Genomic DNA, 57,671 nt, shown 5'->3' on the forward strand with positions numbered 1-57,671 from the left:
CGCTCGCATCGACCGCGCCAGGAGCCTGCTGGAAACCAGTGACCTGCCGCTCAAGACGGTGGCGTTCAAAAGCGGCTTTGGCAGCGTGCGGCACATGCGTTTTCTGTTCGGCGAAAAGCTTGGCCTGACACCCAGTCAGTACCGCGAACAGTTCAGCTAGCGTGTTGTGTCCGTCATGCGCACCTTGATGGCCGGGACGCTCCCTCCGTGGCCGTTGATCCGTCACGCAGGACTGCCAAGATACCCGTGAACTCTTTGCAAGGGAGGTGCGGGAGCCTGGAAGGCGAGTGCGAAGGAAGTGTGTGGCACTTAGAGCCGGAGCAGGTTTTCAGCACGCGAACGTGCATGAACAGCCTCACAGATTTGAACAGCGAAGCGGTGCTGCATTTCGGCCCCTACGCGTTTCACCAGCGGCAACGGCTGATCCTGGACGGCGATCGGCCGCTGCGCATGGGCGGGCGGGCCCTCGACATCTTGCAGGTGCTGGTCGAGCGCGCCGGGACGGTGGTCAGCAAGGACGAACTGATTGCCCGGGTCTGGCCGACGTCGGTGGTCGAAGAAATCAATTTGCGCGTGCACATTGCTGCGCTACGTCGCGCCTTGGGCGACGGGCAGAACGGTCAACGCTACATCGTCAACATTCCCCAGCGCGGATACAGCTTTGTCGCCCCGGTGCAGCACCTGCCGGCGGGTGCGCCCCTGTCGATCCAATCCATTCAAAAAGCTCAACACAACCTGCCGGCACGGCTCACGCCGGTGACGGGTCGCGACTCGATTGTCGGCAGTCTGGTGCGGCAGTTGCCGGTGCGGCGTTTGATGACGCTGGTTGGCCCAGGCGGGATCGGCAAGACCACGGTGGCGTTGCGCGTGGCCGAACTGTTGTTGCAGCACTATCAGGACGGTGTCTGGCTGGTTGATCTGGGGGCGATTGATGATCCCGCGCACGTCATTGAACATCTGATGCACGCCCTTGAACTCGATGTCGAGACTGCCCTTGAGGGGGTGGCGCAGCGCCATGTGTTGCTGGTGCTCGACAACTGCGAGCACCTGCTGGAGCACTGCCGAACACTGGTTGAAAGCCTGCTGGTCGCTGCGCCCCGGCTGTCGATCCTGGCCACCAGCCGCGAACCGTTATCGGCCGCCGGGGAAACGCTGGTGCATCTACCGCCACTGGCGGTCCCGCCCGCGGCCGAGTGGCAGAGTGTCGCGCAGGTCATGGGCTATTCGGCCGTGCAGCTGTTCGTCAGTCGCGCCCGCGCCCGTCAACAAGGCTTTGCCCTGCGCGAACAAGACCTCAACATCGTCGGTGACATCTGCCGCAGGCTCGATGGTTTGCCGCTGGCCATCGAACTGGCGGCCGCGCAAATCGACGCACTGGCGTTGGTGGGGCTGCAATCCCAACTCGACAACTGTTTTCAGCTGCTGACCCAAGGCCGGCGCACCGCCGTCCCCCGGCATCAAACCCTGAAAGCCACGCTGGACTGGAGCTATGACCAGTTGAGCCCGTTGGAGCAAACGGTGTTGCAGCGCCTGGCCGTGTTCAAAATGGCCTTCACCCTGGACGCCGCCATTGGAGTGATCAATTGCGCGGTACTGCCGCCCGAATGTGTGATGGACGCGGTGCAGCATCTGGCTCTCAAATCGTTGTTGTCGGTGGAGGAGGGCAGCGGTGTGACCCGCTACCGTTTCCTCAACACCACTCGCCTGTATGCCTTGGAAAAACTCGAACACAGTGGAGCGTTACGCGATTTCGAAAGGCGCTATGCCCGTTTTATCAGCCGGGGGCGCGCTGCGTCAGGTGGGCAGGTGGCATTGCAACTCGTCGAGTAACCGGCGCACGTTCATCAGGTCCGGTGTGGCAAAGCCTTCGGTGAATTGCTGGTAGATCGGTGCCAGCAATTCATGGGCCTGCCGATAGCGACCCTGACGCTGCCAGAGCCGGGCCAGCGACGTGGCGCTGCGCAGCTCCCAGGCGAGGGCGCCCTGGGTTCTCGCCACGTTCAGTGCGCGCATCAGCACGGCCTCGGCCGCCTGGTTTTTCAACGGGCAATCCTCTTCCAGCAGCGTATTCGCCCTGGCCCGCAGAATTTCTGCCGTGCTCCAGCCGGCGATGCCGGTATCCGCGCGATGCAGCAAGGCATCATCGACGAAACCGCCGTCCAGCGTGACCATGATGTCCTTGATCAACCCAGTGCCCGGTGGGGGCGGCGAGTGCGCCTCTGCCTGGTCGATCACCTGCGCGTAGTGACGCGCCCACGTGTAGAACAGCAGCACCGAGTGTTTTTGCGCTTGCTCCAGCAGCAGGCGCAGGAGTTCGCGGGCGCTGCGGGTGTCGCCGTTGTAGTGGGCGATCAGGCAGCCGGCCAGGGCCAGGGTGTAGCAAATCGAGGTGCCATGGTTGATCTGGATCGCGATGTTCAGTGCCTGCCGGGCCGTGCGCCAGGCCTGCTCCGGTTGGCCCTGCAACCAGAGGATGCGTGCCAGAATCGTCAGGGAAGCAACGCTCTGGTCGTATTGCACACCAAAACCGTGGGTGAAGCGGTTGAGGTGACCGCTGTGGGCCATGCGCTGGATCACTTCTTCGGCGTTGACCCGGGCCCGTCCCTGATCCCCGGCAAAGTGCAGCGCGAGCACGCGCAGTCGATGGGTGCTCAGCGCCAGCACGGCGTCGTCATGCCCGCCCAGTCGATCGAACTGCAGGCTCTGTTCCAGCGCCAGTTGATAATGACCGCAGCTGAGATTGACCGCCATGTGCCCGGACACCGCCCGCAACTGACCAGCCATGTCACGGCACTGTCTGGCCAGGGTCCGGGCGCTGACGAAAGCGTCGATGGTTTCCGCAGTACCACCCTGGGTGTGGTAGCAGGAACTGCCGAGCGCCAGGTTGAGGCTCATCTTCAGCTGGGGGCAGGGCTGCGGTGTGGCATCGAGCAGTGCCAGCGCCTTGCGCACATAAACGCCATGCTCCTTGAGCAGCGACAGTTCCTGCCACAGCGGCATCGACGTTGCGGCCAACTGGATGGCCAGTGCTTGCGGTCCTTGCCCGTTCAAGCCCCAATCGAGCGCCGCGCGAATGTCCTCCAGGCCACGGGCATAACGCTCGATCCACAGTCCGGTCGGGATGAGTTCCCAGTCATCGCGCGCCTGACGCATCAAGGCCAGGCAGCGTTCGGCATGGCGGACTTGCGTGTCCGGCAGGTCGGCGGCCTGGTCGAGTTTTTCCAGGGCATAGCTGCGTGTGGTGTCGAGCAGGCGATAGAACACTTCTTCGTCGCCCACTTCCACGTTCAGCAGTGACTTGGCCACCAGTTGCGTGATCGCACCAAACACCTTGCCGGGGTCGATGTGTTCACCGACGATCACCGCCGCTGCGGATTCCAGGGTGAAGCCGCCCCTGAACACGCCCAACCGGCGCAGGCAGGTTTGCTCGCAGGGCGTCAGCAGTTCGTAGCTCCAGTCGAGCGTGGCGCGCAGCGTCTGGTGCCGACCCAATGCCGACTGACACCCTTGGGTCAGCAGACGAAAACTGCCTTGCAACTGCTCCAGCACGCCACTCAAACCGAAGTGGCCGACTTGCGCGGCGGCGAGTTCGATGGCCAGCGGAATGCCGTCCAGGCGATGGCAGATGTCGATCAACAGCGGCAGCTCGTCATCATTCAGTTCAAAGCTGTCGTGGCTGGCCATCGCCCGCTCGACGAACAATTGCAGCGCCGAAAACGTCATGGCCTGAGCACGGTCCAGCACGGCGATGGGCGGCGGACAATCCAGCGACTCAAGGCGCTGGACGAACTCGCCTTCGGCTCGCAGGCTTTCGCGGCTGGTGGCCAGGATGTGCACCTCGGGCGCGGCGCGCAGGGTGCTTTCGCAGAGCAGGGCGATGGCGTCGACCAGGTGTTCGCAATTGTCGATGACCAGCAGCATCTGCCGGTCGCGCAGGAAGGTTGCCAGTGCACTCACCGGTTCGCCATCGTGCAGGGACACATCGAGCAGCGTCGCCAAATGGGCGGTGATCATCAGCGGGTCGTTGATCGGTGCCAGGTCCAGCAGGCGAATGCCGTCCCGGTAGCGCCCGATCAACTGTTCGGCGACGCGCAGGGCCACGGTGGTCTTGCCGATGCCGCCGGGGCCGACGAGGGTGATGAAGCGCTGGCGTGCCAGTTGCGTCACCAGTGCATCGACCAGGGACTGGCGCCCGATCAGGCGGGTGCGCCGCACGGGCAGGTTATGACCGTTGGGCACCGGTCCTTCGAGTTCGGGGTGTTGCTCGATCCGTTCCAGCGAATAGGGCGCGACAAAGCTATAGCCGCGCTGCGCCACGGTGACGATGTAGCGCTGGCCGGCCTGGCCGTCGCCGAGGGCTTTGCGCAACGCCGCCATGTGCACCCGCAGGTTGATGTCCTCCACCACGCTTTTGGGCCAGACCGCCGCGATCAGTCGCTGTTTGCTGACCACATGCCCGGCGTGCTCCAGCAGGATCAACAGAATGTCCATGGCACGCCGGCCCAGGCGCAGGGGCTGGTCGGCCTCCATCACCAGGCGTTGTCCGGGGTAGATCCGGTAGGGGCCGAAATGCACAGCCTGTTCGGGGGAGAGGGTCAACGTGTCGCTCCTGCTTGCATCCGTCTATTACGCGGTTTTCGAGCATGTTCCGCAGGTTTTCGGATCAGTGCAATCCGGGTGGCGGATGACTGTCGGGTGTTCGCTGTGACTGTCGGTAGCCGCACCCTTGGCCGGGGCCGTGTTTACGGTAACAAAGCCGGGGTTACGGCTTTTGGTGCGCCAGGGAAAATTAACAACGTTTAACTCGTGCTGCGTCTGGTCTACGCCCAAAACTCTGGTTCTTCAACGTCCATCGGTCAGTCGCAGACGCGACACCTACAAGGGGCGGCATTGAAGTCAAGCAGGGATTTATTGTCATGAGGACACCGGGATGAGCAACGTGGTGGTGGTCTATCACAGTGGCTACGGGCACACCCGTGTCATGGCGCAGGCCGTGGCTCAGGGGGTGGAACGGCACTTGGGCAGCACCTGCCTGTTGATTCCGGTGGAGGAAGTGGACGACCACTGGGACCGCTTGCACAGCGCCGACGCCATCATCTTCGGCGCCCCGACCTACATGGGCAGCGCCTCGGCGCCCTTCAAAAGCTTCATGGAAGCCACCTCGGCGTTTTACCTGGCCCAACCGTGGCGCGACAAACTGGCGGCGGGGTTCACCAACTCCGGCAGCCTGTGCGGCGACAAGCTCAACACCTTGCTGCAAATGGCCGTGTTCGCGGCCCAGCATTCCATGATCTGGGTCGGCCTCGACCTGCTGCCCGCGCGCTCCGGTACTGGCGTGTTCGATGGGCAGATGAATCGCCTGGGCAGCTCGCTCGGTGCCATGTCCCAATCCAATGTCGAACAACCCCCTGAACTGGCCCCGCCACCCGAAGACCGCTGCACCGCCGCGCACTTGGGCGAGCGTGTGGCGCGGCTGGCCGAGCGCATGCACCACTCACCGCTTTGATACACCCCCGACACTCGCAAAGGAAATAGCAGATGACAACGTTCACCACCCGCGACGGCACCGAGATTTATTACAAGGACTGGGGCACCGGTCAGCCCATCGTCTTCAGCCACGGCTGGCCGTTGAATGCTGACAGCTGGGAATCGCAGATGATCTTCCTGGCGTCCAAAGGCTATCGGGTCATCGCCCATGACCGCCGTGGTCACGGGCGCTCCAGCCAGCCGTGGTCCGGTAACGACATGGACCACTACGCCGACGATCTGGCGCAACTGATCGAGTTGCTCGACCTCAAGGACGCGGTGCTGTTCGGCTTCTCCACCGGCGGCGGCGAAGTGGCGCGCTACATCGGTCGTCATGGCACGGGCCGTTTGGCCAAGGCCGGGCTGATCTCCTCGGTGCCGCCGCTGATGCTCAAGACCGAAGCCAACCCAGGCGGCCTGCCCATCGAAGTGTTCGACGGCATTCGCCAGGCGTCCCTCGTCGACCGTTCGCAGCTGTACATCGACCTCGCCAGCGGCCCGTTCTTCGGCTTCAACAAGCCGGGCGCGAAACCGTCCCAGGGCATGATCGACTGGTTCTGGATGCAAGGCATGATGGCCGGCCACAAGAACGCCTATGACTGCATCAAGGCCTTCTCCGAAACCGACTTCACCGAAGACCTGAAGAAATTCGACATCCCGACTTTGGTGGTGCACGGCGACGCCGATCAGGTAGTGCCGTTCGAAGCCGCGGGCGTTGCTTCGGCAAAACTCGTGAAAGGATCTACGCTGAAGATCTACCCCGGTGCACCCCATGGCTTGACTGACACTCACAAGGATCAGCTCAACGCTGAGCTGTTGGCGTTCTTGAAGGGATGATGAACCCCGGCGCGGATATGCATCTGCGCCGGTTATCGCTGCTGGTGAGAGCAGCTAACTGTCGAGATCAAGTCCATGAAAAAGCTCACGAATGCCACCGGTGCACCGGTGGTCAACAACCTCAACATCCAGACCGCCGGCCCCCGCGGCCCGGCGCTCCTGCAAGACATCTGGTTGCTGGAAAAGCTCGCCCACTTCGACCGCGAGGTCATCCCCGAGCGGCGCATGCACGCCAAAGGTGCGGGCGCCTACGGCACGTTCACCGTCACCCACGACATCAGTCGCTACACCAAGGCCACCATTTTCAACACCGTGGGCAAGCAAACGCCGTTGTTCGTGCGTTTTTCCTCGGTGGCCGGCGAGCGCGGCGCGGCGGATGCCGAGCGCGATATCCGTGGTTTCGCGGTGAAGTTCTACACCGACGAAGGCAACTGGGACATCGTCGGCAATAACACGCCGGTGTTTTTCTTCCGTGACCCGCTGCGTTTCGCCGACCTTAACCACGTGGTCAAGCGCGACCCGCGCACCGGCCTGCGCAATGCCACCAGCAACTGGGACTTCTGGACCCTGCTGCCCGAGGCGCTGCACCAGGTGACCATCGTCATGAGCGATCGCGGGATTCCCACCAGCTTTCGCCACATGCACGGTTTTGGCAGCCACACCTTCAGCCTGATCGACCGCGACAACCAACGGGTGTGGGTGAAGTTTCATTTTGTCTGCCAGCAAGGCATCGAAACCCTTTCGGATGCCGAGGCGCAAGCGGTAGTCGGCAGGGACCGCGAGAGTAATTTGCGCGACCTGTACGAAGTCATCGAGGCGGGCAATTTCCCGCGCTGGAAACTGCACATCCAGGTGATGGACGAAGATCAGGCCAAAACGCACCGACATAACCCGTTCGACCTGACCAAAGTCTGGCCGCACGGCGAGTTTCCGCTGATCGAAGTCGGCGTTATGGAGCTCAACCGCAACGCCGAGAACCATTTCGCTGAAATCGAGCAAGCGGCGTTTTCACCGGCCAACGTGGTGCCGGGCGTCAGCTTCTCGCCGGACCGCATGCTTCAGGCGCGGCTGTTTTCTTACGGCGATGCGCAACGTTATCGGCTCGGGGTGAACTTCAATCACATCCCGGTCAATGCGCCACTCGCCCCGGCAACAAACAGCTACCACCGCGACGGCGCCATGCGCACCGACGGTAACCTCGGCGGCACCGCCAGTTACTTCCCCAACAGCGTGGGCGAATGGCCGGATTCGCCGGAACTGGCCGATCCACCGCTGCCGGTGGAAGGCTTTGCGCAGCACTATGATCATCGGTTGGAAAATGATCATTACGAGCAGCCCGGCAATCTGTTCCGGTTGCTCGATCCGGTGCGCAAGCAGTTGCTGTTCGACAACACCGCACGGGCCATGAATGGCGTGCCGCAGGCGATTCGCAATCGTCACATCGAAAATTGCACCAAGGCTGATCCTGCGTATGGGTTCGGGGTAGCAGAGGCGTTGGAGCGATTGTCGCCGTTGGGTTAACTAACCGCTGATGGAGCTGCTGCCGAACGTGCGTTCGGCGTTGTAGCAGCTTCGGCAGTTGCTACCGGGCGTTGAACATTATTGCGCGTGAAGTTGAGCGGTGTAGGCGGGTGGGTGAGGGTGTGGACGCACCGTGCGGCAGCGCCACGCAAAGGGATTGATGCCTTCGCTGCGGGTGAATATGTGACAGAAGTGCGCCTGATCGCAGAAGCCGCATTCGAGGCTGATTTGCGTGAGGCTCAAGTCGGTGTCGCGGATCAACTGCTTGGCCCGTGCAATGCGTTGCAGACGTATCCAGTCCTGAGGCGAATAACCGGTGCTGCATTTGAACGCGCGGGAGAAATGACTGCGCGAGAGGGCGCACGCACGTGCCAGTTCAGTAACCTCGACAGTTTCGTCGAGACGTTCGAGGATCAGTTGTTTCGCCAGGCTTTCGCGCCATGGGGTCAGGCCGCCGGTGGTCTTCTTGGGCGATTCAGTGACGGCCGCGCAGGCGACGTTTTGCTGAGAATGGGCCATGACAAATGTCCGTGTCGGTGAGCTTCATTCTTCGTCGCGGGGTGTTGGCAGGCGAGTTAAACGTTGTTAATTCCGACCTCGCGAAAATCCGGTAAAGGCGCTAACTCAGCACATTGCTGCAATTTCTTCAGTCGCCGTACATGCACTATCGACGTCATCCGGTGGCGTTACACGCGGCCGCTTTTTTTTCGATCAAGGGTGAAGGCATGAAACTTTCTCTGGTTTGCGCGCTGGGGCTCGCGGTCGCGCTGGCGTCCGGTACTTCCTGGGCGCAGGCACCGGCGCAAGTCGGCACACAGGCGCCGGGCTACTTCCGCCTGGCAGTGGGCGATTACGAAGTGACGGCGTTATTCGATGGTTACAACGACCTGTCGCCGAAGTTGCTCCAGGGCCTGACGCAAAGTCAGATTCGCGCATTGCTGGCCCGTCGCTCAATTGAAACGCCGGGGGTGCAAACCGCGTTCAACGCGTTTTTGGTCAACACCGGAAAACAGCTGATTCTGGTGGACACCGGCGCGGGCCAGTGCATCGGCGCAACGGCCGGCATGCTCTCGGAGAACATGAAAGCCGCCGGGTATGAGCCGTCCCAGGTCGATGCGATTTTGTTGACCCACCTGCACCTGGACCACGTCTGCGGGCTGGTCGACGCCGAGCAAAAACCAGTGTTCGCCAATGCCACGGTCTACGCGGCAAAAGCCGAGGCTGATTTCTGGCTCGACCCTCAAGCCATCGCCAAGGCTCCTGAGGGTGCCAGGCCGTATTTCAAAATTGCCCAGGATTCCACCGCGCCTTACGTTGCGCAGGGTCGCTTCAAGACGTTCGAGGCCGGTCAATCGCCCGTGCCGGGTGTGGTCGATGCCACGCTGGAGACCGGGCACACACCCGGCAGCACCACGTATCGCTTCACCTCTGAGGGGCAGAGCATCCTGTTCATGGGGGATCTGGTGCATAACCTGGCGGTGCAGTTCGAGCACCCTGAAGTGTCGATCGCTTTTGACGTCAACAGCCAGCAAGCGATCAAGAGCCGGGCCAAGGTGTTCAGTGACGCAGCCGCCAGCAAGACCTGGGTATCGGCGGCGCACTTGCCGTTTCCGGGCATCGGCCACATCGCGGCCGAGGGCAAGCACTTCCAATGGGTGCCGGTCGAATACGGGCCTTACAAACGTGCGGCCAAAGTACCGCTGATCGAGTAAAGTCCCAGCGTTTCGTGCCTGGCTCAACACACAAGGGAATCGTGCTTATGAACCGTAATGATCTGCGCCGCGTCGACATGAACCTGTTGGTGATTTTCGAGGCGCTGATGTTCGAAAAGAACCTGACCCGCGTCGCGGAAAAACTGTTCATGGGCCAGCCGGCGGTGAGTGCGGCGCTGGGGCGGTTGCGCGATCTGTTTGACGATCCGTTGTTGCTGCGCAACGGCCGCGGCATGGAACCGACCGGGCGCGCGCTGGCGATTCTCAAGGAGTTGCAGCCGGCGATGGACACGATCTCGGGCGCAGTCAGCCGGGCCAAGGAGTTTGATCCGGCGACCAGTTGTGATGTGTTTCGCATCGGGCTGTCGGACGATGCCGAGTTCGGTTTGTTTCCGCCATTGCTGCGGCAACTGCAAGAAGAGGCGCCGGGGATTGTGGTCGTGGTGCGTCGCGCCAACTACCTGCTGATGCCGGCGTTGCTGGCCTCTGGGGAAATCTCCGTGGGCGTCAGCTACACCACCGACCTGCCGGCGAACGCCAAGCGCAAAAAGCTGCGCGACATCCCCTGTAAAGTGCTGCGCGGGGACAAGCGTCCGGGCACGCTGACGCTGGATGAGTACTGCGAACGGCCCCACGCCATGGTGTCGTTCTCCGGCGACCTGAGCGGCAACATCGACCTCGACCTGGCCAAGCTCGGACGCAGCCGTCGTGTGGTGTTGGGCGTGCCGCAGTTCAGCGGCTTGCGCGCCTTGCTCGCCGGCACCGAGATGATCGCCACCGTGCCGGACTATGCCGCGTGCGCGCTGGTGGAAGGCTGCGGGTTGCGCGCCGAAGACCCACCGTTTGCCATCGATGCAGCACAGTTGTCGATGGCCTGGAGCGGGGTGCATGACAACGACCCGGCGGAGCGCTGGTTGCGTTCGCGCATCAGCGAGTTCATGTCCGCGGCTTTGCCGATCCCGGAATGAACCTGACGCCCCCGTCTGTCCGAAAAGACCGTTGACCTGTTAGTTCTGACAGTAGCCGATGTGCTCGATCCAGTGTGTGATAGGTCAGCGCCCCAGGGGGCAAGGTCAATCACACACAGGGAACGAACGATGAATGGGCAGCCTGCTGAACTGATCACCGACGACTTGCCGCCTCCATACATTCGGGAAAGCCGGGTCTCCGGGCTCCTGAATCCAGTGGTGCTCAGGAACAGCTGCACGATCGGTATACCCTACCTGACTGATCCCTCCGACATCGTTACCTTGAGGTGGGCAGGCACTCTGGGGGCCGGCTCCTATCTCTCGCCTCCTTTCCCTGTTGGTGTATTGCGCCCATTGGAGGTCGGGATAGGCGGTGTGCCGCTGGTGATCTTCAACCAGGAAGAAACGGTGACACTGACCTACACCGTCAAGCGAGGCACTGCGGAACCTGTAACTTCGCAGCCGTTGATTGTGTACGTGCTGCGGGTCTCGGCAGTCGACCTGCCCAGACCGTTGATCACCCAAGCGCCGAACTTTGGCGAAGGTCAGGACCTTGATGTCAATAACCTCACTGAATTCACACTGCGGATCAATGCATGGGGCCTGCTGATGCGCGGCCAGTTCTTCTGGTTGCGACTGCGAGGGACCAACGCCGATGGAGGCCCTTTCGATAAGGTTTACTGGAGTGCGCCGGGTAACGTTGTCGATAAGGAGTTCACCGGAGGATTCTATGCGCGAAACTACTCCGCCAACCCACTGAAAGGGCTCCTGGATCGCAGCCTGTTGACCCTGGAATTCATGGCGGGCCTGGAAGGGAGTCAGGTTGAGGCCCTTGCCCAGCCGTTTGCGCATCGAAACTACATCGTCAGAACAGGCGCGCCGGTAACGCCGGTGAGACCTGTGATCGTGTCGGTGAAAGACTCACTCAATCAGGACATCATCGATGGCGGGGAGACCGCGGATGGCAGCGTGACGGTAGAAGGGACCGCCATGGCGGATGGAGAAGTGGAGATCTTTGACGGGCTCATTTCCAGAGGTACCGTCAGGGCGGTTTCCGGTCGTTGGGAACGTTCGCTGGTGAAGCTGGGCAATGGGCGTCACGTGTTCAAGGCCGTGGCCTTGTATGGCGACAATGAGGAATCCAATACCTGGACAATCAACGTAGCGTTGCCATTACCATTGCCGCTGACCATCAAAGAGGCTCCCGATAACACCAACCTCGACCCGGCGGCGGCCAGGGACCGCCTGACTGCCGTTCTGGACTACGCCATGGAACCCTCAGACTTGGTGAGAGTGATGTGGGTGGGAACACCGGGCGCCGGGACGCGAACCACCGCTCCAGTCCGGTTTGGCGACGTACGGCCCAGAGAAATACTGTTACCCACAACGCTTGTAACCGCCAACGTCGGCACAACGGTCACAGTGACGTTCAGCTATACCCGTGGGCTGGCGCTCCCTGTGGTATCAGAGCCTTTGAGGCTGAATGTGCTCGCCAATCCGGCAGGCGAACAAGGGGTGTGAGCGGATTGTCCACGACGCTTTACCCGCTACGCAAAACGGTCTCGGAAGAGGCCGTTTTTTATGCCAGACAGGAAACTTCAGGCAAGACCAATCGCCTGTGGGAGCAAGCTCCCACAGGGGATCTTTGCAGATCTTTAGAGCTGTGCTCATCGACAAAAAGAGCACACGCATCCAATTTTCCCCCTCCCCATACCGGCACTATTGAAAAACGTCCCGGCGCATCGTTGCCGGTGGTTTTCATTTGTGCAGGTAGCCCATGAACACATCGCAATGGGATGAACGGGTGCAGGACTTGGGCCTGCTGTTTCTGCGGGTCAGCGCCAGTCTGTTCCTGTTGTGGGTGCACGGCTTGCCGAAGCTGCTTAACTACAGCGCGCAACTGCAAGTTATCGAAGACCCTTTTCACCTCGGCGCCAACCTGACGCTGATGCTGGCGATTTTCGCCGAGGTGCTGTGCCCGTTGCTGATCATTGTCGGGCTGTTGGTGCGTATGGCGTGCCTGCCGATTTTGTCTGTGTTGCTGGTGGCGATGGTGGTGGTGCATCCGCAATGGAGTATCGAAGAAGGGCAGTTCGGCTGGTTGTTGTTGATCTTGTTCACCAGCATTTTCATTGCCGGGCCCGGTCGGCTGGCACTCAATGTCCGATTCGCCGGAGCGTTGCGTCATGCCTGAAGCCAAACCTTTTGAAGAAGTCGTGACCCTGGTCATCAAGCACCGGGTGAAAGCCGGATTTGAAGCGCCTTACGAAGCGTGGTTGCGCAACATTGTCAGCATCGCCGGGCAGCAGGAAGGGCACCTGGGCGTGGACGTGATGCGCGGCAAAAATGCCGGGCTCGACATGTACACCTGCGTGTTGCGCTTTTGCACCACCGAGGCGATGCAGCACTGGCTCGACTCGCCGCAACGCCTGGAGTTGGTTCGCGAAGCCACGCCGATGCTCGCCGACGGCGACCAGACCGAGGTCAACCCGGTCAATGAATTCTGGTTCGCGCCCCAGGCCGACGCCGCGTCGCCACCACCGCCACGCTGGAAGCAGGCCGTGGTGACCTTGCTGGTGATTCTGCCGCACACGTTGCTGGTGCCGCTGATCTGGGGGCCGCTGCTGCAACTCAACGCGGTTCTTTCCAATTACGTGGTGGCGACATTCCTGATCACGCTCACCATCGTGCTGTCGGTGGTGTACCTGTTCATGCCCATGGCGACCCGATTGTTCGCGCCCTGGTTATCTCCTTCCCCTCAGCCCAAGGAAACGCGATGAACGCCGATCTGATTTTATTCAATGGCCAGTTTCATACCGTTGACCGTGAAAACCCGCTCGCCAGTGCCGTGGCGATCAGCGACGGCCGCTTTGTCGCGGTCGGCACCGATGCCGAGGCCATGGCCCTGCGCGGCTCGGGTACACAAGTCATCGACCTCAAGGGCCGCTGCGTCATCCCCGGCCTCAACGACTCGCACTTGCACCTGATCCGTGGCGGTCTGAATTACAACCTCGAACTGCGATGGGAAGGGGTGCCGTCGCTGGCCGATGCCTTGCGCATGCTCAAGGATCAGGCCGACCGCACGCCCACGCCGCAATGGGTGCGCGTGGTCGGTGGCTGGAACGAATTCCAGTTCGCCGAAAAGCGCATGCCGACTCTCGAAGAACTCAATCAAGCTGCACCGGACACGCCGGTGTTCGTGCTGCATTTGTACGACCGCGCCTTGCTCAACCGTGCCGCGTTGCGCGTGGCCGGCTACACCCGCAATACGCCGAACCCGCCGGGTGGCGAAATTGTCCGCGATGCCAACGGCGAGCCGACCGGCATGTTGGTTGCGCGGCCCAACGCGATGATTTTGTACTCGACGCTGGCCAAGGGGCCGAAATTGCCGCTGGAGTATCAGGTCAACTCGACCCGCCAGTTCATGCGCGAGCTCAATCGCCTGGGCCTCACCAGCGCGATCGATGCCGGCGGTGGTTTCCAGAATTACCCGGACGATTATCAGGTGATCGAGCAGTTGGCCAAGGACCAGCAACTGACCATTCGCATCGCCTACAACCTGTTCACCCAGAAGCCCAAAGAAGAGCTCACCGACTTCAAGAACTGGACCAGCAGCGTGACCCTGCATCAGGGTGACGATTACCTGCGGCACAACGGCGCCGGGGAAATGCTGGTGTTCTCGGCGGCGGATTTCGAAGACTTCCTCGAACCGCGTCCGGACCTGCCGCAAACCATGGAAGACGAACTGGAACCGGTGGTGCGCCACCTCGTCGAGCAGCGCTGGCCGTTCCGTTTGCACGCCACCTACAACGAATCGATCAGTCGCATGCTCGACGTGTTCGAGAAGGTCAACCGCGACATTCCGTTCAACGGCTTGCCATGGTTTTTCGACCACGCTGAAACCATCACTCCGCAGAACATCGAGCGGGTGAGGGCGCTGGGCGGTGGTATCGCGATTCAGGACCGCATGGCGTTTCAGGGCGAATATTTTGTCGAGCGTTACGGCGCCAAAGCCGCCGAAGCGACACCGCCGATCAAGCGCATGCTGGCCGAAGGCGTACCGGTCGGTGCCGGCACCGATGCCACGCGAGTGTCCAGCTACAATCCTTGGACTTCCCTCTACTGGATGGTCAGCGGCCGGACAGTGGGAGGGCTTGAGCTGCATGCCGAAGGTCTGTCCCGGCAGACCGCGCTGGAACTGTTCACTCATGGCAGCGCCTGGTTCTCTTCCGAACAGGGCAAGAAAGGCATGATCAAGGTCGGGCAATTGGCGGACGTGGCGGCGTTGAGTGCGGACTTTTTTAGCGTCGACGAAGAAGCGATCAAGTGGATCGAGTCGGTGTTGACCGTGGTTGGCGGCAAGGTGGTGTACGCCGCCGGTGACTTCGAAAAACTCGGGCCGGCCAGCGTGCCGGTGCTGCCGGACTGGTCGCCGGTGGTCAAGGTGCCGGGCCACTGGCGTCCGACCTCGCCGATGCAGGCGCAGGTTCACCATTGCAGCGGGCCGTGCGGCGTGCATGCTCACAGCCATGAAAAGGCGCGCTTGTCGAATGCGCCGGTCAGCGATTTTGCGGGTTTCTGGGGCGCCTTTGGCTGCTCGTGCTTCGCGTTCTGACGATCACAACAAAGCGCCGACGGACTGTGTCGGCGCCCGACGTAATACCCATCCACCGAGGAGTTTCACATGAGCAACGTTCCGTACAAACGTCTGAACAAGGATGATGCCGTTGTCTTGCTGGTCGATCACCAGACCGGTCTGATCTCGCTGGTTCAGGATTTCTCGCCCAACGAATTCAAGAACAACGTGCTGGCCCTCGCGGACCTGGCCAAGTTCTTCAAACTGCCGACCATTCTCACCACCAGTTTCGAAAACGGCCCGAACGGCCCGATGGTGCCCGAGCTCAAGGAACTGTTCCCGGACGCGCCGTACATCCCGCGTCCAGGCCAGATCAACGCGTGGGACAACGAAGACTTCGTCAAAGCCGTCAAAGCCACCGGCCGCAAGCAGTTGATCATTGCCGGCGTGGTGACGGACGTTTGCGTGACCTTCCCGACACTGTCGGCGCTGGCAGAAGGGTTTGAAGTGTTCGTCGTCACCGACGCCTCGGGCACCTTCAACGAAACCGTGCAACAAGCGGCATGGGCGCGTATGGCGGCGGCGGGTGCGCAACTGGTGAACTGGTTCTCGGTGGCCTGCGAGCTGCAAGGTGACTGGCGCAACGACATGGAAGGCCTGGCGAATCTGCTGTCGCCACGCATTCCCAACTATCGCAATTTGATGAACAGCTATTCGGTGTTGACGTCGAAGTAAGTCTCGCCCACAAAAAATGCCCGCAATGAGCGGGCATTTTTTTACCTAACGTGTTTGCAGCCAGCTCAGGAAGCCCCCTTTCTTTATCGGCAGCGGTTTGGCCATCAACGCCAATCGGCTGTTCTGCTGCCTCACGGCTTGCAATTTGTTCAGTGCCTGGCCGATTTCGCTGCGTTGTTCGATGCAGTGGCGGGTCAGGGATTTGTCTATCCGGTAAATAATGCACGAGGTCAACGTGGTGAACGTGGCTTGGGATGGCGTATCGGAGAGGATGCTTTGCTCGCCCATGACTTCGCTCGGGCCCATGCGGCCGGCTTCGGTTTGGCTGGTGCCGTCGGGCACGGTGGCACTGATCACGCCGGTAGCGATGACCATCAAGCTGTCCGGCACTTCGCCGACCTCCAGCACCACCTGGCCTGCCGGATATTGTTGCGCAACCATCGATTGCGCCAGTTGATCGCGCTCTGCTTCGCTCAAGGAACGGAAAACCTTGACCTCATCCAACAATGCCCGTGCACGGCCGCTGGGTTCGATCACGCCGTCAAGCTGCCGTGATATACCCGCCGCTTCAAGGTGCCGATGCGCCAGGTCGAACAGTTGGTTACGCACTTCGCTTTTCTTGCCCAACTCGGTGATGAAGCCGCTGGCCACGTACTCGGACATGGTTTCTCCGGCCTCCTTTAGCACCGCTTTCGGCGGGGGATTGAGCAGCAAACTGCTGCTGCCCTGAAGGGTTCGATCCAGCGCATCGAGCACACGACGTGGACGAATATGGTTGGGCACCTGAATGCTGATCGATACGCCGTGCATGTTGTTGGGCCGGCTCAGGTTAACGATTTTTGCCTTGGCCGCCACGGAGTTCGGCACCACGGCGGTGCTGCCGGCACTGGTGAGCAAATGCGTGGCGCGCCAGTCGATGTCCAGCACCTTGCCTTCCACACCGTCGATGACGATCCAGTCGTCGACCTGATAGGGCTTGGTGGTGTTGAGCACGATCCCGGAAAACACGTCGCTCAACGTGCTCTGCAACGCCAGGCCGACCACGATGGCCACGACCCCGGAAGTCGCCAGTAAGCCTTTGACCGGCAGCTCCAGTACGTAACCCGCAGCGGCCACGATGGCGATCAGAAACACCAGTGCTCCGATGACGTCCTGCAACAACCGGCCGCTGTGACCGATGCGCCGCATCAGCACCAGGCCGATCACTTCGGTGAGCACCCGTGCGGCGTACAACCACCAGAGAATCCCCAGCGCCGTGCCACCCAATTGCGCCACGCGATCGTCGGCAAACAACGGCGCCAGCAACGGGCTGACGCCGGCGTTGATGATCAGCGCGCTGAAAACCAGAAACAGCGCCAGGCGCACGCCGACCCGCGTGATGCGATGGTTGAACGGCGCGAGGTGCCAGAGCAGCGCGTCGATCACCAACAACACCGCGCTCCACGACAGCAGATGACCCAGGACAAAGGACATGGGGAAACTCCGTTTTCAAAAGGGCAGACAGGAAAAAGCCTGCACGAGGGCAGGCTCCTTTAAGGCGACTCAGTTCAGGTGAGTCTTGAGTTCCAGTGCAGCCTGGCGAACCGCCGCTTTGACTTCCGGAATCTGGCTCAGCGGGTTGAGCAGTCCGAAGTCGTGAATCATGCCGTTGTACCGCACGGCGGTGACCGGTACGCCGGCGGCGTCGAGGTGACGGGCATAGGCTTCACCTTCGTCACGCAACACGTCGAACTCGGCGGTTTGCACCAAGGCAGCGGGCAAGCCTTTGAGCTGTTCGGCGCTGGCTTGCAACGGCGAGGCATGGATCTGCGCACGCTCGGCGCTGTCGGTGGTGTAGTTGTCCCAGAACCAATTCATCATCCCTTTGGTGAGGAAGTGGCCTTCGGCAAATTGCTGGTACGAACCGGTGTCGAACCGGGCGTTGGTCACTGGCCACATCAACAACTGGAAGCGCAGCGCCGGGGTTTTCTGTTCCTTGGCCATCAAGGCCACGACCGCTGCCATGTTGCCGCCGACGCTGTTGCCCGCTACAGCCAGACGCTTGCCATCGACGCCGATCTCTTTGCCGTGCTCGGCCACCCAACGGGTAGCGGCGTAGGCCTGATTGATCGCAGTCGGGTAGTGCGCTTCCGGCGACGGCGTGTAGTCGACGTACACCGCGACAGCGCCAGAGCCGACCACCAGGTCGTGGATCAAACGTTGGTGAGTCGGGTAATCGCCCAATACCCAACCGCCACCGTGGAAGAACATGAACACCGGCAATTCACCTTTGACCTTGGCTGGGCGCACGATTTTCAGGTTGATGGTCTGGCCATCGACGCTGATTGCGCGGTCACTGACTTCAACACCTGACAGATCAACCTTCACCGAATTCTGCGCACCCGTCAGCACCGCTCGGGCATCTTTTGGGCTCAGTTGCTCAAGCGGCTTGCCACCACCGGCGGCGAGGGCTTCGAGGAAGGCTTGGGTGTTGTGTTCGACGCCAGGGCTGCCGGCCGCAAATGCGTTGCCGACGCAGAGCGCGAGGAGGGAAACGGTCAGGGTTTTTTTGAGGATGTTCATGGGTAAGTCCTTTTTAAGTTTTTAGACGTTGAGTACCTGAGTTTTCAGGTTGCTGCTGGCTGTGGTTCAGGCCTCAGCAACACCGTGGACACAGATTAATAGGATGCCTCCAGGCGAAAAAGCGGCTATAAAGTGTTTGACTGTCAACCAGGGCGTGACAATGAACCCGTTCGAGGATATGCGTATTTTTTGCCAGGTCATGGACTCCGGCAGCTTCACGGCCGCAGCAGATCAATTGGGGCTGTCCAAGCAGTTCGTCAGCCGGCGCCTGATGCAACTCGAAGAGCGCCTGGGCGTGCGCTTGCTCAATCGCTCGACCCGGCGGCTGGACGTCACGCCGCTGGGGCAGAGTTATTACGAGTCGGCGTTGCGCCTGCTCGGTGAAGTCGAGCAAGTGGAGCAGGGCATCGCCGGGCAAACCACCGAGCCACGGGGCACGATTCGCATCAGCGCACCCTTGTCGTTTGCGGTGGCGCATTTGGGTTGCCTGCTGCCGGTGTTCTTGCAGCGATATCGTGATGTCACCGTGGAAGTGGACCTGAGTGACCGCCCGGTGGACTTGCTCAGTGAAGGCTACGACCTGGCGTTGCGTATCGGCATTCTCGAAGACTCGACGTTGATCGCCCGGCGCATCGCCTCGATCCAGCGTGTGTATTGCGCCAGCCCGACGTACCTGGCCGAACGTGGCACGCCGCTTAACCCCGAAGACCTGCACGGCCATGACTGCCTGCCGTATGGTCACGGTCGTCAGGTGCAATGGCGTTTCGAAGGGCAGGGCAAACCGCTGACCGTCAATGTCACGGGCCGGATGCGGGTCAACAACGGGGAGTTGCTCAAGGACGCGGCGATTGCCGGGATGGGGATTACCTACTTGCCGACCTTTATCGTCGGTGCAGCCTTGAAGGACGGCAGGCTGGTGCCGGTGCTGGACGCGTTTCGACCTGAGCCGCTGAGGTTGTCGGCGGTCTATCCGCAGCATCGCCAGAGTTCGCGACCGGTGCAGGCGTTGATCGAGTTTTTGCGTGAACAGCTGGATCAGACTGAAGATGGACTCTAAGCCTCACACAGTTCCCCCTGTAGGAGTGAGCCTGCTCGCGATGGCGGCGTGTCAGACGACAACAATGTTGAATGACAAATGGCTATCGCGAGCAGGCTCGCTCCCACATTGGTTCGTGGGTCGCCTCGGGTATTGGGGTAAGACAGCGATCCCCTGTGGGAGCTGGCTTGCCTGCGATGGCGGAGTGTCAGGCGACATCAATGTTGAATGACAGATGGCTATCGCGAGCAGGCTCGCTCCTACAGTTGATGTGTGGATGACCTGGGCTTAGGGGTGATCAGGTCCTTTTGTCATCGCCGTTGACATGAACACCACGGTCATCGCCGACTTCGCCGTTGGCATGGACGCCGCGGTCATCGCCGACTTCACCATTGGCGTGTACGCCACGGTCATCGCCGATTTCACCGGCGCGATGAACACCATTTTGGTTGTGGGACACTTCGCCGGAGCGATGAGCGCCGTTTTGGTTGTGGGACACTTCGCCGGAGCGCTGAGCGCCATTTTGGTTGTGGGACACTTCGCCGGCACGATGAACCCCATGGTCATCGCCGATTTCACCGGCACGATGAACGCCATGATCGTCGCCAGGTTCGGCGTGCGTGCCATTGCGCCCGGAGTTGGAGGAGGCTGTGTTGCCGGCATTGCCCGGGCCATGGTCGCTGCCGCTGTGGCTGCTGCCGCTATTGCCGCTATTGCCGCCGCTGCCGCTATTACCGCCACTGCCGCTTCCACCGTGACCGCCGCTGTTGCCGCCGCCACCGTTTCCACCACCGCCATTGCCACCGCCGCCGCCACCATTGCCACCGCCGCCGCCACCATTGCCACCGCCGCCGCCACCATTGCCACCGCCACCGCCACCATTGCCACCGCCGCCATGACCTCCGCCACCGCCGCCATTACCGCCACCGCCGCCGCCACTACCGCCACCGCCACCACCCCCTCCGCCACCCCCACCATCCTTGGCCTGAGCGGTCGACATACTGGACAGACTATCCGGTATCAATACGGTGGACGCCGACAAGACCGCGCCAATAGCTACTGCAAGTAAAAGCTTGTTGATGTGCATGTCGTTCTCCGTCTTCTTCAGGGTTGGAACGTTGATGAACAATGCAACTTGCTGCTCGATTCAGTTGATGAACACCCCAGCGTCCGGATTTATTCGGTTTTATCGTCAACAAAAAAAGCAACGTGGCGCTCGACCCCATTCCAGAGCCTTAGTGAATGCTTGAGGCGAGCTCGAAAATCGGCATGTACATCAGGATCACGATGACCCCGATCAACAACCCGATAAACGTCATGAGCAGCGGCTCGAACAACCGGACAAACCATTCGAGCCAGCGACTGATTTCTTCGTCGTAGAAGTCGGCGCTGCGCTCCATCATTTGCCCGAGGTTGCCGGACTGCTCGCCGGCGCGCAGCAAGCGCAGGGACACCGGGGTCACGAGGTGATTGAGCTCAAGCGCAGCCGACAGCGATTGGCCCTCGCGCACCCGTTCGCAGGCTTCGTCCAGGCGTGTGCGCGAGGCCACGGTAAGCAGGCCACGCACCATGCCCATGGCGGTGACAAGGGGAATGCCGCCCTGCAGCAGAATCCCCAGCGAGCGGTAGAAGCGCGCCAGTTCATACATGAAGATGCGTTTGTGGATCGCCGGGAGTTTTTCGATCAGCCGGTCTACGCCCCGACGAAAGGCCGGTTGGCGCTGGAGGAAGGCGAGGGCGACGATGATCGCCAGCAACCCGCCAAAGAATTCGCCCTGATGCGCGTGGAGGAACATGCCGCTGGTCATCAACACCTGCGACAGCCACGGCAGGTTCGACCCCAGGCCTTCAAACACCAGGCTGAAGCGCGGCACCACGTAGCCCATCAAAAACAACACCACGCCACCGCCCACCACCAGCAACAGCATGGGGTAGATCGACGCGCTGACGATTTTTTGTCGAACCTCGTCCATGCGCTGGCGATAGCTGACATAGCGGCCCAGGGCTTCGCCCACGGCGCCGGTCTTCTCGCTGGACTGCACCAGCGCCACATACAAAGGCGGGAATACGGCCGACAACTGGCCCAAGGCCTGAGAGAACGATTTGCCCTCGTACAGCAAGCGCACCAGCTCGCTCAAGGTTTTGCGGGCCTGGGGCGCGCTTTCTTTTTCGGCCAGGCTTTCCAGCGCATCGATCAGCGGCAGGCCTGCATTGAGCAGGGTGGTCAGTTCCTGGCTGAACAACACCAGGTTGAAAGTCTCGCGCTGTTGCAGACGCAAGGCGCGCCAGTGCCGCTCGGCCTGCAGGCTGACCACCCGCAAGCCCTGGTCCTCGACGATGCGCCGAGCCTCGCTGTGACCGGGGGCCTCGACCGTCATCGAGACCACGCCGGCCTTTCCCACGGCTTTGAGATGAAAGCGCATGGTCGTCCCCCGTCATTGCCAACTGGTGACTTCGGCGTTTTCGCCTTCGCCACCGGGCTGCCCGTCCTTGCCCATGGACAGCAGATCGTACTCACCGTTTTCGCCGGGATAGCGGTAGGTGTAGTTACGGCCCCAAGGGTCCTGCGGCAATTTTTTCTGCAAGTAAGGGCCGGTCCAGTGGGTTTCATCGCTCGGCGCGGTGACCAGCGCCTGCAAGCCCTGTTCGGTCGACGGGTAGTGCCCGACCTCCAGGCGATACAAATCCAGCGCCTTGCCCAGGCCCTCGATTTGCGCCTTGGCGACCTTGACTTCGGAACGGCCCAGCTGGGCGAAATACTTCGGCGCGACGATGCCGGCCAACAGCCCCAGCACCACCAGCACCACCAGCAGTTCGAGCAGGGTGAACCCGCGTTGCGTACGCGGGGCACAGCACAGACGTTGATTCATGATGACCTCACACAATCGGCAGAAGGGTCGCAATAAAGGCTTATGCAATTGCCATGCAAAGCCTTGGGCAACCTTCTGAACCTCCCGTACTACGGCCTTTCACGCTTACGGCACAGTGCTTGCGTATGGCTGATTAACGATCGGCCAGTGGGGCATTACCCCCAATTTTCGGGGCCGGCCAGGGGAGGTAGAACAATGAAAACACTCACCACTGGATTGCTCGGATGTCTGCTGTTGAGCAGCGTTGCACAGGCCGATGTCTTCGTTTCCGTGGACGCCAAGGGCAGCTACGTTTTGTCCAACGTTCACCGTCCCGGCCGCACCTATGAACGGGTGATTCACGAGCCCACCGCGGCGGTCGTCAGCCTCGACCAGCAACCGCAGATGATTGCCGCGCAACCTTATGCCGAGCTGGTCTCGGCGGCCGCCAAGGCCAACGAAGTTCCGGCGGCGCTGTTGCACGCCGTCATCCGCGCCGAGTCCCGCTACAACGCCGATGCAACGTCCGCCAAAGGCGCTGGCGGGTTGATGCAATTGATGCCCGAGACCGCGCGGGAGATGGGGGTCAAGGATGTCTACGATCCCAAGTCCAACATCCAGGGCGGCGCCAAATACCTCAAGCGTCTGTTGACCCTGTTCGACAACGACATTGCTCTCGCGGTAGCGGCCTACAACGCCGGGCCGCAAGCGGTGCTCAGCCGTGGCGGGGTGATCCCGCCGTTCGCCGAAACCCAGCGCTATGTGCCGGATGTCCTGCGCCAATACCGGCGTTTGCAGGGCCTGGCCGTGGACGCGCCGTTGTAGTCGAGCCCCAGTGCCGGTTTGCCCCAACAGTGGGGAATGATGGCCCCGGCAGAAAAGTGGGGAATTAGTGGGGAATATCCCCCGAGTTATCAAGTCGTCACAGTAACTGGCTGAAAAACAAGACAATTATTTTTGGCATGGGGATTGCTCCAGCGCACTTGTCGAGAATTGTTCCTGTGAACACCCAACGCGAGGCCCGAGATTATGTCCGGCATACCCCACGCACATCATCTGGTTAATCTGCTGTTGTTTTTAGCGCCCTTATTTGGCATCGAGCTGGCCGAAGCGGCCGCCCGTTGCGAACGCAATCTGGTGGCGAACGTCGTGGCGCTGGATCAGCCGCTGATGTTCAACCGCCTCGGTGCACAGAACGCCAACGGCATGATGTTCGCCCTGCGCCGTGACGTGGTCGACGATCACAACATGTCCCTCGCCCAGGGTGGCGCGGCGGTGCCGGGCAAAGTCTCGTTGCGGCCGGACAAGCGTCCGCGTCCCCTGGTGCTGCGGGTAGCGGCGGGTGATTGCCTGACGATCAACCTGCAAAACCTGCTGGCGTATCAGGCCAACCCCGGCAAGCACGAAGAGACCGAAGTCGAGGGCGCAGAAGGGGGGGCAACCGGCAATGCCGACCAGTTCAAGGTTGATGAGCAAGTCACCGACCGCCATGTCGGCTTCCAGGTCAACGGCCTGCAAGCGGTCAACAGCATTGACGACATTGCGTCCTTCACCGGGCGCAATGCCAACACGCTGATTCCGCCCGGTGCCACGCGTTCCTACACCCTGTACGCCGAGCGTGAAGGTGCGTTTGCGGCCAGCAGCCGTGGCGCCACCTTCGGGGGTGAAGGCGATGCAGGCAACGTCGCCAACGGTCTGTTCGGTGAGGTTGTGGTGGTGCCCAAGGGCGGCCGGACCTATCGCAACACCGTGACCGAAGAAGAAATGCGCCTGGCCAGCAGCGGCCGCACGCCGGCGGGCCAGCCGATTGTCGATTACCAGGCGCGCTACCCGCAGCGCGAGCCGTGGATCCGTGAAGGCAAGGCCGGCACGCCGATCATCGGCATGGTCGATGGCAATGAAATCATCTCCAGCGAGAGCGATGCGATCGTGATGGGCAGCAACGCCGATGGCAGCTTCCCGCCCGCGACCTACCCGCTGGAAGCCATCGGCAAACGCAACCCGGCGCTGCCCAACCGGCTGGAACCGTTCCGCGATTTCGCCTCGCAGTTCCAGGATGAAGTGGCGGCGACCCAGGCATTCCCCGCGTACTGGGCGGACCCGGTGATGGCACACGTGCTGGAGCCGACCCGCGACTCGTTCATGATCAACTACGGTTCCGGCGGCATGGGCGCCGAAGTGGTGGCCAACCGTCTGGGCGTTGGGCCGATGCATGATTGCCTGTCCTGCGCCTATGAAGAATTCTTCCTCAGTTCCCACACCGTGGGGGACGTGGCGATGCTGGTGGACGTACCGGCCAACGTCGGCCTGGAAAACATTCTTCCGGGTGAAACGCCGCGCGCCGATCAGGTCGGGGTCAAGGCGACCATGGCGCTGTATCCGTCCGAGCCGGCCAACGTCAACCACAGCTACATCGGAGACTTCGTCAAATTCCGCAACACCCACAACGGTCACGAGCAGCACATCTTCCACTTGCACGGCCATCAATGGCTGTTCAACCCCAATGACGATAACTCCGACTATGTCGATGCCCAGGGCATTGGTCCGGGCGCCGGTTACACCTATGAAATCGCCAATGGTGGGTCGGGCAATCGCAACCGCGTTGCCGGCGATGCGATCTATCACTGCCACTTCTATCCGCACTTTGCCCAAGGCATGTGGAGCATGTGGCGGGTGCACGATGTGTTCGAGGAAGGCACCAAACTCGAAGTGTCCCAACAGGGCACCGACGGTTATCACAGCGAACCTTACGCGTTGCGCAGCGGTAAACCGGCGGCGGGCGCACGGGCCTTGCCGGATGGCGAGATCATTGCCGGCACACCGATTCCCGCAGTCGTTCCGCTGCCGGGCAAAGCCATGGCGCCAATGCCGGGCAAAGTCGCGGTCGTACCGAAGATCAGCGAAACCCTGGTGGCCAGTCAGGGCGATGACGACGAGGAGGGCGATGACGACGGCGAACATCACGGTGGCAGCGGTGGTGCTCAAGCCATCGGTTCCCTGGCTCTGGTCGACCGCAGCGAAGCCAACCGCAATGCCGACGGCAGCCTGAAAAACCCGGGTTATCCGTTCTGGATCGGCGGCATGGAAAGTTCGGTGGGCCAACGTCCGCCAACCCCGCCGCTGGACATGCTCGACGCCGCCAAGGCGCAATCCCTGAAAACCAGCGGCAATGCCTTGTGGGCCAACCTCGATCCGGCGCAGTCCGGTGGTTGGGACGGCGGTCTGGGGCGTCATTCACTGGACGGTTTCTCTTCGGGTGGTCAGGCGCACACCGTCACCACGTCGCTGGATTTCTCCAAGGAAGTGACCCGCGCCAAACCGATTTACATGCCTGAGGAAGGCACCGAAGTGGAACAGGCCGCCATGGCCTTCCACGCCAAAAAAGAACATCCGAGTTTCGCCGTACTGCCGGGCAATCAAGTGGTGGCGCGCAATTTCCGCACCAACGGCGCCTTGCCGATGGCGGGTGCGCCGTACTACGAACCGTGCATGGACGATCGGCAAAAACGCCTGACCGCCAGCGCCGGCACCGGCGAGTTCAACAGCGGCGAACGGATCGACGGCCTGTCGTTTATCGGTTCCTCGACCTTCACCGCCGACCGTCCGCGCATCTATAAGGCCGCGAACATTCAGTTCGACGCGGTGTACAACAAGGTCGGCTACCACTTCCCGCAAGCGCGCATCCTGGCGCTGTGGGAAGACGCCTGGCCGGTGATCACCAAACAGCGTCCGCCAGAACCGCTGGTGATGCGCATGAACACGTTCGATTGCGTGCAGTACCAGCAAACCAACCTGGTGCCGGCCATCTACGAGATGGATGACTATCAGGTGCGCACGCCAACCGACGTGATCGGTCAGCACATCCACCTGCCGAAATGGGACCTGACTGCCGCCGATGGCTCGGCCAACGGCTGGAACTATGAAGACGGCGTGCTTTCCCCCGGTGCCGTGCAAGAGCGCATCCACGCGATTCGCCTGTTCAACCAGTGCGAAGGCACCGACCCGCGTGACGGCACACCGGCTTGCCCGGTGGCCAAGGCGCATCCGTTCTTTGGTCAATATGGCCGGGCCGACTGGGTGGGCGCGCGCACGGCGATGCAGCGCTGGTTCGTCGATCCGGTGGTCAACAGCAAAGGCGTCGACCGTGGGCTGGGAACCATTTTCACCCACGACCACTTGGGCCCATCGACGCACCAACAAATCGGTCTGTACGCCACCGTGCTGGCAGAGCCGGCCGGTTCCACCTGGTTCCACGCCGAAACCGGCGAGCCGTTGTACAGCGGTGCGCGGCAGGACGGCGGGCCGACCTCGTGGCAAGCAGTGATTTCGACCGGTGACCTGGACGGCGACGGCAAGAACGACAGCTTCCGCGAGTTCTTCCTCGAATACAGCGACTTCCAGCACGCCTATGAAGCCGGTGTGTATGTGGGCGCTGGTCCGAATGGTGTGCCGGATGCGCAATCCTTCCCGGCCACCGCCGACAGCTTCCGCTACGCGATCAACCCGCCGGTGCGCAAGGAAGCCGCGACCCTGCTTGAGCAAGTGGTAGAAGCCCGCGGTGGGCTGTCGCCTGGTTGCCCAAGCCGGCCTTGCCCGCAAGCCATCTCGGTGGATGACCCCGGCATGTTCGTGGTCAATTACCGCAACGAACCGCTGGCCCTGCGGGTGTATGACCCGAACAAGGTCGGCCCGGACGGCAAGCGCGGCATGCAGGCCGACGGCCTCGGTGGCGACCTTGCGTACGCCATGCAAAGCCGCACCGACCGGGCGATCCCGGCGATGAACCTGGCGCCTAACCTGGTCACCGCTGCCACCGGCCCTACCGGCGGCACCACGCTGTTCCCGCCGCACATCAACAAGGGCGGTGCGGAACCGGGTGATCCGTTCACCCCGATGCTGCGCACCTACACCGGTGACAACGTGCGGCTGCGGGTGCATGCCGGCGGTCATGAAGAAGAACACAACGTGACCCTGCACGGCGTGAAGTGGCTGCAAAGCGGTTCCGGTTTCGGCAACAGCTCCAACTCCGGCTGGCGTTCGTCGCAAATGATCGGGATCTCCGAGCAGATGGGCTTCATCGCGCCGGTCTCGATGCTGTCCAGCTCAGCGGCGACCACCGGGGATTACCTGTACTCGATGGACGCTTCCCTGGAAGGTTACTGGAGCGGAATCTGGGGCGTGATGCGCAACTACACCGCGCAACGCAATGACCTGTTCGCGCTGCCGAACAACCCGAAACCGGCGGGCATGCGCAACACCGTGGCCTTCGATGGCGCTTGCCCACGGATTGGCGCCAACCCCAATGGCATCGGCACCCGGCCGACCGTGCAACGCAACTATGAAGTGGTCGCGGCGCTGGCCAACGACATCCTCGGCAACCCGCTGAACCTGTCCATGGCGGACCCGGCGGGCATCGGCCAGCATGTGGGCGGGCCGTTGAATCCGGCGGGCGGTACGCTGGTGTACAACTCCCGTGCGGTGAGCATTCCACAGGTCACGGTGAACGACCCCGAGGACGGGACGACCTTCACCATCGGCGGGCAAAGCGGCCCGTTGCATGACCCGACCGCGATTCTGTACGTGCGCAAGTCCGACCTCGACCCGGTCACCGGCAAGCTCAAACCCGGTGTACCTGTGGAACCGCTGGTGCTGCGCGCGGCGGCTGGTGATTGCATCAACATCACCCTGGAAAACCGTTTGCCGACCGTGATGCCGGACCTGGTCCAGACCGCTTCGGTGATGGGCATGGTCAAGCGTGACCGCAACGGTGGCGAAGGTTCGACCACCTTCAGCAACAACCTGATGCGGCCGTCCAGCTCGGTGGGCTTGCACGCTCAACTGCTGGCGTACGACATCACCAAATCCGACGGCACCAACGTCGGCACCAACCCGATCCAGACCGTACCGCCACGCGTTGGCAACAGCGGTGCGTACCCGACGCGTACTTATCAGTACTACGCCGGGCACCTGGAACGTGAAGGCAAGCCGATTACGCAACTGGGCCGCAGTGTCGACAACATCAACGCCACGGCGGTGGAGTTCGGCGGGTTGAATTTCACTCCGGCCGACGTGATCAAGCAGCCTCAAAAAGGCCTCGGTGGTGCGATGAGCATCCTGCCGATCGGCGCGACCTGGGTTGAGGATGCGCGCAAGGTCAACGCGACGGTCACCGCGCCAGGGCAGACCACCTACCGCGACTTTGCGATGGTCTGGCAGAAGGCACTCAACATGCGTTGGGCCAATGGCCGGCCGGTGGAAGGCATTGCCTCGGAAGCGGGTGTGCCGACCGATCCGCAGGATAACTCGAGCATGGCGATCAACTATAAAACCGAGCCGATGTGGTACCGCTTCGGCCTGCCGCCGGACGCGCCGTTCGGTCACGCCGACGGTAATGGTTACGGCGACGTGCCCAACGCGCACATGGCCTACAGCAACGCGTTGGTGGGGGGCGATCCGCAGACGCCGGTGCTGTATGCCAAACCGGGGCAACCGTTCCGCACCCACATCCTGATGCCCACCGGTGGCAGCCGTGGTTCGACGTTCCAGCTGGACGGTCACGTCTGGTCGGTCAACCCGTTCCAGTCGGAGAAGAGCGACACCGGCGGTTATCCGATGGGGACGCCGGGCGTGGGTTCGGTGCGGTTCGGCTACAACCCGATGTCGATGTACATCGGCGCCCACGAAAGCATCCTGCCGGCGGCGCACTTCAGCTTCATGCACCCGAGCGCCGGGGGCAGCAATGCGATACCGGGCGATTACCTGTTCCGTGACTACGCCGCCTACGGCAATACCGCCGGGCTGTGGGGGTTGCTGCGGGTGACCAACGAACCGGAACCGGCACCGGCGCCGTAACGCATGCCAGTACAGAGAAGGAACGAGCGATGAGTCATCTGTGGCGAGGGAGCTTGCTCCCGCTGGGTCGCGAAGCGGCCCCCCTCTTCACCCAAAAGGAAGGGGACTGCTGCGCAGTCCAGCGGGAGCAAGCTCCCTCGCCACAGGTTCACCGTACGTAGGCAGACACAGATCTGAAGGGGAGAAAGGGATGAACAGGACCATCAGAATCGCCAGTGGCGCGCTGGTTTTAGGCGTTGCGCTGATCAGCCTGGGTGTGTGGCGCACCGCGCCGCCGAGCATGCTCAGCGAAGTCGCCCTGCCGGACACCTGGAGCGGCCAGAACCTCTCCCGTGACGGGGTCTCGGTGGCGCTTGAGGTCAAGCCTTTGGCCAAGGACGGTGTACTGCGCGAAGGCGAGTTTGCCGACGTACAGTTCCGGGTCAAGGACAGCACTTCGGGCCAGCCATTGTCTGGCGTCAACCCCGGCGCCTGGCTCGACCCCGAAACCGTTGCCGCCGACCAGGCCCAAGGCCGCGAGCGAAGCTGCAAATCCCGGGTCGGGGTGTTCCTCAAATCGAGCATTGGCGCGCGGCCGTTGCTGGACCTGAACAGCTACTTCCTGCTGGTGATGAACCGCGATGCCAGCGTGTCAGTGGTCGACCCGTCGGTGTCGGTGGGCGGCATCACCAGCACCATGGCCCGGATCGACCTCAAACAACCGCCGATGGATTGGGTGACCCCGAGGGACAACAAACGCGTGTTTTTGTCGATGCCGACCGCCGGGGAAGTGGCGGTGATCGACAGTGAGCAATTCAAATTGCTGGAGTCGGTGAGTGCTGGCAGCAACCCGGTGCGCGTGGCCCTGCAACCGGATGAACGTCTGTTGTGGGTCGGCAACAATGCGTCGACCGCCGACGAGTCCGGCGTCACGGTCATCGACACCCGCAGCCTCAAGACCCTCAAACACCTGGCCACCGGGGCCGGGCATCACGAAATCGCCTTCAGCAAGGACAGCCGCTTTGCCTTCGTCACCAACCGCGACGACGGCACCTTGAGCATCATCGACATCGCCAGCCTGACCGTCAGCAAGCAACTCAAGACCGGCTCGCACCCGCTGTCGGTGGCGTACTCGCCGCTGTCCCAGGCGGTGTACGTCGCCGATGGCGAGGACGGCACCGTGACTGTGGTCGACAGCGCCAGCCTGGCGGTGCGCCGGGTGATCAAGGCAAAGCAGGGCCTGGGACCGATGGGCTTCAGCGCTGACGGTCGCTTCGGCATTGTGCTCAACACCCTGGAGAATCAGGCCTCGGTGATCGACGCCGCGACCGACTCGCTGATCCATGAACTGGACGTGTCGGCCGAGCCCTATCAGGTGGTGTTCACCAAGGCCTATGCCTATGTGCGCGGACTGGCGTCGGCCAAAGTCACCATGATCAACCTGTCGTCGCTGGGCCAGGGGCGCACGCCGATCAGCCAGGGATTTGAGGCCGGGCCGCAAGCGCCACGGCTGGCCGGTGATCTGCCGCTGGCGTCAAGCCTGGCAGTGTCGCGGGACGACAACGCGGTGTTCGTGGTCAACCCGGTGGACAACACCACCTATTTCTACGCCGAAGGGATGAACGCGCCGATGTCCGGATACCCCAATCGCGGGCAAGTGGCGCGGGCGGCGATGGTCATCGACCGCAGCTTGCGCGAGGTTGAACCGGGGCTGTACAGCGCGCGGATCAAGTTGCCATCGGCCGGGCGTTTCGACGTGGCGTTCCTGCTCAATCAACCGAACATCATTCACTGCTTCACCGCGTTGGTCGAGCCAGACCCATCAATCGCCCAACACCCCGGCGCGCCCAAAGTGGAGTTCATGCTCGACAAGTCCACGGCCGCCCTCGGCAGCCCCTACGTGGTGCGCTTTCGCATCGTCCAGGGCCAGCAGAAGACCCGGCGCAGCGGGGTCAAGGATGTTCAGGTGCGCTACTTCCGCGCGCCGACGTCCCGGGCGCAGGAAGTCGCGGCCCTCGACATGGGCAATGGCATCTATGAAGCCCCGGTGACCCTGGACCAGAACGGCGCTTGGTACTTGCACGTCCGTGCGGCGTCGCTGGGTGCGAATTTCGACGACAAGACCTTTGCCAGCGTCCGGGTTCTGCCCGGCACTGCGAACTGAAGAGGACACCGACATGAACCGTTTCGCAAACCGTGGATGGCTGACGTTCTGCCTGTTGGCGGCCGGTATCGGTCAGGCCCTGGCGCACTCGGCGGACGAACACGCCGGGCACGACATGCCGCCCAAAAGCGCCACTTCCGAAAGCGCCCAGGTCAAGTTCGCCGACGTGGCACTGGTGGACCAGAACGGCAAATCGGTGCGCCTGGAAAAGGACCTGATCAGCAACAAAATCGTGGTCATGAGCTTCATCTACACCAGTTGCACCACGGTCTGCCCGGTGGTGTCCTCGATCATGGGCAAGGTGCAAAAACAACTCGGTGCCCGGGTCGGTGGCGAGGTGCAGCTGGTGTCGATCAGCGTCGACCCGCAGCGCGACGACGCCAAACGCCTGAACGACTACGCCCGCAACTTCCAGAACGGTCCGGGCTGGAGCTGGCTGACCGGCAGTTCGCAGTCGATCAATGAAACCCTCAAGGGCCTGGGCTCGTTCAGTGGCGACTTCAAGAACCATCAGCCATTGATCCTCGTCGGCGATGGCAACAGCCGCCACTGGACTCGCTACTACGGCTTCACCGACCCGGCCGTGCTGACCCGTGAAGTCGAGAAGATCAGCGGCCAGCGCAATGCCCACGCCAAACACACCGCCATTGCCATGGAGCAACAGCCATGAGAGCGCTCGCCCTGATCCTCTTCACAATGTGCTTTTGCATTGTCAGCTTGATGGCGTTTGCCCACGAAGGGCACGAAGAAACCGCGTCGGCAGTGGCTGCCGCGCAACCGGCGACCGGCACGCACGATGCGAAAACCTGGTTCACCGACACGCCGTTGCAGGATCAGAACGGCGAGACCCTGCGCTTCTACAGCGACGCGCTGCAAAACCGCGTGGTGCTGCTGAACGTGATTTTCACCAGCTGCAACGACGCCTGTCCGCTGATCACCCGCAAGCTCAAGGAAGTGCGTGAGTTGCTGGGCGACAAGGCTGATGGCATCACCTTTATCTCCCTTACCAGTGATCCGCTGCGCGATACGCCGGCGGTACTCAAGGCTTACACCTTGAAACAGGGCGTCGATGGGCCCCACTGGTTTTTTCTCACTGGCGACAAGGCGCAAATGGACCTTGTCCTGAGTCGTATCGGCCAGATCGTGCCGACCCCCGAACAGCATTCCACGCAGTTGATCGTCGGTGACGTGGCGAACAAGCGCTGGAGCAAAATCCGTCCCGATGCCCCGGCCGCCGCCATTGCTCAGCGCTTGCAGTTGCTGACCATGCCCGTGGCCGGTCGTTGAGCGCGCCATGAAAACGTCCCTGGTCCTCGGCCTGCTACTGCTTGGCGGCATGCATTGCACCGCCCATGCGTTAGCGCTCACCCCTAGCGAAAGTGCGGGCAAACGCCTGTACCGCGAGGGTCTGTCCGAGAGCGGTGAACCGGTCATGGCCCGGGTCGGCGCCGCCGACATGATCTTGCCGGCCAGCAGCTTGCCGTGCGCCAACTGCCATGGCGCCGACGGTCAGGGGCGGCCGGAAGGCGGGGTGCGCCCGCCGGACATCAGCTGGTCGCGGCTCTCCAGCCGCTATGGCCAGGAGCAAGTCAACGGTCGCGACTATCCGGCCTACACCGAGGGCGCGTTGGCCCGAGCCATTGCCGAAGGTCGCGATTCGGCCAACAACCGACTGGATCCGGCGATGCCGCGGTTCGTGCTGTCGATGAAGGATCAACGCAACCTCACGGCCTACCTCAAGCGTGTGGCCGATGACCGCGACCCCGGATTGACCGCCGACAGTCTGCACCTGGGCACCTTGTTGCCCAGTCAGGGACCGCTGGCCGATGAGGGCGCTACGGTAGCGGCGGTGCTCAGGGGCAGCGTGGCACGAATCAATGAAGCGGGCGGCATTCATGGTCGGCAAGTGAATTTGACCATCCTCGACCCTGGCCCGGACCGCGCCAGTGCCGAGCGGGCACTGGAGCAGTTGATCGAACAGGAGCAAGTGTTCGCCCTGATCTCACCGCTGGCCCCGGCGCTGGACGTGGACCTGGCGGCGCGTCTGGAACAGGCCGGGATTCCGCTGATCGGGCCGCTCTCGTTACAAGGCATGGCGCAGGCCAGTCGGCAAATCTTTGAACCGTTGCCGGGGCTGCGCGAACAATTGATCGCCCTGGCCGACTATGGCACCGCCAATTTGCGTGTGCTCAAGGGGCCGACGCTGATTATCTACCCAGACGAGCCGAGCCAACGGCAGGCGGCGCAGGACCTCGGCCAATACTTGCAGGATCACGGTTGGCAAGAGGTGCGGTTGCAAGCCTACGACGAGGCACAAGACGAACTGCCGCTGGGCTCGCGCTCGGTGTTTTACCTGGGCAGTGGCAGAGGTTTCAGTCGCTTGGCCGAGCGTTTGCAAAAAGCGGGGCAGGTGCCTTACCTGTTCGCGGCCTCGAATCAGGTGGCCGGTGACGTGTTGCAAATGCCCAGCGGGTTTTCCCGTCGGTTGTTCTTGGCCTACCCGTTCGTGCCCAGCGACTGGACGCTGGCCGGGCGCCTGGCGCTGACGCAATTGCGCGAAAACCAGGGGTTGGGCGGTCAGCACGCGGTGCTGCAAGTCGGCGCCTACAGCTCGATGCTGCTGTTGAGCGAAGGCATGAAGCAGGCCGGGCGCGACGCCAGCCGCGAGAAGCTCATCAGCGCCCTGGAAGGCTTGCATGATTTCGAGACCGGGTTGACCCCGTTGATCAACTTTGGCCCGGGCCGTCGCTTGGGCTTGAGCGGTGCCCACGTCGTGACGGTGGACTTGCCCGACCAGCGCTTCTTTGTGGTTGCACCCTACAAACCCATTGCTGCCATGCCCTGACCGGAGGCCGATCATGAAACTCAACATTGCGCTGATGCTGCTGACACTGTGGGTCCCGGTCGCGTTGTGCAACAACGGCCCGGCCGCCGCGCGGGTCAATGGCGAGGAAATTTCCGAGTTTCGCCTGGAGCGCTATTTCGCCGAATTCCTCGAGGATCAGGGCCGGGCGGTGGGCAACATTCGCAACCCCAAGGCTTATAAGCAGCTGCGGCAGAAGGCGCTGGACGCCTTGATCGACAAGGAGCTGCTGTGGCAAGAAGCGCTCAAGCGCGGCGTGGTGATCAGCGATGCCGACGTGCAACGCCAGGTTGACCAGACCCGCCAAGCCATCGGCGGCCCGGAGGTGTTTGCCCGCCGGCTCCAGGACGCCGGTTTTGATGAAGCCAGCTTCACCGAATACACCCGTCGGGAACTGGCGGCCCAGCAAGTCTTTGCCGAGCTGGTGCAGGCGGGGGGAACACCGGATGAAAAACAGGTCCGGACGTTTTACGAGGAACATCGCGCCGACATGAGCAGGCCAGAAGAAATCCAGGCCCGGCACATCCTGATCAAAGTGCCGCAAGACGCCGATGCCGCCACGGTTGAAGCGGCGCGGCTACGCTTAATAGAGATGCGCGCGAAAATCAGCCAGGGCGAGGACTTTGCCAGTGTCGCCAAGGCCGGCTCCGAAGATGCTTCGGCCAAAGAGGGCGGCGATCTGGGCTATTTTCCTCGGGGGCGCATGCTGCCCGAGTTCGAAGCGGCGGCCTTCGCCCTGACGCCGGGGGCCGTCAGCGAACCGGTGCGTACGCCGTTGGGCTGGCATTTGATTTATCTACAGAACCACTTGGAGGCAGCCGATGTCTCAGAAATGCAGGGGCTTGAAATGGTCAGGGCTTACCTTGCCCGACAGCAACAGGCTCAAGCACGTCTGCAAGTTCTGGCGCAGCTTCGATCAAACAATCGAATCGAACGGATTGACGATGATTGATGCTTCACCCCCAAATGTGGGGAAAGCTTCAATGCAAATCCGGGCGCTTCCCCGTCTTTGGGGGACGGGGTTTGCGAGCGAAAAGGTTTTTTCATGAAAATCAAAGCGATGTGTCGACCAAAAAGCGGCACTCAGTCTGGCATGAAGTGTGCGTTAGCCTAATTAAGGCGCGCACTCCCAGGCACGGATATCGGACCTGCGGTTACAAGGAGTCCACCTTGTTGAACAAAATACTGGTTGTTGAAGACGAACAGCTGCTTGCACAAAACCTCCGGGATTATCTGGCGGCGCAGGGGCTGGATGTCCTGGTAGCGAACGACGGTGCGAAGGCCATCGGCGAAGCCGAAAAATTTGCACCCGATGTGATGGTGTTCGATTACCGCTTGCCCGATATGGAAGGCTTTGAGGTGCTCGACGCGGTCCGCCAGAACAGGAATTGCCATTTTGTGCTGATTACCGGGCACCCCACCGCTGAAGTCTGTGAGCGGGCCCGGCAACTGGGAGTCAGCCATATCCTGTTCAAACCGTTTCCGTTGGCGGAACTGGCCCGAGCAGTCTGTGACCTTTTAGGGATGAAGCGCGAACCCAAAACGGGCGTGAGCACCTCCGAGGGATTCGTCGAACGACGCCAGAGCAGGACCGAGAGTTTCCCGCTGCAGTTGTACGACGGTAGTTGGGTGCTTGCAGATCGCCGACGAACATCGGCCTCCATGGCGCCAGACGACGAACAACTGCTCACCGGGGAGTAATTGGCGCGACAAGGCGTTCCGGCATTCGCCGCGATGACTCGCCGCGCCGACAGGGCTCAAAGCCCCGGGCGTTGGAGAGCATGCCATGGACCGTCTATCCCTTGCCGTCGAACCGGCGTTGTTGGACTGTGTACCGTCTCGTTTTTCCAGTGAGCAGTTAGCCCAGGCTCGGGCTCGGGCCACCAGTTCCGGCGAACGGGTACTGGAAGCCCTCGGGGTGTTGTGCGAACTCGCCCCGATGCCCTTCATCCAGTGCCTCGGCACCACCCTGCATTATCCGGTGCTCGACACCGACAGCCTGTTCAAGGCCATCCCGGTATTCGACCGGGTCACCCTGGCCCAATGCCTCAAGCGCGAATTCATCCTGCTGCGTCACGAAGACGCGGTCATCGGCGTGTTTGCCGACCCCTTCGATACCTCGCGCCTGGCCTGGATCGACGACTGCCTGCACGGTGCGCCGCTGTACCTGGTGCATGCCGACGACCTGAAAGCCTACCTGGCGCGCCACGAAGAAAGCTTCCACGCGGTGGAATCGCTCAATGCCCAATCCGACACCGGCGTTGAAATCGACACCCTGCAAAGCCTGTCCCTGACCAGCATCAGCGAAGACGCCAGCGTCGTCGTCAAACTGGTCAACTCGACCCTCTACGACGCCTTGAAAATGCACGCCAGTGACATTCACCTGGGCACCACCGGCAGCGGCCTGGTGATCAAGTACCGGATCGATGGCGTGCTCAACAACATCAGCAAAATCCAGGGCAGCGAGTTTGCCGAGCAGGTGATCTCCCGGGTCAAAGTCATGGCCGAACTGGACATCGGCGAAAAACGCGTGCCCCAGGACGGTCGCTTCAAGATCGGCATCAGCGGCCGGCAGATCGACTTCCGGGTGTCGATCATGCCGAGCATTTTCGGCGAAGACGCGGTGCTGCGGGTCCTCGACAAACAGGACCTGGCCGACAAAGTCAGCGGTGTGCAATTGCAGGCCCTGGGCTTTGAAGAAGAAACCCTGCGCCAACTGCGGCGTCTGGCCGCCGAACCCTACGGCATGGTGCTGGTGACCGGCCCGACCGGCAGCGGTAAAACCACCACGCTGTACGCGATGATCACCGAGATCAACCACGGCGTGGACAAGATCATCACCATCGAAGACCCGGTGGAATATCAACTGCCGGGCGTACTGCAAATCCCGGTCAACGAAAAGAAAGGCCTGACCTTCGCCCGTGGCTTGCGCTCGATCCTGCGCCATGACCCGGACAAGATCATGGTCGGTGAAATCCGCGACCCGGACACCGCGCAAATCGCCGTGCAATCGGCACTCACCGGTCACCTGGTGTTCACCACGATCCACGCCAACAACGTGTTCGACGTGATCGGCCGTTTCACCCAAATGGAAATCGACCCCTACAGCCTGGTGTCGGCGCTCAACGCGGTGCTGGCGCAGCGGCTGATCCGCCTGGTCTGCGCCAGTTGCAGCGCGCCGGTCACCCCCACCGACGACGAATTGCTCGCCTCGGGCCTCGACCCGAAAGAGGTCGGCCACTACCAGTTTGTGCATGGCAAGGGCTGCGGCCACTGCCGGGGCACCGGGTATCGCGGGCGCAGTGCGATCGCCGAGCTGCTGCACCTGGACGACGAGCTGCGGCAAATGATTGTCGAGCGCCAACCCATTTCGAAGATCAAGGCCCACGCCTGCAAACGTGGCTTGCGCCTGCTGCGCGAGTCGGCCCTGGAACTGGTGCAACAGGGGCGTACCACGCTCGAGGAGATCAATCGTGTCACTTTTGTCTCGTGATCGGTATATCGCCGTGCTCGGCGCCAGCGGTGTCGGCCTCGGCCAGCGCCGCGGCAGCGACACCCTGTGGCTGGGCAGCGTCGGCTTCATCGACGAAGGCTTCCATGCCTGGGCCGTCGCCCTCGAAACCCTCGACCGTTTGCTCGGCGAACACGCGCCGGCCGGTGCGGAGCTGTGTGTGGTGATCTCCGGGCACTTCAGCCGTTTCTGCCTGGTGCCCTGGAGCGAAGAAATCAGCAGCCCCGACGAACTGCTCGGGTTCGCCCAACTGTGCTTCGAAGACCTTTATGGTGTACCGACCCAACCCTGGAGCATGGTGCTGTCAGCCGAGCCTGCGGGTTACGACCGGATCGCCAGTGCACTGCCGCAAGACTTGTTGACGCGCCTGCGCAGCCTGGTCAGCGGTCGCGGCATGCGCCTGCGTTCGGTGCAGCCGTACCTGATGGCCGCGTTCAATCACTTCGACAAGAGCTTTGAGGGTGGCGACTTTCTGTTCGTCGTTGCCGAGCCGGTGCGCAGCGTGTTGCTGCTGGCGCGGGAAGGGCGCTGGGTGGCGGTGCGTTCGGCGGGCAGCAGTGACAGCGACGCGGCGCTGACCGCGCTGATCGGTCGTGAAAGCCAATTGCAGGCCTCCACCAGCGAACGGCCGCTCAACGTCTACCTGCACGCCCCGGCGCGCATCGACTCGCATCCCGATGTGCCGGGCGTGCACTTGCGCACCCTTGAAGAAGACCAGACGGCCGTACGCGACAGTTTGTACGTCATGTCTCGGGCGGTGGCCTGACATGCGCCCGCTGATGCTCGACTTCCAGCCGCGTCGCCGTTCCGGCCCATTGGGCTGGAGCTTGCTGGCCGGTGGCGTGACGCTGGCGTTGGTGTGTTTCTTCTTCCAGCAGCACCTCGATGACGAGGCCTCGCAACAACAAGGTCATCTGCAACATGCCCAGCGTGCGCTCACCGGCGACAACGGCAGCAAGGTCTCCCTGACCCCGGCCGAAACCCGCGAGCAGGCACAGAACCTGGCCGAAATGCGCAAAGTCTCCCAGCAACTGCGTCGGCCTTGGGAGCGCCTGTTCGCCATGCTCGAAGCGATGCCGCGCGATAACGTCGCCTTGCTGACCCTGACCCCGGATGCACGCAAAGGTCAGGTGCGCATCAGCGCCGAGGCGCGGGACCTGGAATCGATGCTCGAATTCCACCAACGCCTGGAAGCCAGCGACGAGCTGTCCGACGTGTCGCTGCTCAGCCACGAAATCGTCGCCAACGTGCCGGAACACCCGGTGCAATTCAACCTGTCGGCCAGCTGGGAGATCGGCGATGCGAATCCCTAGATTGATCGTCCACGAATACCTGCAAGGCCTGGGCATTCCTGGCCTGGCTGGCATGGCGCTGCTGCTGGTCGCCCTGGTGTATGGCCTCGGCGGGTTGATGCCGGACTGGCAAGCGCTGCAACAGCTGAGCCAGCAGACCCGGGAAGCCGGCGAGTACCTGGCCAAGGTTGAAGACGGCAGCGTCGCCGCCCCGGTGGTGCCGCAGCGTCAACTCGACGATTTCCGCAGCAAACTGCCGTCGCAACCGCAGGCCACTGTGGCCATCGACAAGATCTACGCGCTGGCCAGCCAGGAACACATAACCCTGTCGCGCGGTGAATATTCACTGGGCATCGACCCCAAGACGCACCTGGCCCGCTACCAGATTCTGCTGCCGGTGCGCGGCAGCTATCCGCAACTGCGGCGCTTCCTGCACGCCTTGCTCGGCCAGTTGCCGGCAGTGGTGGTGGAAGACGTGGAGTTCCAGCGCAAGAAGATCGCCGACACCGACCTGACCGGGCGGATCCGCATGACCCTTTACCTGTCGAGGTCATGATGAATACCAAGCGCGTACTGGGTTGGATGGCGTTCTTCGGCGTGGCCGCGGGACTGGCCTGGGGTCCTCAATATTTGCAGAAAACCGATGAGGGCGATGAGTCTGTCGCCGCCTCGACCACCCCGGTCAAAAGCAAAACCGGCACGCTGCCGGCGGCAGCAGCCAATGGCAAACCGGCGGTGATCAAGGACCTCAGCCCGTCCGGCGACCTGTTCACCGCCCGCAGCTGGAAGGTCGCACCGATCCTGGCCAGCGTCACCGAACAGCCCGTCAACCAGACCCCGGTGGTACAAGCCCCCAGCGTACCGCCGATGCCTTTCCAGTTCATTGGCAAGCTGAATGACCGCTCCGACCTGCAAGTGTTTTTGCAGAACGGCGAAAAAATATACGTCGTACGCAAAGGGGATGTGATCGACGAAACCTGGCGGATCGAGCGGATTTCCGACGTGGAACTCAGTTTTGTCTACTTGCCTCTGCATTTGTCCCAGACCTTGTCTGTGGGGAGCGCGCAATGAACACATCCCGTTTGCTGTTGAGTGTCTGCATCGCTGCAGCGCTGGCCGCGTGCAGTTCGGCGCAGCTCGCGAACCAGGAAGCTTCCCAGCTGATCGAGTCGGGGCAGTACGAAGCCGGCCTGGCCCGTATCGAAGAAGGGTTGCGTGAAGACCCCCGCGACACCGAGCTGCACCTGGCCCTCAACAGCGGGCGAAGGCTGGCGGTGACCAACTTACTGTCTCAAGGTGACATGGACCGCGCCCGCCGTGATTTCCCTTCGGCACGCATGGCCTACGGCCGGGTGTTGAACATCGAACCAAACAACCGTCGCGCCCAGGACGCGCTGCGCCAACTCGATTACCTGCGCAGCATGGATGAAAAACTCGAACTGGCTCGTGGCGACCTGCGTCGCGGCGACATCTACGGCGCCGATCGCCAGGTCAAACAGATCCTCGAACTCGACCCGAAAAACGACGGTGCCCTGGAACTGCAAGGCAACATCCGCCTGGTGCAGAGCCGCAACGTGATCCCGTACCCACAACTGCGCACCCGCCTGGATCGTCCGGTGACCCTGGAATTTCGCGACGCCAACCTGAAAACCATTTTCGAAGTGCTGTCCCAGGTGGCCGGTCTGAACTTCATCTTCGACAAGGACCTGCGCCCGGACATGAAAGCCACGATCTTCGTGCGTGACGTGCGCATCGAAGACGCCGTGGAACTGCTGCTGCAACAGAACCAGTTGCACCAGAAAATCGTCAACGAAAACACCTTGCTGATCTACCCGGACTCGCCGCAAAAGCTCAAGGACTATCAAGAGCTGGTGATGCGCACGTTCTACCTGACCAGCATCGATGCGAACACCGCGCTGAACATGATCAAGACCATGCTCAAGACTCGCGACGTGTTCGTCGATGAGCGCCTCAATACCCTGACCATGCGCGACAGCGAAGACGCCGTGCGCATGGCCGAAAAGCTCCTGCAATCGCAAGACCAGTCCAACCCGGAAGTGGTGCTGGAAGTGGAAGTGATGGAAGTCGCCCGTCAACGGATTCTCGACCTTGGCCTGCAATGGCCGAACACCTTCGGCGTGATCAACACCGACGGCTCGCCGGTGACGATCCTCGATCAACTCAAAGGCATCGACTCCAGCCGGATCTCCATCTCGCCATCGCCGCAAGCCAAGATCAACGCGCAGGACAACGACATCAACACCCTGGCCAGCCCGGTGATTCGCGTCAGCAACCGTGAGCAGGCACGCATCCACATTGGTCAACGTGTGCCAATCATCAGTGCGACTTCGGTGCCGTCGACCCAAGGGCCGGTGATCACCGAAAGCGTCACCTACCTCGACGTCGGTCTGAAGCTGGAAGTGCAGCCGATCGTGCACTTGAACAATGAAGTGGCGATCAAAATCGCCCTGGAAGTGAGTAACGCCACGCCGCTGGAACCGACCCGCCAAGGCACCATTCCGGTTCAGGTCGACACCCGCAACGCCCAGACCACGCTGCGTCTGCATGACGGCGAAACACAGATCCTCGCCGGCCTGGTGCGTAACGACCATGGCGCCACGGGCAACAAGATCCCCGGTCTTGGCGACATCCCGGGCCTTGGCCGCTTGTTCGGCAGCAACAAGGACACCGTCGGCAAATCCGAGTTGGTGCTGTCGATCACCCCACGGATCGTGCGCAACCTGCCGTACCAGAGCCCGTCGGACATGGAGTTCCCTACCGGCACCGAAACCAGCATGCACATCCAGGCGCCGGATCGCCGGATGGAGCCACAGATCCAGAATGAACACATCGACCGCTCGGTGCCTGGCGTGACCACCGAAGTGACGGTCGGCCGGCCGGTGGCTTCCGCCACCCCTCAAGTCACAATTGAGAAGCCTTGATCATGAACGCCTCGCAACGCGGTTTTACCTTGATCGAAGTCGTCGTGACGCTGGCCCTGATCGGCCTGCTGGCCGGTATGGCCGCGCCGCTGACCGAGACCGTGGTGCGCCGGGGCAAAGAGCAGGACCTGCGCACCGCGCTGTACCAGATTCGCGATGCCATCGACGCCTACAAGCGCGCCTTTGACGCCGGCTATATCGAGAAGTCGCTGAACAGCAGCGGCTATCCACCCAATCTTCAAGTGCTGGTGGAAGGCGTGCGTGATGTGCGCAGTGCCAAGGGCGCCAAGTTCTACTTTTTGCGCCGCGTGCCTCATGACCCGCTGACGGCGGTCAAGCGTGACGACGAAGGTGGCTGGGGCTTGCGCTCTTATGACAGTACGGCTCAAAACCCGCGTGAAGGTGAAGACGTCTTTGACGTTTACTCCAAGGCCCGGGGCAAGGGTCTCAACGGCATCGCCTACCGGGAGTGGTGAGCATATGCGTCGGCAAAAGGGCTTTACCTTATTGGAACTGATGGTGGTCATGGCAATCATCGCGACGCTGATGACCATCGCCTTGCCGCGCTATTTCAACAGCCTCGAAACGTCGAAGGAAACCACTTTGCGCCAGAGCCTGTCGGCCATGCGCGAAGCACTGGATCACTACTACGGCGACACCGGGCGTTACCCCGATTCCCTCGATCAACTGATCGAACAGCGTTACCTGCGCAACGCGCCGATGGACCCGATTGCCGAGCGTAAGGACACCTGGGTGCTGGTCGCGCCGCCGGATGGCGTGGCGGGCGGGGTGGCTGATATCAAAAGTGGAGCCACAGGGAGGGCGCGTGATGGCAGCCTTTATTCCGAGTGGTAAGCCGACCGACGAGGCGGGGTTCACCTACCTGGGCGTGCTGTTCCTGATCATGGTGATGGGCATGGGGCTGGCCAGCGCCGGCGAGTTGTGGGCAACCGCCTCGCGCCGCGATCGGGAGCGTCAGTTGCTGTGGGTCGGCACGCAGTACGCCCAGGCCCTGCGCAGCTACTACCGCAGTTCGCCAGGCCTGGCGCAGTACCCGAAAGAATTGGCGGACCTGCTGCAGGATGAGCGTTTTCCATCACCCAAACATCATCTGCGCCAGCTGTACCCGGACCCGATTGGCGGGGGTGAGTGGACGCTGATGCGCGGTTTCGACGGGCGCATCACCGGCCTCAACAGCCCTTCGACGGACACGCCGCTCAAGCAGACTGATTTTCCCAGCCAGTGGTCGGATTTCGTCGGGATGGCCAGCTACAAAGACTGGCAGTTCGTGGCCGAGAAGGCCTTCCTCGACGGCACCTCTGGCCCGCCGAAAGCCCAGTCCTCAACGCCTCAGGCGCTATCGCCATGAACAGACACTGGCTCGCGGCCCTGATCCTCACCTGCGTGGCGTCCTTCGCCAGTGCCGGCGAAGACGAGGAAATGCTCGGTTTCATTGTCGATGACACGATCTCGCACATCGGCCACGACTTTTATTACTCGTTCAGTGAACGTCTGCGCGCGACCAGCCCGATGGATTTCAACCTGGTGGTGCGTGAACGACCTTCGGCTCGCTGGGGCAGCCTGGTGACCGTGGAATATCGGCAGCGACTGGTTTATCGGCGTTTCTTGCCGCCGAATACCGTGGACCTCCAGGACGACGCCTATCAGGCCGCCGACGTGGTTCGCGCACAGATAGCCCAGCAGAAGCTGGAGGCCTTGTTGCAAGACACTACGGACCTGGAGAGGGACGAATTATGAAAAAGAAAACGTTCTTGCAGTGCACCGGCATTTTACTGCTCGGGCTGGGCAGCGCCAGCCTGGTCCAGGCCACGGAGCTGGTGTACACACCCATCAACCCTTCGTTCGGCGGCAACCCGTTGAACGGCACCTGGCTGCTCAACAACGCTCAGGCGCAGAACGACTACGACGATCCGGACCTGAAAAATCGCACCGCTATCGCCGGCACTTCGGCCCTGGAGCGATTCACCAGTCAGCTGCAATCGCGGTTGCTGGGGCAAGTGCTGGACAACATTTCCTCCGGTAACTCGGGGAGCCTTTCTACCGACGCTTTTATTGTCAACGTTGTCGATGATTCCGGTGCACTGACCATTGAAGTGACGGACCGATCGACCGGTGAAGTGTCGGAAATCCAGGTGAATGGCCTGGCCCCTTAAAAGGGCTTTGGGTCGATGGGGAGTTAGGGACATGAAAAAAATAATTGCGCTAGGGCTGATGTTGGCAACCTTACAAGGGTGTGGTTTGCGCGAGCCGATGTCGGCCGAGCAGGACACCAAGACTCCGACCCTGACACCACGGGCGTCGACCTATTACGATTTGCTGGCCATGCCTCGACCCAAGGGCCGGTTGATGGCGGTGGTGTACGGTTTCCGCGACCAGACCGGGCAATACAAACCGACCCCGGCCAGTTCGTTTTCAACCAGCGTGACCCAGGGCGCGGCGAGCATGTTGATGGATGCGTTGCAGTCCAGCGGCTGGTTTGTGGTGCTGGAGCGGGAAGGGCTGCAGAACCTGCTGACCGAGCGCAAGATCATTCGCGCTTCGCAGAAAAAGGCTAATACGCCGGTGAATATCCAGGGTGAACTGCCTCCATTGCAAGCGGCGAACATGATGCTTGAGGGTGGGATCATTGCTTATGACACCAATGTGCGCAGTGGCGGGGAAGGGGCGCGTTATCTGGGGATCGATATTTCCCGGGAGTACCGGGTGGATCAGGTCACGGTGAACTTGCGGGCGGTGGATGTGCGCAGTGGGCAGGTGTTGGCTAACGTGATGACCAGCAAGACGATCTATTCGGTGAGCCGTAGTGCCGGGGTGTTCAAGTTTATCGAGTTCAAGAAGTTGCTCGAAGCTGAAGTCGGTTACACCACGAACGAGCCGGCGCAGTTGTGTGTGTTGTCGGCGATCGAGGCGGCCGTTGGGCATTTGCTGGCGCAGGGGATTGAGCGGCATTTGTGGCAGGTGGCAGGGGATAACACGCCGGAGGCCGATGCGACGCTTGACCGGTACCTGACCCAGACCAAGGTTGATCCGGAGAGTGAGTGAACCGAGGCGGCCTTCGGGCCGACCTGGTTTTCCCCTTGGTGTACATATCCATTTCTGCGGTAACGGCCGTTAATGGTTCCGCCCTTACGGCGTGTCACTTTGGCAAACGCCGGGGTGCCGGCCCAGCCCAAAGTAACCAAAGGTCTCGCCCCGAGCGTCCGGCCCCTCGCTTAGGCTCGGCGTTCCTTCGTTCCGGTATCCATCCGGGGACACTGCCCTCCGGTCTGCTTCGCTACGACCTACATGCAGCGTGTTCGACTGCGTCGAACGGCGCTGCGCGCCACTCCCCGGATGCACACCTCCACTCAGCCTCCCGAGGGGGCGGTAGATCAAAAGCTTTCAGGCGAGCTAACGCTCGGCCTGTTGAGTGGTGAGAGGCAACGGCTGTACGCCGATTTAAAACTGTGGGAGCGAGCCTGCTCGCGAAGACGGACTCACAGCCAACCATTCCCTATCAAATGTACCCAATCCAACTGTGGGAGCGAGCCTGCTCGCGAAGACGGACTCACATTCAACGTTGATGGCGATTGACACACCGTCATCGCGAGCAAGCTCGCTCCCACAGGGGATTCGGGATTTCTTTGATCACGGTGTCGCTGAATTTGCAGCGACGGGCAAAGCCTATCTCCCAGCCTTCCGACACAACAACTGACACCAAATTTTCAGGCCAGCCCCGATCGAAATGTGGGAGCGAGCTTGCTCGCGAAAGCGGCCTAACTACCACCAAACCCCCACCAGGCACACACAAAAAAACCGCGACCCTTCACCAAGGGCCGCGGTTTTTTACGCCTTGCGATTATTGCTGCAACACCGTTGCCGAGTTGGCGTTACCAAACTGCTGCACGGTGGCGGTCTGGCTTACGCCGCTTTGATCAACACTGGCAATGTTGCCGGCGCCGCCCTGGGTCACATAGGCCACGTTCATGGTGTCGGCCTGTTTGACCGTGATCATGTTGTCGCTGCCATACAGCTGTGTGGTGTAGGCCTGGTTGCCGCTGCCGGACTGGTCGAACTCGGTGCTGTTGCCAGTGCCATTGCTGCTGCCTTGGGCCAGGTTGGTGGTGCCGCGCTGGTCGGCGATGAGGATGTTGTCGCTGCCGTTCTGGTCGAAGTACAGCTCGTTGTAGGAGTCGGCCTGGTTGACCTTGGTGGTGTTGCCGGTGCCGGACTGGTTGGTGGTCATGATGTGGCCGGCGCCGTTCTGGGTGAAGTTGGCGACGTTGTTGGTGCCCACCTGGTTGACGGTCGCACGCTGGTTGCTGCCGAACTGACCACCCGTTTGCGGGCCTTTCCAGTTGCTGGCGTAGACTTTGTTGCCGGTACCCACCGAGTTCGCGTTGAGCACATGGCTGTCGCCACTTTGATAGGTGAAGTGCACGTTGCCGGTGCCCGATTGATACAGCGCGACGGTCGAGCCGAGGGATTCGAACTGGTCGGCATAGATCGCGTTGAGGTCGCCGACTTGCAGCACCGTCGCCACGTTGTTTTGGCCGAAGCTCTGGTCGACCACGGTTTCGTTGGTTTGCCCGATCTGTTGGATGGTGGTCTGGCTGGCAGTCTGGCTGTCTTGCCAGACTTCGCTGCCGTTGCCATCGCCGAGTTGATTGATGCTTATTGTGCCGCCCAGTCCGTTGCGTTGATCGCCATAGGCATAGTTATCGTTGCCCGACTGATTGATGTTGATCTGGCCACCTTCGTGGAACACCTGCTCGGCGGTGCCGTAGTTGGTGTTACCGAGTTGGATGATGGACGCGGTGTTCTCCACGCCCAGTTCCATCTGTTCGATGTTGGCTTCGTTGTTGTCGCCTTGCTGGAAGGTCGTGGCGGTGCTGCCGTCCTGACTGTCCTGGTAGATAAACGAGAAGTTGCCGTTACCCAGTTGTTGTTGCAACGCCTGGCTGGCGCCGACGCCAATCGACTGGCTGGCGTGGCTGGTGTTGAACGTGCCGACCTGCTGCTGGGTGATGGTGCTGCCGCTGTCATACAGCTGCTCACCGTAGCCGGCGTTGTAGTCACCGACCTGGGTCTGCTCGATAGTGCCGGTGGCGTTGTCCTGCAAGGTCGCGGCATCGTTGCCCGTACCCGCCTGCTGCTGGGTGGACGTGCTGAAACTGGCCGTGGTCTGTTTCACGTTGGCGATGTTGGCATCGCCGTTCTGGTTCTGGATGGACGTGCTGTCGTCGGCCATCGCCTGGGCACTGAGGATGACCAGTATGGCGGCGGTGAGGGGCATTAATTTGAACATGATGGAACCTCCAAGTGGTGCAGTGCTTTAGCGATATTGTTTGACGGAGACGCTCATGCCGTTCCCGGACTGGGTCACGGCGCTGGAGAGCCCCGTGCCGGCCTGTACGATGCTGGCGTCGTTGTTATTGCCGTTCTGGGAAATCTGCGCACGGTTGTGGCTGCCGGTTTGCGTAATCGAGGCATCGTTGCCGGAACCTTGCTGGTTGATCATTGCCATCAGGTCGTTGCCTTGTTGCAGGATGTAAGCCTCCTGATTGCTGCCCGACTGGACGATATTGCCGAGCAACGACTGGCCGTTCTGTTGCACCAGCGCAATGTTGGCCTGGCCGTTCTGGTCGATCAGCGCGTGCTGGCCAACCGGTGGGGGTAACTCGCCCAGGTCGCCGCCGGGGCCGAGGTCGTCGTTGTCCATCAAGTCATCGGCGCGCACACCCGCGCTACCGCAAAGCAGAAGCAGGCAGAGCAGGGCGGCGGTCGACGTTTTCATGGCTGAGTCCTTGGTTGAGGGCTTGCCCCACCGGCCATTGCGGACGGTGGGGCGAGCGTTTACTGCACGGTGACGGAGACGTTGCGCACCGAGCCCGGGGTTGATCGGATGGTGGCCGTCGGGTTGAGCGATGGGGCGACCGTGGTGTTGGTGACCGTCAGGGTCCAGCGTCCGGTGATCGCCACGTTGGCGGTGCCCAGGGTGACCAGCCCGGCCGGTGTGGTGACCTGGACGGTGACCGTGTTGCCAGCGACCGTCGACGAGGTGCCGGTGAAGTTCCAGGTGAAGCGGTTGCCGGCACGGGCGGTGACCGTGGCAGCCGTCACGTTGAAGACTTCAAGGACCAGCGGTGGCGACACCTGCACGGTGACCGTGGCCGGAGCCGACAGGGCGCCGAAGCTGTCCCGGGCGATGTAGGTGAAGGTCGTGGTGAAAGGCAGCAGCACAGCAGCCGGAGGCGTATAGGTGATCGCTGTGCCGTTGATGGCGACACTGCCGCGACCTGCTGCCGTTTGGGTGAGGCTGGCGACGGCCAGCGGCAAGTTGCCTTCAGGGTCGGTATCGTTGGCCAACACGTTGATCGTGACCGGCGCAGCCTGGGTCGAGACGCTGTCGTTGACAGCCACCGGAGACTGGTTAGGCGCCACGCTGACGGTCACGGTCACAGGGTCGGTCGAGGCCAGGCCTTTGGCGTCTTGAACCTTGTAGGTGAAGGTCGTGGTCAACGGTGCATTGACGACGGCGGGCGGGGTATAGACCACGTTGTTGACGGCCAATGCCACGGTGCCCTGGCCAGCGGCCGGTTGTGTCAGCGCGGTGACGCTCAGCGGTGTGTTGCCATCCGGGTCGCTGTCGTTGGCCAGCAGGTTGAGGGTGACTGGCACGCCGAAGGTGGTGCTGCCCACATCGGCAACGCCGATCGGCGCCTTGTTCTGGCCAGAGTCCGGAGCGGTGCCGACCACCACGACCGGCTCGGTGTCACTGCCGCCCGCGGCCGACTTGATCGTCACGGTGGCCGGTGGCTGCAGCAGATCCGGGATGGTCAAGCGCTGCAACGTGCCGTTCTTCGATAGCCTTCCGTACCCTTGGGCGACCATGTCAGGTATGCCCACTTCGTCGGTGGAGGTGGCTTCGATCAGCAGGCTGTGATTGCTCCAGCTGTAGCGAGCGGTCTGGATTTTCACCACGTCGGTGAGTTTGCTCGACACGGAGGTCGGACGGGTTGAACCGGTCGGGTTGGTGGCAGTGATCACCACGACAGGAGGCACGGCGCCATTGGCCAGCAGGTGCTGGCCGAAGAACAGGCCGTTGTTATCGCCGACCATGGTGGTCTGGCAAGGCGAGACAGGAGGGCCGGGGACCAGGGCAATGCTTTCGCGGAAGCACAGGGTCGAGCCGTTGTTGGCTTTACCAAAGACTTCGACGCGGGTACTGCTACCACCCGTTCCGCCGGTACGCCGGTACGTGGCGCGGCTGATTTCCACCGGTGTTTGCGCACGGCTGTCGAGCACTTTGCCGGACAGGGTGAAAAGGTTGGCCTGGATAGTCCCGGCCGGCCCCTGGATGCGCACGAAGTTGGTGTTGTTGGGGCTGCCGGTCACAGCTTCGGTGAGGTTCGGATCGCCGACAAAGGTTTCGACGGCGCCGGTTTCCGGGTTCACTTCCGTGTACGGTCCGTTGACGCTGCGCAGGAAAGGCCCGATATCACCGTTCACCGCGCCGCTGAAGACCCCTGGCGCGCCGACGCCGACGTCTCGGGTGATGTTGATCGCACGACGGCCGGGGGTGGTGACGTTGACCGTTTCCACGCCGTAAGGGTGGGTGATGGTGTAGGTACCGGCGACGGGAATGTTGATCCGCATGCGGATCCGCGCGAAGCTGATCTGATCACCGTCGAGCGGGTCCCCGCCGGCAAATGCAGCCTCGATCCCGGCGACGTAGGCGTCCATCCCGTAGCCTGCGGCGTTGTTGGGGATGGTGGTCTCGGCGAGGAACCAGAAGGATTCGTCTGGCCAGTTATCCGGGAACACCATCGGCTGGGCATCGTCGAAAATGCCCGGTGCCGGCAGCAGGGTGCACATGTAGGCGGGTGGTACAGAGGCGCCTACCCGCGAACTGACGGCTTTGGACTGGCACAGCTCCATCGACAGCAGATTGTTGTCCTGATACCAGATCGGGAACTTCCCGGAGGCGAAGGTATAGGGGCCGGGGTCGACGGCAGCGAGTTGCGCGAAAGCACTGCCGGACAGCGATAGAGTCAGTCCCAGGGCGTTGAGCGCCAGGCGTGGCCAATTGTTCATGATGCCTCCTGATGAGGATCTGGGCATGTGAGCGTTCATTGCACGATGACCACTTCTTCGGTGTCGCTGCCGCCATTGGATGACGTCACCCGAACCTTGGCCGGCGGAATCGGCGAAATGCCGGTGGCCAGGCTTTTCACGGCGCCATCGCCGCTGAGGGCGCCGATAGCCACCCCGGTACCCGAGGTGGCGTTGAGCACCGGTGGCGAGGTTTCATCACTGGTCGAGGCGACGATGGTGATCTGGCCGGTGCCCAGGCTGTACTCGGCACGGGAAATCACCACCAGGTCCGACAGGGGCATGGGCAGGATCGTCGGCGTGCTGCTGGCGATGGCCAGGTGGTTGTCGGCGGTCACTTGCAGAGTGTTCGGCAACGATGGGTTGGTCGCCGACTGCGCGTACCAATGACCGGTGCTGTCGGCTTCGGTGAAGTTCAACACCGGGTTGTTGCTGTCCAGGGTCACAGTCGCCGGTGCGGGCGGTGCCATGACGAAGACGTCCTGCTGAGCCACCGGTGCGCTGGCACCGGCATGCCGTGAGTAGGTGCTGCGCTGGGCAATGACCGGGGTTGGCCGAACCACCGTCGACAGCTTGCCGGAGACGGCAAAGAGGTCCGTGCGCAGGTCAATGCCATTCGGGCCTTCGATACGCACGTAGTTGGTGTTGAACGGACTGCCGGTGACGGCTTCCGTGAGGTTCGGGTCGCCGACGAATTGTTCGGCGGCACCGCTAATCGGGTTGGTCTCGGTGTAGGGGCCGTTGACGCTGCGCAGGAACGGACCGACATCGCCCTTGAGCGCGCCGTCATAGGTTTTCGCTGCGCCGATGCCGATGTCCCGGGTCATGTTGATCGCCCGCCGCCCGGGGGTATCGACGGTGAACACATCGACGCCATAGGGGTGGGTTATGACATAGGTCCCGGCGGTGGGCACGTCGATGCGGATGCGGATGCGTGCGAAGCTGATCTGGTCGCCTTCCACGGGGTCGCCGCCGCTGAAGGCTGCTTCAACCGCAGAAACATAGGTCAGGTCGATGCCTCGGGCGGCATCGACGATGGTGGTTTCGCCGGTCGCCCAGAACGCTTCGTCGGGAAAGTTGGTCGGGAAGACCATCGGTTGGGTGTCGTCGAAAACACCCGGTGTGGGGATCAACGAGCACATGTAAGTCGGGGCGCCCGGGGCACTGGCCACCCTGGAGCTGACGGCCTTGGACAGGCACAGATCAAGGGTGCGGCCGTGAGTATCCTGATACCAGGCGGCGAAATTGCCGTTGGCGGGAAGGTAAGGTCCGGTGTCGACGGCAAACAGCGCCGCCTGCGCAGCGCCTTGGGCCAGAGCGGACACGATCAGGGCGATCGTGGTTTTGGACAGTAAAGGGTGCATGAGTATTCCCTCTATCAGAAGACCTGCCCGCGGGGGTGGGTCAGTTGAGAGGGCTTCGGCAACTTCCATACCAATCTTTGAAAACGGTCACGACAGGCCCGCAGGGGCTGCGTGTGGCACTGCTGCGGCAAAATCACTCCGGGCGTTGAAGCGGGCGACTGTCCCCAGTTTTGGGGGTCGATCGGGGCACTGGGGCAAGCGGGGAAAGTGGGGGGGACAAAACCCGAAGCCGGGCAAACATCGGGCAGTGGGCTATAACCCTATAGGGAGCACCCGGGAACCCTATCCATGACTATTCAAGCCACAGCCCTGCTCAAAGAAGAGGGCGACATTCGCCTGAGTTCGCGCAAACAGCCGTTCAATCTGCTGCGCTGGTTTTCGCTGATCAGCATGGCGGTGATCGGCACGGTGGCGCTGGCGCTGGGCGCGGTGTCCACGCGTTTTGTGATCACCGAGAGCGTGCAGCGCGATGCGTTGCTGACCTCGCAATTCATTGAAGCGATTGCCTCGGCCGAGGTGCGCCATGTGTCGATTCCCAATGTGCGGACCATGGGCGAGTTGCTCGACCCGCGCAAAGACAAGGATTTTCCCGATGTGGACCCGCAGGCCCGTGCCAGTGCCCGGGGTGAGTTCCTCGACCACATCGAGCATTTGCCCGATGTGATCCTGGCCAATATCTACTCCCCGGACCGCATGGTGATCTGGTCCACCAACCCGGAATTGATGGGCACCACGATCCATGCCGACGAGGACCTCGATCAGGCGTTCGCCTCCAAGACTCCGGTGTCCGCCAGCTATCACAACGTCGACAAGGCGCGCATGGAGCAAAAGTTCGTCACGCCGCCGGACTACATCTTCATCGAGAATTACATCCCGCTGTTCGACGCCGACCGCGACACCGTCACCGCGATGGTCGAGATCTACAAGGAGCCCAAGGACCTGATCGACCGCATGGAGCGTGGTCTGGCCCTGATCTGGCTGGCCACGGCCCTGGGTGGCGGGCTGATCTATCTGGGCTTGTACTGGATCGTGCGGCGAGCAGCGATTCTGTTGGCCACGCAACAAAAACAACTGATCACCAACGAAACCTTTGTCGCCCTCGGGGAGATGTCTTCAGCGGTTGCCCATAGTTTGCGCAACCCGTTGGCGACCATTCGTTCCAGCGCCGAGCTGGCCCTTGAGTTCGACAGTGGCCCGGCCCGCAAGAACATCAACGACATCATCGGTCAGGTCGACCGCATGTCGAAATGGGTACGGGAACTGCTGCAATCCTTGCGACCGCTCAATGACGAAGCGGAACCGGTGAACCTGGTTGCCTGCTTGCATGACAGTCTGCTGGCCTTCGAGCATCAGATCGCCAAGGCTGATGTTCACGTGGTGTTCGATCCAAAAGAGACGCCGATGGTGTTGAGCCAGCAGGTGCAGCTGACGCAGATCCTCAACAGCTTGCTGGCCAATGCGCTGGAAGCCATGGACAAGGGCGGCACACTGACCATTCTGCTGCAGCCGACAGACAACAAAGGTATTTGTGTGAGCGTCAGCGACACTGGCAAAGGCATGAACGAGGAGCAGCGCAGCATGGCGTTCCGGCCGTTCTTTACCACCAAGCAAGGTGGCTTGGGCGTCGGGCTGGTGCTGGTGAAGCGCATCATGGACCGTTTCGGTGGCGGGGTGACCCTGGACAGCCGTGAAGGCGAGGGCACGACTGTCCGTTTGTCGTTTAAACGTTTTCCCTGAAACTGGGTATGAACTTTCCCCGTTAGCGGGTGTCAAGCCCCAGTCGTTTTTCCGGGTATGGCACATTGATGTTGATAAGCCATTGTTTTTGCGGGTGTTAATACTTTCGTATAAATCAGTTACAAATATGGCGAGCTCCTTGCAAAACCCCCATCACCCCCTTCATGACTTCGAGGCGGCTGGTGATGGACACAAAAGCGCGTTATCCCTTCAAGTGGCTTGGCCTGTTGACGCCTCTGGGCGTCCTTCTGACGATGACGCTGGGCACAGCGAATCTGCGTGCCAGCCCGATCGATGACGAGCGACAGCCTGAACCGTCCGATCCCTCGGCCTACTACGACGAACCGGCTGACGAAGCCACGGCGTTGAACGCCATTTTGACTATGCCGGAGGCCAACCAGGATTCCTTCGATTTGCCCGATGGCGTCAAAGGCACCCGCGACGATACGCGTAAAGAGAACGTCTTGCCGCCGGCGGTGCAGACCAGTTTCAACTACCCCACCAATGGCAAGCCGAGCCCGTTGTTTGGCGCCCAGCCCTTCACTCAGCAACTGGTTCTGTTCGAAGAGTTCGGCCCGGAAAAACTCGACCCCACCACACCGGCCGCGCCGTTGGGTTTCCCGCCGGCAGCGGTCGGCCCGCTGCCACAACAGGACCCGACCAATGCCGCCCGCAGTGCACCACCGAGCGCGGCACTCGATGCTTTCATGCGTCAACCGGGGCTGACACCGTTCCCCAGCCAGTACTCCAACGTGGTGGACCGCAACCCATGGCAGGCGCAGATCGAAGTGTTCCTCAACCGCCACATCGGCTCGTCGGCTGAAGGTCGTCCGCCAGGAAAGGGTTGGTCGCATCAGCGCTGGAACGAGTTCTACCCGCAAGTGGCCTACAAAACCGTGCAAACCGGGGCGAGGCTCAACAGCGGCTGGCGTGACAGCCATCAGATGCACGGTTACGCCGTGGGCGAATTCGGCCCCGGTGGCCTGTATCACAACGTCGCCGGTGTAGCGGCCACCGATGGCACCGCCAAAGGTGTCGACGCGCGTTTCCACCCGAACATGCCGGTGCAGAATCACAACTCGGTCTGGACCTTCGACGGCACCCTGCCGCCAAAATTGCTGATGGTGCGTTACGGCCAACCGGTGTTGATGCGTCACTACAACGGCTTGCCGATCGACCCCGCCGCCAACATGGGCTTTGGCTTGCACACCATCAGTACCCACGAACACAACGGTCACGCCCCGGCCGAAAGCGATGGTTATGCCAACGCGTTTTTCTTCCCCGGGCAGTATTACGACTATCGCTGGCCGATCCAGTTGGCCGGCTACGACACCATCAACACCGACGCTCATGATCCACGCGCGGCATTCCCTTGCTCGCCAGGCGAAACCCTGTGGACCAATGACGTCAACCCCAGCCGCAAAACCTGCGAGAACGGCACGATCAAGATCCGTGGCGACTGGCGCGAAACCATGAGCACCCACTGGTTCCACGACCACATGCTCGATTTCACCGCGCAGAACGTCTACAAGGGCAACGCGGCGATGATGAACTACTACAGCGCCCTGGACCGCGGCAACGAATCGGTGAACGACGGCGTCAACCTGCGCTTCCCGAGTGGCAGTGCCTTGCCGTGGGGTAACCGCGACTATGACGTCAACCTGGTGTTCGCCGACAAGGCCTGGGATCAGAGCGGTCAGCTGTGGTTCAACCCCTTCAACACCGACGGCTTCCTCGGTGACCAGGTGCTGGTCAACTGGCAGTGGAAACCGACCCTGGACGTGCGCGCCCGCAGCTATCGGTTCCGCATGCTCAACGGTTCGGTATCGCGTTACTACAAACTGGCGCTGGTACGCGAAATCAAAGGCACCAGTGGCGAGTTCCAGGGGCCTAAAGGCTCGGGCGTGTCCTATGCCCGCGTGCCGTTCCACATGATTGCCAACGACGGCAACATCATGGAACACAGCGTGCCGTTCGACGGCTCCATGGACCTCGATGCCGATGGTGATAAACAGAACCACAACGCGATCCTGCCAACCCAGGGCATCGCCGAGCGCTTCGACATCATCGTCAACTTCGCGAAAAACGGCATCAAGCCAGGGGACAAGCTGTTCTTCGTCAACCTGCTGGCCCACGACGATGGCAAAGGCCCGAAAGAGCCGATTCCGTTGGGCGACATACTGTCCGAGAAATACCTGGCTGTGATCAAACAAGGCAGCAAAGGCCCGCAGTGGGACAAGGGTGACCCGGCGGTGGGCAAGGTGTTGCAACTCAACGTCAAGGCCTACACCGGTCAAGACCTGGCCATGGACCCTGCAGCGTACGAACCGGCCAAACCGGGCAAGCCTGAAGGCCTGGTGATGATCCCGCTGAAGATCCATCGCGACAATGCGGCCGACAAGGCACTGCTGGCCCAGGCTCGTCACCGCACCTTCACCTTCGGCCGTTCCGACGGCACCGATGAAGCACCGTGGACGGTCAAGACCGATGGCGGCTTCGGCTTCCACATGGACCCACGCCGCTTGAACACTGCGACTCACTTGGCCAACGGTCCGACCGATGCCGGGGCCGCCGGTTTCGGCACCCTGGAGGTGTGGAACATCAAGCTCGGCGGCAGTGGCTGGAGCCACCCGGTGCATGTGCACTTCGAGGAGGGGATCATCCTCAGTCGCGGCGGCAAGGCACCACCGGAATGGGAAAAATGGGCACGTAAGGACGTGTACCGCATCGGCACGGAAAAAGACGGCCTGGACAGTGTCGAGATGGCGATCAACTTTCGCGAATTCGCCGGGACCTACATGGAGCACTGTCACAACACCCAGCACGAAGACAACTCGATGCTGCTGCGTTGGGACATTGAGAAACCCGGGCAATTCCAGTTGATGCCAACACCGCTGCCAAGCTGGGATGGTGTGCGCTACGTCAACTCGGCCGCGCTGCCAACCTTCCGCACTGGCGACGGCTTCGGCCCTAAAGTGACGGTCAAACAATGAAACGCCGCGAGGGAGCCGACATGAACGTGCACACGCCGCGCTCCCGCGCCCTGGGCATGCACCTGATATTGGTATTGGTCGCCTGTCTGCTGGCCAGTCAGGTGCTGCTGGCCCATGAGGGTGTGCTGGCGCCAACGGAATCGGCGACACCCTGGGGCGGCGACTATTTCCCCAACACCCTGCTGACCGACCAGGACGGTCAGCAGGTGCATTTTTTCGATGATCTGATCAAGGACAAGGTGGTGGTGATCAACTTCATCTTCACCTCGTGCAGCGACTCCTGCCCACTGGAAACCGCGCGCCTGCGCCAGGTGCAAAAGCTGCTTGGCGACCGGGTCGGAAAGGACATCTTTTTCTACTCCATCAGCATCGACCCCTTGAGCGACACACCTGAAGTGCTCAAGTCCTATGCGCAACGGTTCAAGGTCGGGCCCGGCTGGAAATTCCTCACCGGGGAATTTGCCGACGTCACTGAGCTGCGCAAGAAACTCGGGCTGTTCATTGAAGGCGTCGACAACGGACGCAGCAAGGACCACAACCTGAGCCTGATCGTCGGCAACCAGAGCACCGGTCGCTGGATGAAAGCCTCACCGTTCGAGAACCCGTGGATTCTGGCCGACCAGTTGGCCAACACCTTGCAGAACTGGAAAAAAGAAAGCGTCGCAGAAAGCTATGCCAACGCCCCGGAGATTCGCCCGCCAAGCAATGGCGAAGAACTGTTCCGCACCCGCTGCGCTTCATGCCACAGCCTGGGCCCGATGGACGGGCAGGGCCTCGGCATGCGCAGCATCGGCCCGGACCTGATCGGCGTGACCCGCCAGCGCGACCCGGCATGGCTCAACCGCTGGATTCGCGAGCCGGACAGCATGCTCAAGGAGAAAGACCCGATTGCCGTGGAGCTGTTTGAACGCTTCGACAAAATTCCGATGCCCAACCTGCGCCTGGATGAGAAATCCGCGCAATCGATTGTGGATTTTTTGCAGGAAGAAACCGAGCGCCAGCAGCCTTTGCAAGCGGCGCAGGCGCAATAGCGGCGAAATACTATCATTGGGTCAGTCAGGCACGTTCAATGCGACCTACACTGATCCGTGACACGGCTGAACAGGCTTGATATGAGCATTTCAGGACACCCTTATGCCGACAGTAGAACAACAAAAAGCACCTGCGCCGGCCACCCCGGCAGCTGAGGGCCAGAACCGGTTGGGACAGTTCAATCTGCTGCGCTGGTTTTCCCTGGGCAGCTTTTTGATCATTGCCGCCGTGGCGCTGGGTTTGGGTTATGTGTCCACGCGTTTTGTCGTCGATGAGAGCATCGAACGCGACTCCATGTTGACCGCGCAATTCATCCAGGCAATCGGTGAAGCGGAAATTCGCCACGCTGGCATCACCCCGACAAGAACCATGGGCGAAATGCTCGATCCGCGCGATGACAATGCCTATCCCGACGTCGATCCAGGCTCCCGTGCCTCGGCCCGCATAGAGTTTCTGGATCATGTCGAACACTTGCCGGACACGCTGCTGGCGGTGGTGTACGCCC

At 61.7% G+C, this 57,671-nt stretch carries 48 protein-coding genes (2 of these 48 running past the window's edge); 37 read left to right on the forward strand and 11 right to left on the reverse strand.

What is annotated here, in order from left to right:
• Both AC07N8_RS10195 and AC07N8_RS10200 read left to right on the forward strand, forming a co-directional pair.
• Positions 1–160: the 3' portion of a GlxA family transcriptional regulator gene (locus AC07N8_RS10195; protein ID WP_493143355.1), read on the forward strand. Its footprint begins 791 nt before the window's first position; 160 of the gene's 951 nt are visible here — the last part of the coding sequence; the start codon falls outside the window, past its left edge; the stop codon is at positions 158–160.
• A gap of 185 nt (positions 161–345) precedes the next feature.
• A complete protein-coding gene (locus AC07N8_RS10200; protein WP_493143357.1) occupies positions 346–1,830 on the forward strand; it encodes an ATP-binding protein in 1,485 nt (494 codons plus the stop codon).
• Here AC07N8_RS10200 and AC07N8_RS10205 read toward each other — a convergent pair.
• On the reverse strand, positions 1,795–4,599 hold the full coding sequence (locus tag AC07N8_RS10205; protein ID WP_493143359.1) for an ATP-binding protein: 2,805 nt from the start codon (positions 4,597–4,599) through the stop codon (positions 1,795–1,797). The two genes, AC07N8_RS10200 and AC07N8_RS10205, sit on opposite strands and share 36 nt — an antisense overlap.
• A gap of 331 nt (positions 4,600–4,930) precedes the next feature.
• On the opposite strand from AC07N8_RS10205, the gene AC07N8_RS10210 reads away from it, so the two are divergent.
• The 3 genes from AC07N8_RS10210 (at position 4,931) to AC07N8_RS10220 (ending at position 7,884) form a co-directional block, all read left to right on the forward strand.
• Entirely contained in the window at positions 4,931–5,506 is a 576-nt protein-coding gene (locus AC07N8_RS10210) for a flavodoxin family protein (protein ID WP_483840005.1), read from the forward strand.
• 32 nt (positions 5,507–5,538) lie between these two features.
• Positions 5,539–6,363, forward strand: a complete 825-nt coding sequence (locus tag AC07N8_RS10215) for an alpha/beta fold hydrolase (protein WP_483840004.1) — start codon at positions 5,539–5,541, stop codon at positions 6,361–6,363.
• 75 nt (positions 6,364–6,438) lie between these two features.
• Positions 6,439–7,884: a catalase gene (locus tag AC07N8_RS10220; RefSeq protein WP_493143362.1), complete on the forward strand. Its 1,446-nt coding sequence runs from the start codon at positions 6,439–6,441 to the stop codon at positions 7,882–7,884.
• Between the two features lie 78 nt (positions 7,885–7,962).
• On the opposite strand, the gene AC07N8_RS10225 is transcribed toward AC07N8_RS10220, so the two are convergent.
• A complete protein-coding gene (locus AC07N8_RS10225) occupies positions 7,963–8,403 on the reverse strand; it encodes a helix-turn-helix domain-containing protein (protein ID WP_483840002.1) in 441 nt (146 codons plus the stop codon).
• A gap of 206 nt (positions 8,404–8,609) precedes the next feature.
• Here AC07N8_RS10225 and AC07N8_RS10230 point away from each other — a divergent pair, with 206 nt between their 5' ends.
• The 7 genes from AC07N8_RS10230 (at position 8,610) to ycaC (ending at position 15,875) form a co-directional block, all read left to right on the forward strand.
• Complete coding sequence (locus AC07N8_RS10230) at positions 8,610–9,596, forward strand: MBL fold metallo-hydrolase (RefSeq protein WP_493143364.1); 987 nt, start codon at positions 8,610–8,612, stop codon at positions 9,594–9,596.
• Between the two features lie 47 nt (positions 9,597–9,643).
• A complete protein-coding gene (locus AC07N8_RS10235; RefSeq protein ID WP_493143366.1) occupies positions 9,644–10,564 on the forward strand; it encodes a LysR family transcriptional regulator in 921 nt (306 codons plus the stop codon).
• 129 nt (positions 10,565–10,693) lie between these two features.
• A complete protein-coding gene (locus AC07N8_RS10240) occupies positions 10,694–12,085 on the forward strand; it encodes a hypothetical protein (RefSeq protein ID WP_493143368.1) in 1,392 nt (463 codons plus the stop codon).
• 256 nt (positions 12,086–12,341) lie between these two features.
• Complete coding sequence (locus AC07N8_RS10245; RefSeq protein WP_493143370.1) at positions 12,342–12,758, forward strand: DoxX family protein; 417 nt, start codon at positions 12,342–12,344, stop codon at positions 12,756–12,758.
• The gene (locus AC07N8_RS10250) at positions 12,751–13,344 is read left to right on the forward strand and encodes an antibiotic biosynthesis monooxygenase (RefSeq protein ID WP_483839997.1); all 594 of its coding nucleotides are present in this window, start codon (positions 12,751–12,753) and stop codon (positions 13,342–13,344) included. The genes AC07N8_RS10245 and AC07N8_RS10250 overlap by 8 nt, the downstream gene beginning before the upstream one ends.
• Positions 13,341–15,179 (forward strand): amidohydrolase, encoded by a 1,839-nt coding sequence (locus AC07N8_RS10255; protein WP_493143372.1) that lies wholly within the window; start codon positions 13,341–13,343, stop codon positions 15,177–15,179. The genes AC07N8_RS10250 and AC07N8_RS10255 overlap by 4 nt, the downstream gene beginning before the upstream one ends.
• Positions 15,180–15,248: 69 nt before the next feature.
• Complete coding sequence (gene ycaC / locus AC07N8_RS10260; protein WP_123434523.1) at positions 15,249–15,875, forward strand: isochorismate family cysteine hydrolase YcaC; 627 nt, start codon at positions 15,249–15,251, stop codon at positions 15,873–15,875.
• Positions 15,876–15,920: 45 nt separating this feature from the next.
• Here the strand turns inward: ycaC and AC07N8_RS10265 are convergent, their stop codons facing one another.
• Both AC07N8_RS10265 and AC07N8_RS10270 read right to left on the reverse strand, forming a co-directional pair.
• On the reverse strand, positions 15,921–17,348 hold the full coding sequence (locus tag AC07N8_RS10265; protein WP_493143375.1) for a mechanosensitive ion channel domain-containing protein: 1,428 nt from the start codon (positions 17,346–17,348) through the stop codon (positions 15,921–15,923).
• A 69-nt stretch (positions 17,349–17,417) separates the two neighbouring features.
• Positions 17,418–18,437, reverse strand: coding sequence for an alpha/beta hydrolase (locus AC07N8_RS10270; RefSeq protein WP_493143377.1), 1,020 nt, complete (start codon positions 18,435–18,437; stop codon positions 17,418–17,420).
• A gap of 160 nt (positions 18,438–18,597) precedes the next feature.
• Here AC07N8_RS10270 and AC07N8_RS10275 point away from each other — a divergent pair, with 160 nt between their 5' ends.
• Positions 18,598–19,494, forward strand: coding sequence for a LysR family transcriptional regulator (locus AC07N8_RS10275; RefSeq protein ID WP_493143379.1), 897 nt, complete (start codon positions 18,598–18,600; stop codon positions 19,492–19,494).
• A 277-nt stretch (positions 19,495–19,771) separates the two neighbouring features.
• Here AC07N8_RS10275 and AC07N8_RS10280 read toward each other — a convergent pair whose 3' ends face one another.
• The 3 genes from AC07N8_RS10280 to gspG all read right to left on the reverse strand — a co-directional run bounded on the left by AC07N8_RS10280 (position 19,772) and on the right by gspG (position 22,343).
• Entirely contained in the window at positions 19,772–20,560 is a 789-nt protein-coding gene (locus tag AC07N8_RS10280; RefSeq protein WP_493143381.1) for a hypothetical protein, read from the reverse strand.
• Positions 20,561–20,708: 148 nt separating this feature from the next.
• Positions 20,709–21,896 (reverse strand): type II secretion system F family protein, encoded by a 1,188-nt coding sequence (locus tag AC07N8_RS10285; protein ID WP_483839993.1) that lies wholly within the window; start codon positions 21,894–21,896, stop codon positions 20,709–20,711.
• 12 nt (positions 21,897–21,908) lie between these two features.
• A complete protein-coding gene (gspG, locus tag AC07N8_RS10290) occupies positions 21,909–22,343 on the reverse strand; it encodes a type II secretion system major pseudopilin GspG (protein WP_059181132.1) in 435 nt (144 codons plus the stop codon).
• Between the two features lie 195 nt (positions 22,344–22,538).
• Here gspG and AC07N8_RS10295 point away from each other — a divergent pair, with 195 nt between their 5' ends.
• The 20 genes from AC07N8_RS10295 to AC07N8_RS10390 all read left to right on the forward strand — a co-directional run bounded on the left by AC07N8_RS10295 (position 22,539) and on the right by AC07N8_RS10390 (position 44,988).
• Entirely contained in the window at positions 22,539–23,147 is a 609-nt protein-coding gene (locus AC07N8_RS10295; protein ID WP_483839992.1) for a lytic transglycosylase domain-containing protein, read from the forward strand.
• A gap of 204 nt (positions 23,148–23,351) precedes the next feature.
• Positions 23,352–29,174, forward strand: coding sequence for a manganese-oxidizing multicopper oxidase MnxG (mnxG, locus tag AC07N8_RS10300; protein WP_493143384.1), 5,823 nt, complete (start codon positions 23,352–23,354; stop codon positions 29,172–29,174).
• A gap of 190 nt (positions 29,175–29,364) precedes the next feature.
• Entirely contained in the window at positions 29,365–31,317 is a 1,953-nt protein-coding gene (locus tag AC07N8_RS10305; RefSeq protein WP_483839990.1) for a cytochrome D1 domain-containing protein, read from the forward strand.
• Between the two features lie 13 nt (positions 31,318–31,330).
• Entirely contained in the window at positions 31,331–31,987 is a 657-nt protein-coding gene (locus AC07N8_RS10310; protein ID WP_483839989.1) for an SCO family protein, read from the forward strand.
• Entirely contained in the window at positions 31,984–32,604 is a 621-nt protein-coding gene (locus AC07N8_RS10315) for an SCO family protein (RefSeq protein WP_483839988.1), read from the forward strand. The genes AC07N8_RS10310 and AC07N8_RS10315 overlap by 4 nt, the downstream gene beginning before the upstream one ends.
• Positions 32,605–32,611: 7 nt before the next feature.
• Entirely contained in the window at positions 32,612–34,162 is a 1,551-nt protein-coding gene (locus AC07N8_RS10320) for a cytochrome c/ABC transporter substrate-binding protein (RefSeq protein ID WP_493143387.1), read from the forward strand.
• Positions 34,163–34,175: 13 nt separating this feature from the next.
• Positions 34,176–35,132 carry a peptidylprolyl isomerase gene (locus tag AC07N8_RS10325; protein ID WP_483839986.1) on the forward strand — a complete coding sequence of 319 codons (957 nt, stop codon included), beginning with the start codon at positions 34,176–34,178 and terminating at the stop codon, positions 35,130–35,132.
• Positions 35,133–35,350: 218 nt separating this feature from the next.
• Entirely contained in the window at positions 35,351–35,881 is a 531-nt protein-coding gene (locus AC07N8_RS10330) for a response regulator (protein WP_483839985.1), read from the forward strand.
• An 85-nt stretch (positions 35,882–35,966) separates the two neighbouring features.
• A complete protein-coding gene (locus tag AC07N8_RS10335; RefSeq protein WP_483839984.1) occupies positions 35,967–37,673 on the forward strand; it encodes a GspE/PulE family protein in 1,707 nt (568 codons plus the stop codon).
• Positions 37,654–38,457 (forward strand): hypothetical protein, encoded by an 804-nt coding sequence (locus AC07N8_RS10340; RefSeq protein ID WP_483839983.1) that lies wholly within the window; start codon positions 37,654–37,656, stop codon positions 38,455–38,457. Before AC07N8_RS10335 ends, AC07N8_RS10340 begins: the two co-directional genes overlap by 20 nt.
• Position 38,458: 1 nt before the next feature.
• Complete coding sequence (locus AC07N8_RS10345; protein WP_493143390.1) at positions 38,459–39,004, forward strand: PilN domain-containing protein; 546 nt, start codon at positions 38,459–38,461, stop codon at positions 39,002–39,004.
• Positions 38,991–39,539, forward strand: a complete 549-nt coding sequence (locus AC07N8_RS10350) for a GspMb/PilO family protein (protein WP_483839981.1) — start codon at positions 38,991–38,993, stop codon at positions 39,537–39,539. The genes AC07N8_RS10345 and AC07N8_RS10350 overlap by 14 nt, the downstream gene beginning before the upstream one ends.
• On the forward strand, positions 39,539–40,054 hold the full coding sequence (locus AC07N8_RS10355) for a hypothetical protein (RefSeq protein ID WP_483839980.1): 516 nt from the start codon (positions 39,539–39,541) through the stop codon (positions 40,052–40,054). The genes AC07N8_RS10350 and AC07N8_RS10355 overlap by 1 nt, the downstream gene beginning before the upstream one ends.
• Positions 40,051–41,925: a secretin GspD/PilQ domain-containing protein gene (locus AC07N8_RS10360; protein WP_483839979.1), complete on the forward strand. Its 1,875-nt coding sequence runs from the start codon at positions 40,051–40,053 to the stop codon at positions 41,923–41,925. Before AC07N8_RS10355 ends, AC07N8_RS10360 begins: the two co-directional genes overlap by 4 nt.
• A 2-nt stretch (positions 41,926–41,927) precedes the next feature.
• Positions 41,928–42,401 carry a type II secretion system protein gene (locus AC07N8_RS10365; protein WP_027921387.1) on the forward strand — a complete coding sequence of 158 codons (474 nt, stop codon included), beginning with the start codon at positions 41,928–41,930 and terminating at the stop codon, positions 42,399–42,401.
• Between the two features lie 4 nt (positions 42,402–42,405).
• Positions 42,406–42,780, forward strand: coding sequence for a type II secretion system protein (locus AC07N8_RS10370; RefSeq protein ID WP_027921386.1), 375 nt, complete (start codon positions 42,406–42,408; stop codon positions 42,778–42,780).
• Positions 42,755–43,294 (forward strand): type II secretion system protein, encoded by a 540-nt coding sequence (locus AC07N8_RS10375; protein WP_493143394.1) that lies wholly within the window; start codon positions 42,755–42,757, stop codon positions 43,292–43,294. Before AC07N8_RS10370 ends, AC07N8_RS10375 begins: the two co-directional genes overlap by 26 nt.
• Positions 43,291–43,683 (forward strand): curli production assembly/transport protein CsgE, encoded by a 393-nt coding sequence (csgE, locus tag AC07N8_RS10380; protein WP_483839977.1) that lies wholly within the window; start codon positions 43,291–43,293, stop codon positions 43,681–43,683. Before AC07N8_RS10375 ends, csgE begins: the two co-directional genes overlap by 4 nt.
• Complete coding sequence (locus AC07N8_RS10385) at positions 43,680–44,099, forward strand: curli assembly protein CsgF (protein ID WP_483839976.1); 420 nt, start codon at positions 43,680–43,682, stop codon at positions 44,097–44,099. Before csgE ends, AC07N8_RS10385 begins: the two co-directional genes overlap by 4 nt.
• Positions 44,100–44,130: 31 nt before the next feature.
• The gene (locus AC07N8_RS10390) at positions 44,131–44,988 is read left to right on the forward strand and encodes a CsgG/HfaB family protein (protein ID WP_483839975.1); all 858 of its coding nucleotides are present in this window, start codon (positions 44,131–44,133) and stop codon (positions 44,986–44,988) included.
• A gap of 796 nt (positions 44,989–45,784) precedes the next feature.
• Here AC07N8_RS10390 and AC07N8_RS10395 read toward each other — a convergent pair.
• From AC07N8_RS10395 to AC07N8_RS10410, 4 genes are read right to left on the reverse strand one after another with little or no spacing between them, the layout of a single operon-like run.
• Positions 45,785–47,233: a curlin gene (locus tag AC07N8_RS10395; protein ID WP_493143397.1), complete on the reverse strand. Its 1,449-nt coding sequence runs from the start codon at positions 47,231–47,233 to the stop codon at positions 45,785–45,787.
• Between the two features lie 27 nt (positions 47,234–47,260).
• Positions 47,261–47,722: a curlin gene (locus tag AC07N8_RS10400; RefSeq protein ID WP_483839973.1), complete on the reverse strand. Its 462-nt coding sequence runs from the start codon at positions 47,720–47,722 to the stop codon at positions 47,261–47,263.
• A gap of 59 nt (positions 47,723–47,781) precedes the next feature.
• Positions 47,782–50,022 (reverse strand): Ig-like domain-containing protein, encoded by a 2,241-nt coding sequence (locus AC07N8_RS10405; RefSeq protein WP_493143399.1) that lies wholly within the window; start codon positions 50,020–50,022, stop codon positions 47,782–47,784.
• Positions 50,023–50,057: 35 nt separating this feature from the next.
• Positions 50,058–51,404 (reverse strand): hypothetical protein, encoded by a 1,347-nt coding sequence (locus AC07N8_RS10410; RefSeq protein WP_493143401.1) that lies wholly within the window; start codon positions 51,402–51,404, stop codon positions 50,058–50,060.
• Positions 51,405–51,692: 288 nt separating this feature from the next.
• Between AC07N8_RS10410 and AC07N8_RS10415 the strand changes: the two genes are divergently transcribed.
• The 4 genes from AC07N8_RS10415 to AC07N8_RS10430 form a co-directional block, all read left to right on the forward strand.
• On the forward strand, positions 51,693–53,141 hold the full coding sequence (locus AC07N8_RS10415) for a sensor histidine kinase (protein ID WP_493143403.1): 1,449 nt from the start codon (positions 51,693–51,695) through the stop codon (positions 53,139–53,141).
• Positions 53,142–53,326: 185 nt separating this feature from the next.
• The gene (locus AC07N8_RS10420; protein ID WP_483839969.1) at positions 53,327–56,134 is read left to right on the forward strand and encodes a multicopper oxidase domain-containing protein; all 2,808 of its coding nucleotides are present in this window, start codon (positions 53,327–53,329) and stop codon (positions 56,132–56,134) included.
• 20 nt (positions 56,135–56,154) lie between these two features.
• Positions 56,155–57,165, forward strand: a complete 1,011-nt coding sequence (locus AC07N8_RS10425) for an SCO family protein (RefSeq protein WP_483839968.1) — start codon at positions 56,155–56,157, stop codon at positions 57,163–57,165.
• Between the two features lie 103 nt (positions 57,166–57,268).
• On the forward strand, positions 57,269–57,671 hold the beginning of the coding sequence (locus AC07N8_RS10430; RefSeq protein WP_493143406.1) for a sensor histidine kinase. The gene runs 1,091 nt beyond the window's last position; the window shows 403 of its 1,494 coding nt (coding positions 1–403); the start codon lies at positions 57,269–57,271; the stop codon falls past the right edge of the window.

The sequence above is a fragment of the Pseudomonas sp. GW821-FHT10C09 genome (assembly GCF_059415465.1).

Excerpts from the sequence above, each read along its gene's own strand:
- AC07N8_RS10200 (WP_493143357.1), top strand. The coding sequence starts at position 346 with ATGAACAGCCTCACAGATTTGAACAGCGAAGCGGTGCTGCATTTCGGC.
- AC07N8_RS10210 (WP_483840005.1), top strand. The coding sequence starts at position 4,931 with ATGAGCAACGTGGTGGTGGTCTATCACAGTGGCTACGGGCACACCCGT.
- AC07N8_RS10215 (WP_483840004.1), top strand. The coding sequence starts at position 5,539 with ATGACAACGTTCACCACCCGCGACGGCACCGAGATTTATTACAAGGAC.
- AC07N8_RS10220 (WP_493143362.1), top strand. The coding sequence starts at position 6,439 with ATGAAAAAGCTCACGAATGCCACCGGTGCACCGGTGGTCAACAACCTC.
- AC07N8_RS10225 (WP_483840002.1), bottom strand. The coding sequence starts at position 8,403 with ATGGCCCATTCTCAGCAAAACGTCGCCTGCGCGGCCGTCACTGAATCG.
- AC07N8_RS10230 (WP_493143364.1), top strand. The coding sequence starts at position 8,610 with ATGAAACTTTCTCTGGTTTGCGCGCTGGGGCTCGCGGTCGCGCTGGCG.
- AC07N8_RS10235 (WP_493143366.1), top strand. The coding sequence starts at position 9,644 with ATGAACCGTAATGATCTGCGCCGCGTCGACATGAACCTGTTGGTGATT.
- AC07N8_RS10240 (WP_493143368.1), top strand. The coding sequence starts at position 10,694 with ATGAATGGGCAGCCTGCTGAACTGATCACCGACGACTTGCCGCCTCCA.
- AC07N8_RS10245 (WP_493143370.1), top strand. The coding sequence starts at position 12,342 with ATGAACACATCGCAATGGGATGAACGGGTGCAGGACTTGGGCCTGCTG.
- AC07N8_RS10250 (WP_483839997.1), top strand. The coding sequence starts at position 12,751 with ATGCCTGAAGCCAAACCTTTTGAAGAAGTCGTGACCCTGGTCATCAAG.
- AC07N8_RS10255 (WP_493143372.1), top strand. The coding sequence starts at position 13,341 with ATGAACGCCGATCTGATTTTATTCAATGGCCAGTTTCATACCGTTGAC.
- ycaC (WP_123434523.1), top strand. The coding sequence starts at position 15,249 with ATGAGCAACGTTCCGTACAAACGTCTGAACAAGGATGATGCCGTTGTC.
- AC07N8_RS10265 (WP_493143375.1), bottom strand. The coding sequence starts at position 17,348 with ATGTCCTTTGTCCTGGGTCATCTGCTGTCGTGGAGCGCGGTGTTGTTG.
- AC07N8_RS10270 (WP_493143377.1), bottom strand. The coding sequence starts at position 18,437 with ATGAACATCCTCAAAAAAACCCTGACCGTTTCCCTCCTCGCGCTCTGC.
- AC07N8_RS10275 (WP_493143379.1), top strand. The coding sequence starts at position 18,598 with ATGAACCCGTTCGAGGATATGCGTATTTTTTGCCAGGTCATGGACTCC.
- AC07N8_RS10280 (WP_493143381.1), bottom strand. The coding sequence starts at position 20,560 with ATGCACATCAACAAGCTTTTACTTGCAGTAGCTATTGGCGCGGTCTTG.
- AC07N8_RS10285 (WP_483839993.1), bottom strand. The coding sequence starts at position 21,896 with ATGCGCTTTCATCTCAAAGCCGTGGGAAAGGCCGGCGTGGTCTCGATG.
- gspG (WP_059181132.1), bottom strand. The coding sequence starts at position 22,343 with ATGAATCAACGTCTGTGCTGTGCCCCGCGTACGCAACGCGGGTTCACC.
- AC07N8_RS10295 (WP_483839992.1), top strand. The coding sequence starts at position 22,539 with ATGAAAACACTCACCACTGGATTGCTCGGATGTCTGCTGTTGAGCAGC.
- mnxG (WP_493143384.1), top strand. The coding sequence starts at position 23,352 with ATGTCCGGCATACCCCACGCACATCATCTGGTTAATCTGCTGTTGTTT.
- AC07N8_RS10305 (WP_483839990.1), top strand. The coding sequence starts at position 29,365 with ATGAACAGGACCATCAGAATCGCCAGTGGCGCGCTGGTTTTAGGCGTT.
- AC07N8_RS10310 (WP_483839989.1), top strand. The coding sequence starts at position 31,331 with ATGAACCGTTTCGCAAACCGTGGATGGCTGACGTTCTGCCTGTTGGCG.
- AC07N8_RS10315 (WP_483839988.1), top strand. The coding sequence starts at position 31,984 with ATGAGAGCGCTCGCCCTGATCCTCTTCACAATGTGCTTTTGCATTGTC.
- AC07N8_RS10320 (WP_493143387.1), top strand. The coding sequence starts at position 32,612 with ATGAAAACGTCCCTGGTCCTCGGCCTGCTACTGCTTGGCGGCATGCAT.
- AC07N8_RS10325 (WP_483839986.1), top strand. The coding sequence starts at position 34,176 with ATGAAACTCAACATTGCGCTGATGCTGCTGACACTGTGGGTCCCGGTC.
- AC07N8_RS10335 (WP_483839984.1), top strand. The coding sequence starts at position 35,967 with ATGGACCGTCTATCCCTTGCCGTCGAACCGGCGTTGTTGGACTGTGTA.
- AC07N8_RS10345 (WP_493143390.1), top strand. The coding sequence starts at position 38,459 with ATGCGCCCGCTGATGCTCGACTTCCAGCCGCGTCGCCGTTCCGGCCCA.
- AC07N8_RS10350 (WP_483839981.1), top strand. The coding sequence starts at position 38,991 with ATGCGAATCCCTAGATTGATCGTCCACGAATACCTGCAAGGCCTGGGC.
- AC07N8_RS10355 (WP_483839980.1), top strand. The coding sequence starts at position 39,539 with ATGAATACCAAGCGCGTACTGGGTTGGATGGCGTTCTTCGGCGTGGCC.
- AC07N8_RS10360 (WP_483839979.1), top strand. The coding sequence starts at position 40,051 with ATGAACACATCCCGTTTGCTGTTGAGTGTCTGCATCGCTGCAGCGCTG.
- AC07N8_RS10365 (WP_027921387.1), top strand. The coding sequence starts at position 41,928 with ATGAACGCCTCGCAACGCGGTTTTACCTTGATCGAAGTCGTCGTGACG.
- AC07N8_RS10370 (WP_027921386.1), top strand. The coding sequence starts at position 42,406 with ATGCGTCGGCAAAAGGGCTTTACCTTATTGGAACTGATGGTGGTCATG.
- AC07N8_RS10375 (WP_493143394.1), top strand. The coding sequence starts at position 42,755 with ATGGCAGCCTTTATTCCGAGTGGTAAGCCGACCGACGAGGCGGGGTTC.
- csgE (WP_483839977.1), top strand. The coding sequence starts at position 43,291 with ATGAACAGACACTGGCTCGCGGCCCTGATCCTCACCTGCGTGGCGTCC.
- AC07N8_RS10385 (WP_483839976.1), top strand. The coding sequence starts at position 43,680 with ATGAAAAAGAAAACGTTCTTGCAGTGCACCGGCATTTTACTGCTCGGG.
- AC07N8_RS10390 (WP_483839975.1), top strand. The coding sequence starts at position 44,131 with ATGAAAAAAATAATTGCGCTAGGGCTGATGTTGGCAACCTTACAAGGG.
- AC07N8_RS10395 (WP_493143397.1), bottom strand. The coding sequence starts at position 47,233 with ATGTTCAAATTAATGCCCCTCACCGCCGCCATACTGGTCATCCTCAGT.
- AC07N8_RS10400 (WP_483839973.1), bottom strand. The coding sequence starts at position 47,722 with ATGAAAACGTCGACCGCCGCCCTGCTCTGCCTGCTTCTGCTTTGCGGT.
- AC07N8_RS10405 (WP_493143399.1), bottom strand. The coding sequence starts at position 50,022 with ATGAACAATTGGCCACGCCTGGCGCTCAACGCCCTGGGACTGACTCTA.
- AC07N8_RS10410 (WP_493143401.1), bottom strand. The coding sequence starts at position 51,404 with ATGCACCCTTTACTGTCCAAAACCACGATCGCCCTGATCGTGTCCGCT.
- AC07N8_RS10415 (WP_493143403.1), top strand. The coding sequence starts at position 51,693 with ATGACTATTCAAGCCACAGCCCTGCTCAAAGAAGAGGGCGACATTCGC.
- AC07N8_RS10420 (WP_483839969.1), top strand. The coding sequence starts at position 53,327 with ATGGACACAAAAGCGCGTTATCCCTTCAAGTGGCTTGGCCTGTTGACG.
- AC07N8_RS10425 (WP_483839968.1), top strand. The coding sequence starts at position 56,155 with ATGAACGTGCACACGCCGCGCTCCCGCGCCCTGGGCATGCACCTGATA.